This window comes from Microbacterium sp. 4-7 (genome assembly GCF_014332665.1).
Classification (GTDB): domain Bacteria; phylum Actinomycetota; class Actinomycetes; order Actinomycetales; family Microbacteriaceae; genus Microbacterium.
The window spans coordinates 276724-331305 of record NZ_MCRH01000007.1 but is presented as its reverse complement, the minus strand read 5'-3'; the positions used below and the strand labels follow the sequence as shown (position 1 = coordinate 331305).

Here is a 54582-nt window from a genome sequence, read left to right as displayed (position 1 = left end):
GCACGAACGTGGTCGTCGATGTGACGCGCAACGGCCGCCAGCGGTTCTGCTCGGTGCGCTGTGCGAACAGAGCGGCGGTCCGGCGTCACCGGGCGCGCGCGGGCGCCTGACACCGGACCGCCCGGTGCTCAGATCACGCGGTCTGCTCGGCGTGCTTGCCTTCAGCGACCTCTTCGATCAGCTTCGCGTTGAACGCGGGAAGGTCGTCGGGCGTGCGGCTCGAGACGAGCCCCGCATCGACCACGACCTCCTCGTCGACCCAGGTGGCTCCGGCGTTGCGGAGGTCGGTCGCGAGGCTCGGGTAGCTGGTCAGCGTCCGTCCGTCGATCACGCCGGCCTCGATCAGGATCCAGGCGCCGTGGCAGATGACGGCGACGGGCTTGTGCTGCTCGAAGAACGTGCGCGCGAGGTCGATGGATGCCTTGTCGAGCCGCAGGTGATCGGCGTTCACGACACCGCCCGGAAGCACGAGAGCGTCGAACTCGTCGGCCGTGGCCTTCTCGGAGGTGAGGTCGACGTGCTGCACGTGACCGTTCTTGCCGGTGATCTGCTGTCCGTCCGGTGCGATGAGCGTGGCGCTCGCGCCCTCGCCCTGCACCGCTTCCCACGGACTGGTCAGCTCGCTGTCCTCGAATCCGTCTGTCGCGAGGAATGCCACTCGGCTGTCGGTGAGAGTCGCCATGATGCGTCCTTTCGTGGGGTGGATGTCCCGGATGGGGACGCCACGACTCTCGCGCAGGACGCGGATGCGGTGAAGGGGGTGGCCGGATCCGGCCGACGGTGATAACGGTGGGCCCCGTGGGGCTCGAACCCACGACCCGCGGATTAAAAGTCCGATGCTCTGCCAACTGAGCTAGAGGCCCGCCCCTCCAGTCTAGGGCGCAAAGAAGGAGCCGCTGACGACGATGTCGTCAGCGGCTCCTTGCACCATCCCACCGACCTCCCCCGAGAGGTGAGATGGCCTACCGAGTGTCCGCCTCGGCGTTCCCGGGCCTTACTCGGCCGGGGGCATCAGAACCGTGTCCACGAGGTACACGGTGGCGTTCGCGGTCTGGACTCCACCGCAGATGACGGTCGCGTCGTTGACCATCAGGTCGTCGCCGCTGCCGGTGACCTCGACGTCTGCACCCTGCACGGTGGCGTGCGTTCCGACGATCTCATCGGGGGTCAGCTGTCCGGGGATCACGTGGTAGGTCAGAATCGAGCTCAGCGTGGCGCTGTCCGTCTTGAGAGCCTCGATGGTGGCCGGGTCGATCTTCGCGAAGGCGTCATCGACCGGAGCGAAGACGGTGAACTCGTCGCCGTTGAGCGTGTCGACGAGGTCGACGTCGGGGTTCAGCTGTCCGCTGACTGCCGCCACCAGCGTGGTGAGCAGCGGGTTGTTCGATGCGGCGGTGGCGACCGGGTCGAGAGCCATGCCCTCGACGGAACCTGCGCCGTCCGGCACAGCCTCTGCGTATGCGGCGCAGCCGGGGCCGACCAGGTTGGCGGCCGGGTCCATCGTCTCGGTCTCGGGAGCCATCGTCTCGGACGACTCGGGGGCCGTGGACTCTGCCGGCTCTTCGGTGGTGCCGCCCATGGAACATGCGGAGAGCAGGAATGCGCTCGCAAGGCCGAGGGTGATGGCTGCGGTGACCTTCTTCTTGGTGCTGAACATCTCAAGCTCCTTCAGAACACTGCCACGGCCTCTCCGTGGCGTTGACAGTCGTTCGGAGCCCCGTCGGGATCGGATGGGAGAAATCGCAAAGTTTTTTTCGAGTCGTCGAATCCAATCCGTTCCGGGGGTCGGCCGCGAACATCATTCGACGAACCGCACTTAAGAGGACTCATTTCCGTCACTTTCGGGTGGCGGCTGCACGGGAAAGCGGGGTGAATGCGGCATGCTGTTAGAGATGGTCATCGACGGAATGGACGTACCGGAAGACGGTACGGCTCGGGATGCTGTCGCTGACCTGCTTCTGCGCATCGGCGGCGGCGATCAGCGCGCGTTCGCGGAGCTCTACGACAGTCTGTCGTCCCGTGTCTTCGGCCTCATCCTCAGGGTTCTCGTCAATCGCTCGCAGAGCGAAGAGGTGCTTCAGGAAGTCTTCTTGGAGATCTGGCAATCCGCTACGAAGTTCGCTCCGAACAAGGGACAGGGAAGAACCTGGGTGATGACGATCGCGCACCGTCGTGCGGTCGACCGGGTTCGGGCGTCCCAGTCCAGTGCGGACCGAGACGTGCGAGCCGGGTTCAGGGATATCGGAGTCGCGCACGACAGTGTCGCGGAGACGGTGGAGCTGGGCATCGAGGGCGAGAAGGTCGTTCACGCACTCTCGGGCCTTCCTGAGGCTCAGCGCGAAGCTCTCGTCCTGGCCTACTACGGCGGTTACAGTCAAAACGAAGTGGCAGTGCTCGTCGGGGCACCGCTGGGGACGATCAAGACACGGATGCGAGATGGGCTCTCGCGTCTGAGGACGGCTATGGGGGTGACGGCATGAACGAGCAGGAATTCGCAGAACTCGCGGCAGGAGCGGCACTCGACGCGCTGTCGCCCGATGACCAGCAGCGCTATCACGCCGCTCTCGCAGCGCATCCCGAGTGGCAGAGCATCGTCGATGCGGATGCCGACAGCGCAGGATTCCTCGCCGACGGCGCAGCTCCGGTGGTTCCGTCGCCCGACATCCGCGCGACGCTGCTCGCACGGATCGCGGAGACACCGCAGAACGGCGACATCGTGTTCGCCGATTCGACCCCTGACGCCCTGGCGGACGAGACGTCGGATGCCGCGCCTGCGGAGGATTCCGCTTCGACCGCTCTCGGTGGGGAAGCCGCGCCGAAGGCTCCGGCACACCGCCTCCACTTCCTCTTCGCGCTCGCCGCGTGCCTCGCACTGCTCGTCGGTGTGGGAGCGGGCGCTGTCGCCATCAACACGTACATCAACCGGCCGGCCAGCGTCGTCGCACTCGAGGACATCCAGTCGGCCGATGACGCTCAGCAGGCCAGCGTCTCTCTCGAGAGCGGTGGCACGGCGACCGCGCACTGGTCGGCGTCTCTTGGCAAGTCCGTTCTCGTGACCGACGGCATCCCGTCGCTCGCCGAGGGGGAGACCTACGAGCTCTGGTACGTCCGAGGCGACACCCCGGTGCCGGCAGGCGTGTTCGCGGCCGAAGACGGCGAAGCGACGGCAGTGCTCGCCGGAGAGATGCAGGCGGGCGACGTGATCGCGGTCACGGTGGAGCAGGACGGCGGTTCGCCCTCCGGCCTGCCGACGACCGACCCCGTCGTCGTGATTCCGACAGCCTGACCTCCCGGATCGCGCGTACCCTGGACTGATGCCTGAGCAGTTCTCCCGTCCGGTGCGCCGGCCCACCAGCGCCTTCGACAACATCGTCGGCAGTCACGATCCTGCGGAGGAGACGCGCATCGCGCACGCGACGGCATCCGCTCTGCTGACCCGTGTCCGTGCCGACGAGAGCGGTGTGAGCGCTGACAGACTCGTCGCCTTCACCGATGAGCACGGCATCGACGAGATCGCCGAGCTCTGGTCGAAGGCACCGTCCCGCACCCTGCCGGGTGCCCTCTGGCGGCTCTACATCCTGCAGCTGGCCATCCACGGCGACCCGCAGACCGCTGCCCTGCTCTACGAGCGCGGCAGGGTGGAACTGGCGTCGGTGGATCCCGTGATCGCCGGGGCGCCGGTGCCGGCGAACCCCGATGAGCTCGTCGCGCTGATCGACACGATTCTCCGTGGCGCGTTCCGGGGGGACTTCGCGGTCGCCCTGGACCGGGCGGCGGCGTTCTGCCGGGTCCAGGCCTCGGGAGCGACGCACACGGCGGACGACTACGAGCCGACCGAGCCGTCGCGCGCCAGTGAGCTCACCACCCGCGCCCTGCGGCTGAGCAGCTATGCGCAGGACCTCTCGGCCTCTGCTGTGCTGTGGCGGTCCGGAGCCCTGGCCTGAGCGGACGCGTCCGGGGGAGCGCAAGCCCTCGCGGACTCGCGACGGGTACGACCCGCGCCCGGGCATGAAAAGACCGGGCCGCAAAAACGCCTCTCGGCGGAAGGCCGCTCGCAGCGGCAAAAATTGGAGCCCGGGGTTATGCGGCCCGGCCACTCCATTGTAACAAGATCATGCTGCAGCTATTCCCGGGGCCCTAGGCTCGGATCATGACACGGCGCTTTGCTCTGATGATCGATCCTGCGGCGGCTGACGTCGACCGTTCCGACTTCGCAGAGACTTTCACTCTCGTCGATGCGGCCGCTCCGGCGCTCAGCGTGGGGGAGCTGAGCACGCAGCGCGGCGACGGAGTGTTCGAGTCGATCGGCGTGATCGACGGTCATGCGCAGGAGGTCGTGCCGCATCTCGAGAGGTTGGCTCACTCGGCGCAGCTGTGCGATCTGCCGCTTCCCAACCAGGCGCAGTGGCACCAGGCGATCGAGCGGGCCGCCGCACACTGCGAGCGGGGCGAGTACGTCATCAAGCTCATCCTCAGCCGAGGCGTCGAGCACGGCCCCACGCCGACGGCCTGGGTCACGGCGGCGCCGGCATCCGACTTCTCGACTGTGCGGGAGCAGGGAATCCGCGTCGTCACCCTCGACCGCGGATACGACCTCGACGTGGCCGAGAAAGCACCGTGGCTGCTGCTGGGCGCCAAGACGCTCTCCTACGCCGTGAACATGGCGGCGCTTCGCGAGGCGCATCGACGAGGAGCCGACGACGCCATCTTCCTGTCGCGTGACGGTTTCGTGCTCGAGGCGCCGACCGCGTCGCTGATCCTGCGTGTCGGGGATCGCTTCGTGACACCGGCCCCGAACGGCGGCATCCTGCACGGTACGACGCAGCTGAGCGTCTACGACTACCTTGCCGGGAAGGGACTCGTCGCAGAATACAGCCGAGTGCCGGCATCCGACCTTCCCCGGGCTGATGCCGCATGGCTGGTCTCGAGCGTCCGCCTCGCCGCCGCGATCACCGCCGTCGACGGAGTCGACATCCCGGTCGATCACGCCCTGACGGCCGAGCTGAACGACTACCTCCTCTCGCCCCGCGACTGAGGTGCCGTGCGCCTGGCCCGACCGCCCGCTACGGGCACAACTTCGGAGCTCTCGACCGACCCGCCGCGCGCAGTCACCCGGATCGGCGCGTCGTCGACCGGCATCCGAAGTTGTGCCCGTAAATGGGGCGCTGATCCGAGAATGATCAGGGCCTGAGCGCCATCATTCCGACAATCGCTCGCTCGACGAGATCCCAGTCATGTATGACCATCGCATAGTCGAACCGAAGTGTGGCGTGCCCCCACGCGGCGGCCGTGGCGTCCCGGGTGAGATCGCGGTGTCGATGCGACTGTCCCTCATGATTCGCCTTGCCATCCGTCTCGATGAGAAGCCAATCATCGATCATGAGATCGACGATGCCGCTCGCGACGAACCGCACTTGGCAGCGGACGAACCATCCGTACTTGCGGAGTCGCAGCCGAACGAGTGACTCCAGGCCGCTGTCGGCATCCGCGCGGGAGAAGTCGATCAGGTCTCGTCCAAAGGTATCGACGTGCAGCCGCAGCCATCGCAGCCCATCGCCGTCGATCAGGCCGAGGCGGCGCGCGGACTCGAGCGCGACGAAGAACGCCTCGCCGCCGCGGCAGTGGAGCATCTGCAGCAGTATCCGAGGTGCCGAAGGGAGCCCGAACGTTCGCGAGGAAGCGCCTGAATCCCAATGACGGATGCAGGTGCACTCACGGCTGACGCCTGGGTGATGGTGTCTGTCTGCGCGAAGCCAGACGTGCAGAGCTGGATCCTCGAGAACCCAGATGCCGAGGTGCCGTGCTGCGCTGGCGCATCCCAGAGAGCCTCCATGCTCAGCAGCCTCGACGGCGCTCGCGCAGGCCGTGTCGGCAGCGTAGACCCCCCGTCGGATTCGACGGAGCTGCCCGCGCCGCACGCGAGCGTCGAGAGCCCGGCGTGAGCTTCTCGCCCGAAGGTCGCGCCAGGTCCAGATCTCGATCGATGATGAGCTGCACATCAGAGGAGCATCCGCGATCCCGATGCTCGTTCTCGACCATGATGACGGCATCTGTGGACGCAATTCGTCCTGGCTCGTCTCTGCAGGATGAGTGCCGCGGTCTGGCCCCGGGCACCGATTCGGACTAAAACGACGAAACGCCGTGGGACCAGAGGGTCACACGGCGTTTCGGACCAGCAGCTCCGAAACTGTGCCCGCGAAGAACGGGCGCCCGGGTCGAAGCTGAGGCGGATGCTTATCCGAAGCGACCCGAGACGTAGTCCTCGGTGGCCTGGACAGACGGAGTGGTGAACATCGTGCGGGTGTCGTCGTACTCGATGAGCTTGCCCGGCTTGCCGGTGCCCGCGATGTTGAAGAACGCCGTCTTGTCGGACACGCGGCTCGCCTGCTGCATGTTGTGCGTCACGATGACGACCGTGTACTGGGTCTTGATCTCGGCGATGAGCTCCTCGATCGCGAAGGTCGAGATCGGGTCGAGCGCCGAGCAGGGCTCGTCCATGAGGATCACGTCGGGGGAGACGGCGATGGCACGCGCGATGCAGAGACGCTGCTGCTGACCGCCGGACAGGCCGGAGCCCGGGCGGTCGAGGCGGTCCTTGACCTCGTTCCAGAGGTTCGCCCCGCGCAGCGACTTCTCGACCAGGGCATCCTGGTCGCTCTTGGCCATGCGCGTGTTGTTGAGCTTGACGCCCGCGAGCACATTCTCTTTGATCGACATGGTCGGGAACGGGTTCGGGCGCTGGAAGACCATGCCGACCTGGCGGCGCACGAGCACGGGGTCGACCCCGGTGCCGTAGAGGTTCTTGCCGTCGATCAGCACCTCGCCCTCGACGCGCGCGCCGGGGATGACCTCATGCATGCGGTTCAGGGTGCGCAGGAACGTGGACTTGCCGCAGCCCGAGGGGCCGATGAAGGCCGTGACGGTGTTGGGCTTGATGTCGATGCTGACGCCTTCGACCGCGAGGAAGTCGCTGTAGTAGACGTTGAGGTCGTTGACTTCGATGCTCTTGGACACGTGAAATCCTTCTTCTTCTTCAGTCGGGTATGACGGCTCAGCGGCCGTTGATCTTGGGGGCGAACACCTTGGCGATGACGCGAGCCAGGAGGTTCAGCACCATCACGATGACGATCAGGGTGAGGGCGGCTGCCCAGGCCCGCTCGAGGTAGGCATCGACGGGGATGCCGGGGTATTTGGCCTGCATGTACGAGAACACCGGCAGTGTGGCCATCTGGCCGCTGAACATGTTCAGGTTCATGCCCTGCACGATTCCGACGGTGAGCAGCAGCGGGGCGGTCTCGCCGATCACTCGGGAGATGGCCAGCATGATGCTCGTCAGGATTCCGGCGATCGCGGTGGGCAGCACGACCTTGAGGATGGTGAGCCACTTCGGCACGCCGAGTGCGTAGGCCGCCTCGCGGAGCTCGTTCGGCACGATGCGCAGCAGCTCTTCCGAGCCGCGCACGACGACCGGGATCATCAGCACCGAGAGCGCGAGCGAACCCATGATGCCCATTCGCGTGCCCGGTCCGACGATGATCGAGAAGACCGAGTAGATGAAGAGACCTGCGACGATCGACGGGATGCCGGTCATGACGTCGACGAGGAAGGTGATGCCGCGAGCGAGCTTGCGGCCTTCGCCGTACTCGACGAGGTAGATCGAGGTCATCAGGCCGATCGGCACCGAGATGATCGTCGCGCCGAGGGTGATGAGCAGCGTGCCCCAGATGGCGTGCACCGCGCCGCCGCCCTCGCCGACGATGTTGCGCATCGAGAAGCTGAAGAACTCTCCGTCGAACCGCATGAGGCCGTTGACGACCACGGTGTAGAGCAGCGAGATCAGGGGCAGGAGCGCGACCACGAAGGCGCCGGAGACCAGCGCCGTCATGAGACGGTCGATCGCGTGGCGACGGCTCTCGACCACGGTGGAGATCACCATGATGAGCACCATGTAGAACAGCAGGCCGACGACGAGCGTCAGCGCGATGTTGAAGTCGGCGGGGTCGTTGCCCACGTTCATGAAGGCGAAGATCGTCGCCGACACGACGAATGCGACCAGCAGCAGTGCCCAGGGGGCCCACTTGGGCAGGTGGCCGGCCGAGGTGATGTGCGTCGGGGCGACGACGGACGCGGGCGACGGTGAGGGCGTGAGAGTGGCGGTCATGTCAGTTGGCTCCCGAGAACTCGGCGCGGCGCGAGACGATCCAGCGGGCCACGAAGTTGACCGCGAAGGTGACGATGAAGAGGATCAGACCCGCGGCGATCAGCGTGTTGACGCCTTCGTCGTGGGCCTCGGGGAACCGCAGCGCGATGATCGCAGGGATCGTCGTGGGGTTCTCCGGGTTGATCAGGTTGAAGGTGACGATGCCGAGCGGCGAGAGCACGAGGGTCACTGCCATCGTCTCGCCGAGTGCGCGACCGAGACCGAGCATCGCGCCCGACACCATTCCGCTGCGTGCGAAGGGGAGCACGGCCATCCGGACCATCTCCCAGCGCGTGGCTCCCAGCGCGAGGGCCGCCTCTTCGTGAAGCTTGGGCGTCTGCAGGAAGACCTCGCGGCAGATCGCGGTCATGATCGGCAGGATCATCACCGCGAGCACCAGGGAGGCGGTGAGGATCGTCTTGCCGGTTCCGGAGGGCGTTCCGCTGAAGAGCGGGATGAAGCCGAGGTTCGTGTTCAGCCACTTGTAGAAGGGCACGAGCATCGGCGCGAAGGTGAGCGCTCCCCAGAGGCCGAAGACGACCGAGGGCACGGCGGCCAGCAGGTCGATGATGTAGCCGAGGACGCCGGCGAGGCGGCGAGGTGCGTAATGCGAGATGAAGAGCGCGATGCCGATGGCGATCGGGGCGGCGATGACGAGGGCGATGAAGCTCGACCACAGCGTTCCGAAGACGAACGGCCACACCCACGACAGGAACGACTGCCCTTCGAGGATGTGGTTGTTGGAGGTGTCGGACGACAGCGCGGGGATCGCCTGCACGATGAGGAAGACTGCCACCGCGGCGAGGGTGACGAGGATGATGATTCCCGCCGCCAGCGCGGTGCCCGAGAAGACGAGGTCGCCGCGGCGGCGGGGAGCGGTGCGCGTCCCGGTGGAACGGGTGGTATCGGGACCCGTTGAGGTTGTGGTCATCGGAGCGACTCCAGGCTCTGAGGGACGTTCGGGGTTTTCATGCGGGTGCCCCCGCGGTGTCGGTCGAGTCCTACGACCGACACCACGGGGGCGTCGGGACCGGGGCTCAGCGGTGTGCTGAGCCGTCGATCACTCCGTGACGATCGCGTCGATCGCCGTGTTGATCTGCTCGCGCAGGCTGTCCGAGATCGGGGCGCTGCCCGCGGCCTCTGCTGCTGCGTCCTGGCCCTCGGCCGACGCGACGTACTGGAAGTACGCCTTCACGAGACCGGCGGTCTCGGCGTCGTCGTACTCGACGCAGCCGATGAGGTACGAGACGAGTGCGATCGGGTACGAGCCGGCGGGCGCTGCGGCCGGGTCGACGGCGTACGCGAGGTCGTGGTCGGAGCGACCCTCCTCGAGCGGGGAAGCCTCGACGAGCGCTGCGGCTGCCTCGGCGGAGTACGCGACGTACTCGCCCTCGACCTCGACGGCGACCTGGCCCAGGTCGGCGGTGCGCGATGCGTCGGCGAAGCCGATGTAGCCGACACCGTTGGTGATCGCGTCGACGACGCCCGAGGTGCCGTCGCCGGCCTCACCGGTCGACAGCGGCCACTCGTCGCTGGCCTCGTAGGTCCACACGTCGGGGGCGACGGCGCTGAGGTACTTGGTGAAGGTCTCCTGCGTGCCCGACGCGTCTGCGCGGTGCACGGGGACGATCGCCTGGTCGGGAAGCTCCACGCCCTCGTTCTGCGAGGCGATGGCGGCGTCGTTCCAGTTGGTGATGGCGCCGGAGAAGATCTTCGCGATGGTCTGGCCGTCGAGGTTCAGCTCGTCGATGCCCTCGAGGTTGAACGCGACGGCGACGGGCGAGATGTAGACGGGGATCTCGACGATGTCGTCGGAGGTGCAGGAGCCGAAGCCGCCTGCAGCGAGCTCGTCGGCGTCGAACGCACGGTCGGAGCCGATGAAGTTCGAGGAGCCGGCGATGAAGTTCTCGCGGCCGGTGCCCGAACCGGTTGCGGTGTAGTTCACCGTCGTGTCGGGGTTGGCGGTCTGGAATGCGGCGACCCAGGACTGCTGCGCGGCCTCCTGCGAGGAGGCGCCGGTGGCCTCGATCGTGCCGGAGAGCGTGGACTCGCTCGGGGCGTCGGTGGAGCCGCCGGTTCCGCCTTCGTTCGCGGCACAGCCGGCGAGTGCGAGAGCGGCAACGGCGCCGACGGCGCCGATACGTGCGATTCGGGAGATCTTCACTGTGGATCCTTCGATCTTTGATGGGTGGGGCCCGGTGCAGGGCACACAGTGACGCTATGTGCGGCGGTTAACGAGACTCTCCCGCGCAGGTGAACGGGAGGTGAACGGCACGCGTCTCTCTGGGGCATGCGAAAGGCCGCACCCGGAACCGGGTGCGGCCTTCCCACGGCTCGCGGCGCGAGACGGTCGGTGTCACGCCTTGGGGATGTGCGTCTCGATCGCGATGATCCCCGACCCCGGATTCGACGCCGAGAGGTGGACGACCGAGAAGGCGGCCGGTTCGAGATCGGCTGCGCTGCTCACGTACGAGCCGCGGACGGTGCCGGTTGCCAGCGCGATCTCCGTCAGGATTCCGGGGAGGACCGGGCCATGGCTGCACAGCACGGCGGGCTTGCCGGAGCGCACGCGCCGGCCGACCACGGAACGCAGATCGTCGTCGCCGTCCTCCCACGCATCCTGACTGATCTTAGGGGTGGTGACGGTCTTACGGTCGAGGGCTTTCGCGAGGGGCGCCACGGTCTGCATGCAGCGCACGGCATCGCTCGTGATGATCTTGCGCAAACCGAAGGCCCGCAGCGGACCGACGATCGACTTCGCCTGCTGCTCGCCGCGGTCTGTCAGAGGCCGTGCGGCATCCGCCCCGTCCCAGTCCGAGCGCGAGAGCGCCTTCGCATGACGCAGAGCGATGATCGGGAAGGTGCGCAGCACGCCGTCGTCGACGAGCTGCGTGAAGAAGTCGAGGATCTCGATGTCGACGGGGTAGCTCAGCCGGGCGCGGGCCTTCTTGACGCTCACCCATTCGAGCGCGGCGATCTCGCGGTTCGGCACGAAGGTCGAGGCGCGGATCGCGTCGGCCGTCGCCTCGGCCGCCCAGTAGTGCACGACCTTCTGCTTGCTCGACGGCAGGTGGTACCGACTGACGCCGACGGGCACGCCGAGGGAGACGCGGATGCCGGTCTCCTCATGCACCTCGCGCACCGCGGTCTCGGCGAGCATCTCGCCGGGATCCACCTTGCCCTTGGGGAGCGTGACGTCGCGGTACTTCGTGCGATGGATCAGGAGGATGCGCAGCTTGCCGTCGATGAGCCTCCACACGACCGCGCCGGCCGCATACACGGCCTTGTCCGTCCATTTCGACCGTGCGGTCTGGGTGCTCGTGTGCGCGCTCATCGAACCGCCCGTGCTCGACGACGCCGCTGGATCAACCCCATGGTCTTGTCCTGCAGGTCGACGAGGGGCTTGCCTGCGGCATCCTCGGCGTGGCGGGTCCAGACGCCGTCGGCTCCGAGGTGCCACGACGTGGTTCCCGGGTCCATGGCGAGATCGAAGAAATCGAGCAGATCCTTCATGTGGACCGGGTCGGTGACGCGCACCAGCGCCTCGACGCGGCGGTCGAGGTTGCGATGCATCATGTCGGCGCTGCCGATGTAGACCTGGGCATCGCCGTCGTTGTGGAATGCGAAGATGCGCGAGTGCTCGAGGTAGCGGCCGAGGATGCTGCGGACGGTGATGTTGTCGCTGATGCCCTCGAGGTCGGTGCGCAGGCTGCAGATCCCTCGGACCCACACGTCGACCTTCACGCCGGCGGCGCTGGCGCGGTACAGCGCGTCGATGACCTCTTCGTCGACCATCGAGTTCACCTTGATGCGGATGCCGGCGGGCTTGCCGTCCTCGGCATTGCGGCGCTCGTGGTCGATCTGGCGCACCAGTCCCTTGCGCAGGTGGAGCGGCGCCACGAGCAGACGCTTGAACTTCTTCTCGATCGCGTAGCCGCTGAGCTCGTTGAACAGACGCGTGAGGTCCTTGCCCACCTGGGCGTCGGTGGTGAACAGCCCGAAGTCCTCGTAGATGCGGCTGGTCTTCGGGTTGTAGTTGCCCGTGCCGATGTGCGAGTAGTGGCGCAGCACGCCGTCCTCCTCGCGGATGACGAGGGCGAGCTTGCAGTGGGTCTTGAGTCCGACGAGGCCGTAGACGACGTGGACTCCCGCCTTCTCGAGCTTGCGCGCCCAGACGATGTTGTTGGCCTCGTCGAAGCGGGCCTTGACCTCGACCAGCGCCAGCACCTGCTTGCCGGACTCGGCGGCGTTGATCAGCGCCTCGACGATCGGGCTGTCACCCGAGGTGCGATAGAGCGTCTGCTTGATGGCCAGCACGTGCGGGTCGCGCGCCGCCTGCTCGAGGAACGCCACGACGCTGGTGGTGAACGACTCGTACGGGTGATGCACGAGCACGTCCGACTTGCGGATCGCCTTGAAGATGTCGGCCCGCGTGTTGCTGCCGGTGGGCTGGAAGGCGACCGCGGTGGTGGGCAGATGCGGCGGGTAGCGGAGATCGGGTCGGTCGATGCGCGACAGGTCGAACAGGCCGCGCAGATCGAGCGGCCCGGGCAGGCGGTAGATCTCCTGGTCGGTGATCTCGAGCTCGCGCACGAGGAGGTCCATCGTGACCTCGTCCATGTCGTCCGTGATCTCGAGGCGGATGGGCGGGCCGAAGCGGCGCCGCAGCAGCTCGGCCTCGAGCGCCTGGATGAGGTTCTCGCTCTCGTCCTCCTCGATCTCCACGTCCTCGTTGCGGGTCAGGCGGAAGGCGTGGTGATCGAGGACCTCCATACCGGGGAAGAGGTCGCCGAGGTGGTTGGCGATCAGTTCCTCGAGCGTCAGGAAGCGCTTGATCTCGCCGGTTCCGGGCACCTCGACGAAGCGGGGAAGCATGGGCGGCACCTTGAGGCGGGCGAACTCCTGGCGGCCGGTGCGGGCGTTGCGGATGCGGATGGCGAGGTTGAGCGACAGTCCCGAGATGTACGGGAAGGGGTGCGCGGGGTCGACCGCGAGCGGCATGAGGACGGGGAAGACCTGCGCGCCGAAGTACTCGGAGAGCTTGGACCGCTCGTCGTCGCTGAGCTCGGACCATTCGGTGATCTCGATGCCGGATTCGGCGAGAGCCGGTCGCACCAGCGACTTCCACGCGTCGGCGTGGCGCAGCTGCAGCGCGTGCGCCTCGCGAGCGATGTCGGCGAGGGCGTCGGCGGGGGAGCGGCCGATGTTGGTGGGCACGGCCAGGCCGGTCACGATGCGACGCTTGAGCCCGGCGACGCGGACCATGAAGAACTCATCGAGGTTGCTCGCGAAGATGGCGAGGAAGTTCGCGCGCTCGAGTTCGGGGAGCGAGGGATCCTCCGCCAGCTCGAGCACGCGCTGGTTGAACGCGAGCCAGCTCAGCTCACGATCGAGGTAGCGGTGGTCGGGGAGGAGCGCGTCCGGGGACTCGATGGCATCGAAGTCGTCATCTTCAGCGTCACCGAGACCTGCGTCGGCGAGTGCGGGATCGATCATGGGGTACATCTAAGCACCGTGAGGTGTCGCGCGCGTGAACTGACCTCTCGTGCGTCAGCGCGCAGCGGCGACCGGCTCCTCGTCGTAGACGTTGAATCGGTAGCCGACGTTGCGCACCGTGCCGATGATCTGCTCCTGGTCGCCCAGCTTCGCCCGCAGTCGGCGGACGTGCACGTCGACCGTTCTGGTGCCGCCGAAGTAGTCGTATCCCCACACCTCGCTGAGCAGCTGCTCGCGGGTGAACACGCGAGAGGGGTGCGTGGCGAGGAAGTGCAGCAGCTGGAACTCCTTGTAGGTGAGGTCCAACGGGCGTCCGCGGAGCTTCGCCGAATAGGACTGCTCGTCGATCGTGACGCCAGACGCCTGTACGCGGGTCGGTTCGGCGACCTCGTCACGGCGTGCGAGTGCGAGCCTGACCCGCGCGTCGGTCTCGGCCGGCCCCGCAGTCGACAGCAGCACGTCGTCGATGCCCCACTCGCCCGAGAGGGCGCTCATGCCGCCCTCGGTGACGACGAGCAGCAGCGGGGCGTCCTGCCCTGTGGCGCGCAGCAGGCGGCAGAGGGACTTCGCCCCGACGAGATCGAGACGGCCGTCGACGATCACGATGTCGTACTCGGGGGCGCTCACGAGTTGGGCGGGCTCGGCCGGGATCTGACGCACTCGATGGCTGAGGAGCTCGAGTGCGGGCAGGACCTGCTCCGAGACCGGAGCATTGGTCAACACCAGGACCTGGGCCACACGCACTCCTTCCGGACGGCGGGGTACGCCGTGCCGCAATGATACCGGGCGCTGATGGGTGACAATGGAGTCATGACGGATCCAGCGCTCGCACCGCGTAATGCTTTCGTCGGCGTGCTCATCGTCTGGGCCGTCGCCTTGGTGGCCGCTGTCGGCGTGGGCATCTTCGTCGCCGAGGAGTGGCGGGTGCCGTGGCTGCTCGTCGCGTTCGGCGCGATCGTGCTCCTCTCCTTCGCCGTGCAGCTGCAGTACGGGCGCACACAGGGCTTCATCTTCCGTGTGGGCGCCAGCACGATCGGCGCGCTGCTGCTGATGGGCGTGATCTCCGTCGGCTTCGGCCTGGCCGCACTCCTCACCTGATCCGCAGACGAGACACCGGGTCTACCGCAGGGTAAAGTGGTGGCCATGGATCTCATGGCGCTCGAACTCTTCTTCATCGGCCTCTTGGGCCTGGCGAGCCTCGCGATCGCCTTCGTCTCGGTCGTCGTGCTGAGAAACCTCTTCCGCGGCCAGCGCTGAGCATCGTGCTCGAGCTCCCCACCGATCTCCCCGCCGACCTCGCGCCGCTCTCGTGGCTCATCGGCGTCTGGGAGGGAACCGGCGTCATCGACTATCCGGTCGGCGACGAGCGTCTACAGGGTGAGTTCACGCATCGCGTGAGCTTCAGCCACGACGGCGGTCCGTTCCTCAACTACTCGGCCACTGCGACGTTCACCGGCGACGACCAGGCGGTCTCCCTCCCGCTCGTCGCCGAGACCGGTTTCTGGAGACTCAGCCGTCCGGCCACCGCCGCCGATCCCGGCCCCGGGCTGCTGCCGCCGCTGACCGAGCCGGTCACGCGCGGCGTCGACGACGTCGAGCAACTGCGCGCGGCATCGGGCGGATTCCCGATCGAGGTCTCTCTCGCACATGCCGACGGGACGCTCGAGCTCTACCTCGGCGAGATCGACGGTCCGCGCATCGACATCGCCTCCGACGCGATCGTCCGCGGTGCGGGTGCCAAGGAGTACGGCGCCGCGACGCGCATGTACGGACTCGTCGACAACCACCTGCTCTGGGCCTGGGACATCGCGGCTCTCGGCACTCCTATGCGGGCGCACGCGTCGGCACGATTGGCCAAGGTCTGACATGACCGGTTTCTCCGGCATCCCCGGCGCCGTGACCGGCGACGGCGGGATCGCCCACTTCGGCGACGCGTTCCGTGAGCAGCGTCGCCTCGCCTCAGGCGGGGCGATCGTGCCGCTCGACGACCGGACGGTCATCGAGGTCGCGGGCCCGGAACGACTCGGATGGTTGGATTCCATCACCTCGCAGTCCGTCGGTCGGCTCGCGCCCGGCGAGAGCACCGAGATGCTCGTGCTCGATCCCCAGGGGCGCGTCGAGCACGCCGCCGGCGTCCTCGACGACGGGGCATCGACCTGGCTCATCGCGGATGCCGGCGACGCCGAGGCGTTGGCGACCTGGCTGACGCGGATGAAGTTCCGCACACAGGCCACCGTGGCGGTGCGTCCCGATCTCGCGCTGCTCGGCTTCGTCGACGGAGGCGCGGCGGCTGAGCGTGGGACTGCTGCGGCATCCGCTCCTGCAGGCGCACCGCTGATCTGGACCGATCCGTGGCAGCGCGTGAGCGCGGGCGGTCACCAGTACGCCGAGGTCCTCGATCACCCGGGTGCAGACCTCGCCTGGAAAGTGGCCATCGCGACCGCCGAGGCAGCAGATGCGCTGGCAGCGACGCTCTCACCGGAAGAGGTCGCCGGACTCCTCGCCGCCGAGGCACTGCGCATCGCCGCCTGGCGACCGCGGTGGTCGGCCGAGGTCGACGAGCGCTCGCTGCCGCACGAGTCCGACTGGATCCGCACCGCCGTGCACCTCAACAAGGGCTGCTACCGCGGACAGGAGACCGTCGCGAAGGTCCACAACCTGGGTCACCCGCCGCGCAGGCTCGCGGCACTGCACCTCGACGGCAGCGAGGCCGTGCTGCCCGCGGTCGGCGATGCGGTGCTCGCGGGCGACGACGAGGTCGGTCACATCACCTCGGTCGCCCGGCACCATGAAGACGGACCCATCGCGCTCGCGATCCTGTCGCGTCGCACGCCGGTCGGCGATCTCGTCGTCCGCGCCGAGGGGGCCGACATCGCCGCGACGCAGCAGGTGATCGTGCCGGCGGATGCCGGTGCCACGGCCGACATCCCTCGTATCACCCGACTGTCCCGACGCCCGAGCGCACCGGATCCGCGCCAGGCGGGCTGACTCGCGGGGCGAGCAGTGCCCTTCACGGGAGCGGCGCGACCGCATCCCAGGGGAGCGTGAGCTCACCGAGTCGCCACCGGCTCTTGACGCCGAGCACGGGCCAGCCCTGATCGCGCAGAGCGGCGACCGCGCCCAGGAATCTCTGCGTCGCTCCGAAGGTCGACAACGGCGCCGCACGGCTCCACTCGCGATCGAGGTCGACGAGCAGGGCGTGCACGCGCTCGCCGGGCACGTTGCGGTGGATCAGCGCTTTCGGCAGCCGCTCCGCGACGATGCTCGGACGCTCGAGATCCGCGAGACGCAGGGAGATCGTGAACCGGAGCGGCGATCCGGTCGGGTCGACGTCGACCCAGCTCGACACCCGACCGATCTCGTCGCAGGTGCCCTCGACGAGCAGGCCCTCGGGAGCGAGGCGCCCGGCCATCGTGCTCCAGGCCGCGGCGACATCGGACTCGTCGTACTGGCGGAGCACGTTCATCGCGCGGATCACCGCGGGGCGCCGCCCGGCAGGCAGAGGCACCTCGAATCCACCGCGGGCGAAGGAGACGCGCAGATCGGGCGAGAAGGCGGTGTTCCCTGCCTGCACCTCGACCAGCTGCTGAGTCGCGGTCGCGACTCTGACCGGATCGATCTCGAGGCCGCGCACCTCGGCATCCGCTCGCACGCGCTGCAGTCGGGTGGCGAGCTCGAAGGCGGTCACCCCGCTGGCGCCGTAGCCGAGGTCGATGACGAGCGGATCCGCGGCGCGGCGGAACGCGGGGCTCACCGCGATCCAGCGGTCGTTGCGGCGCAGCCTGTTCGTCCCGGTGGTGCCGCGGGTCGGCCGACCGAGGGGAGATGACGCCATGCGTCAATCCTCGCAGGGCATGGGCGTGGACGCGTCCGGCTGCGCCGATAAACTGGGGCCATGACTTCGAAGCGCACCCTGATCCTGCTCCGTCACGGCCGGAGCGAGTGGAACGAACTGAACCTCTTCACCGGATGGGTGGACGTCCGCCTGAACGAGCAGGGCCGGAACGAGGCCCGCCGAGGCGGCGAGCTCCTGGCCGAGGCGGGCATCCTGCCCGACGTGCTGCACACCTCGCTGCTCAGCCGTGCGATCCAGACCGCGAACATCGCGCTCGACGCGGCCGACCGTCTGTGGATCCCGGTCACGCGCTCGTGGCGCCTCAACGAGCGTCACTACGGCGCTCTGCAGGGCAAGGACAAGGCGCAGACGCTCGAGGAGTTCGGTCCGGAGCAGTTCCAGCTGTGGCGCCGTTCGTTCGACGTGCCGCCGCCCGTGCTCGACGACGACAGCGAGTTCAGCCAGGTGAATGACGTGCGCTACGCCGACATCGACGGCGAGGTGCCGCGGACGGAGTCGCTGAAGCTCGTCATCGATCGCCTGCTGCCGTACTGGGACGACGCGATCGTCCCCGACCTCGAAGCAGGCAAGACGGTCCTCGTCACCGCGCACGGCAACTCGCTGCGCGGCCTCGTGAAGCACCTCGAGGGCATCAGCGACGATGACATCGCCGAGCTGAACATCCCCACCGGCATCCCGCTCGTGTACGAGCTCGATGAGAACAACGTCCCCACCGGTCCCGGCCGCTACCTCGACCCCGAGGCTGCCGCCGCCGGTGCTGCCGCCGTGGCAGCGCAGGGCAAGAAGTAACACCGCAGACGAAGGGGGCGGATGCTGACAGCATCCGCCCCCTTCGTCGTGTCATCGGCGCTCAGGCGTGGCCGAGCTCCTGCTGCTGCTCGACCGCGAGGGCGATGTCCTCCTCCTCGATGCGCCAGTCGCCGGTCGCCAGGTAGATGACCTTCTTGGCGACCGCGACCGCGTGGTCTGCGAAGCGCTCGTGGTAGCGGCTGGCGAGCGTCGCGTCGACCGTCGCCGTGGCCTCGCCCTTCCAGTTGTCGCTGAGCACCTTTTCGAAGACGCTGGCGTGCAGCTCGTCGATGTCGTCGTCGGTGTTGCGGATGGTGTCGGCCAGCTTCAGGTCCTGGGTTCGCAGCAGCTCGGAGAGCGTGCGCGAGATCTCGACGTCCAGCTCGCCCATCTTCGTGAAGGTGCCCTTGAGGCCCTTCGGGATCGCGCGCTCGGGGAAGCGCAGGCGCGCGAGCTGGGCGATGTGCTCGGACATGTCGCCCATGCGCTCGAGCGAGGCGCTCACGCGCAGCGCGGTGACGACGACGCGCAGGTCTCGCGCGACCGGCTGCTGGCGGGCGAGGATCTCGATGGCCTGCTCGTCGAGCGCCACGGCCAGCGCATCGATCTTGGCGTCATCGGCGATGACCTCTTCGGCCAGCTCGACATCGCTCGTGGCGAAGGAGCGGGTGGCCTTGTCGATGGAGACCGTGACGAGGTCGGCGATCTCCACGAGCTGGGACTGCAGGTCCTCGAGGGACTGATGGAAGACTTCGCGCATGTCGGCGCAACCTTTCGTTCGGGTCTCGGCTGTGGTGTCAACGCGAGACGGCCGGGCCGCTCGCACGAGAGGAGAGCACAGCGCTCCCGCACAGGCCCGAAAGCGATTGTCTGCTCCGAAGGTTAACGAACGGTGCCCAGCACGTGAATAGTACTTCTCGCCGTGGCTCAGGGTCGGGCGAACCCGCCGATCCGCGGGTGAACGCACTCTACGCTGGGGTTATGACCTTGCCGCAGATCGCGCTGCTCGCGTTGGCCGTCGGCCTCGTGATCGGCGTCGGCCTCTCCCTTCTCGTGGCCTGGGCATACCGTGCGCGGGCGCGCGTGGCCGATGAGACCTCGCTCGTGGTCCCGGAGGGTGTGACCGCCGTGCTCGGCAGCATGGACGATGCGGCATGCGTGGTCGATTCCTCCGGACTCGTGCTCGCCGTCTCGAAGGCGGCGACCAGGTTCGGCATCGAGGTGGGCACACCCCTGGAGAACCCCGAGCTGCGTCAGCTCGTGCGTGGCGGACGCATCGAGGGCAGTTCGGCGACCGAGTCGCTGCGCATCACGCGCGGCGGGCTCAGCCTCGATCCACGGCTCGTGTCGGCTCGGGCGAGCGCCATCAGTCCGCGCATGACGCTGCTGATCATCCGCGACGTCACGGAGCAGGAGCGCCTCGATCAGATGCGCCGAGACTTCGTGGCGAACACCAGTCACGAGCTCAAGACCCCTGTGGGAGCCGTCACTCTGCTCGCCGAGGCCATCGAATCGGCGGCCGACGACCCTGCTCAGGTGCGTCACTTCGCGACCCGGATCTCGGCCGAAGCCGCACGTCTCGGTCAGCTGACCGGTCGGATCATGAGTCTCTCGAGACTGCAGACCGACGATGCGCTGTCCGATGTGCGGCCCGTCTCGATCGACGAGGTTCTCGCCACCGCGCTCGAGGCGCATGTCGTGCAGGCCGACTCTGCCGGGGTCGAACTCGCCCGCGGCGGCGATCGCGGAGTCTGGGTGCGCGGCGACTCGCAGATCCTCATCGAGGCCTTCGGCAACCTCATCGCGAACGCGATCGTCTACTCCCCGAAGGGGTCGCGCGTCGGCATCGGTGTGAAGGCCGATGAAGGGGTGGTCGAAGTGGCGGTCTCGGACCAGGGCATCGGGATCGCGGAGGCGGATCGGGAGCGGATCTTCGAGCGCTTCTATCGGGCGGACGAGGCGCGGTCCCGGCGCACCGGCGGAACGGGGCTCGGACTCTCGATCGTCAAGCATGCGACACAGCGCCACGGCGGCGAAGTACGCCTCTGGTCGCGCCCCGGACGAGGCTCGACCTTCACCATCAGGCTTCCGAGGATCGACGCTCCCCCGAGCATCGACAAGGACCAGAAGAACAAGAAGAAGCGCGAGCGCAAAGCGGCCAAGGCCGCTGCTCGCGTCCGAAACGGAGAGAACGCATGACCCGCATCCTTCTCGTCGAAGACGAGCCCGACCTCGCCGACCCGCTCGCCTACCTGCTGCGCCGAGAGGGGTACGAGGTCGAGATCGCCGAGGACGGTCCAGGGGCGCTGGCCGCCTTCCGCGAGCGTGGCGCCGACGTCGTGCTCCTCGACTTGATGCTGCCCGGCATGCCGGGCACCGAGGTGTGCCGGCAGATCCGCTCGACCTCGGCTGTGCCGATCATCATGGTCACGGCCAAGGACTCGGAGGTGGACATCGTCGTCGGACTCGAGCTCGGCGCCGACGATTACGTCACAAAGCCGTACTCGTCTCGCGAGCTGCTCGCCCGGATGCGCGCGGTCCTTCGTCGCGTGGTCCAGGCCGACAGCGAGCTCGACGAGCGCGTGCTCGACGGGGGACGCGTCTCGCTCGACATCGATCGCCACACCGTCTCGGTCGCCGGACAGCAGATCAACATGCCTCTGAAGGAGTTCGAGCTCCTCGAGGTGCTGATGCGCAATTCAGGTCGAGTGCTCACGCGCGGTCAGCTGATCGACCGCGTGTGGGGGAGCGACTACTTCGGAGACACGAAGACGCTCGACGTGCACATCAAGCGGATACGCTCCCGCATCGAGGAGAACCCGGGGGAGCCCGTCATGCTCGTCACGGTCCGCGGTCTCGGGTACCGCTTCGAGGGCTGACGCAGTCGTCGGACGGCACGCCCGCCCCCTTGACGGAGAAGAGGCCGGCACCCCGCAGGGTGTCGGCCTCTTCGTCAGCGTATGCGCCGGCTCACTCCGCCGGAGCGGGGGCAGCCGTGTCCGTGGGGACCGGCTCGGGCGTCGGTGTCGACTCCTGCTCCATGGGCACGAGGTCGGCGTAGTACGGCAGAGTGCCGTCGAGAACGGGAACCTGAGTCTTCGTGCCGGCACCGTCGCCCGACTGGAAGTGGATCTCGATGGTCGCGCCGGGCATGGTGTCGAGTCCGTCGATGCGCAGCGGCTCCTCGTCGGCACCGAAGCTGACGGTCTTGCCCGCGGGCACGGAGACGGTGAACGGCTCATCGGAGCCCGACACGGTCATCGTGAGCGTCGCCTTGTCGGCGGTCGGGTTGACCACGGCGCCGATGAAGTTGCCGACCGATCCGTCTTCGTTCGCGACGATGAAGGCATTGCGCACGTCGATGGGACCGTCGGAGTCCGAAACGTTGACGCCGTCGGAGGCGGAGTATTCGATCGTCGTCGCCTGCGGCGAGATGAACGTGCAGCCCGTCGCGCCCAGAAGAACGAGGGCGCTGATGGCGGCAGACGCAACAAGGCGCGATTTCACGGGTCCTCCTGAGGTACGACGGGATATCCGCGTCCCATTCTATGCGCATGCGGGGCACCGCCCGAGGACGCGGCGGCGCGAACCTTAGCGCATGTCCCCTGTGGTATCCTTGAGGTTGCCGAAAGGACAAGTTTTTATGCTTTTTGAGGTTGGCGAAACTGTCGTCTATCCGCACCATGGCGCTGCGACCATCATCGAGGTCAAGGAGCGCATCATCAAGGGTGAGGCGAAGAAATACCTGAAGCTCAACGTGACCCAGGGGGACCTCATCATCGAGGTGCCTGCGGAGAACGTCGATCTGGTCGGGGTCCGCGATGTCATCGGCCGGGAGGGGCTCGACAACGTGTTCGAGGTGCTCCGCGCTCCGTTCACCGAAGAGCCCACGAACTGGTCTCGTCGTTACAAGGCGAACCTCGAGAAGCTCGCCTCCGGCGACGTGATCAAGGTGAGCGAGGTCGTCCGTGACCTGTGGCGTCGGGATCAGGACCGCGGTCTGTCGGCCGGTGAGAAGCGGATGCTGGCGAAGGCTCGTCAGATCCTCATCTCGGAGCTGGCTCTGGCGGAGAAGACCGACGAGGACAAGGCGAGCGCGCTGCTCGACGAGGTCCTCGCTTCCTGAGCGGATCGAGACAAGGCGGGTGCTTCGGCATCCGCCTTTTTTCGTGCGCGCCGGTAACGTGAACCTGGTGAGCATGCTTCCCGTCCCTGACACCGCGATCATCGTCGTCGCCGCCGGCTCCGGCACGCGACTGGATGCCGGAGCGCCCAAGGCGTTCGTCGGCATCGACAGCCATTCGATCCTCCGCCACGCGCTCGACGGCGTCTTCGCGGCGGCGCCCGCCCAGGTCATCGTGGTCGCCCCCGCAGGGTTCGAGGGCGACGCGGAGACCGAGGTGCGTGCTGCGGCCGGCGATCGCGTCGACCTCGGAAGGGTCGTGATGGGTGGAGAGACCAGGCAGCAGTCGGTCGCCGCCGGTCTGAAGGCCCTGTGGGGAGACATCACGCGAGTTCTCGTGCATGACGCGGCGCGCGCGCTGACCCCGCCGGAAGTGATCGACGCCGTGGCCCGGGCGATCGACGGCGAGACAGGGGTCATCCCGACGCTCCCCGTCGTCGACACGCTCAAGCGGGTCGACGGAGACGCGGTCATCGCGCCGGTGGATCGCTCCGAGCTCGCGGCAGCGCAGACGCCGCAGGGCTTTCCGCGCGCCCTTCTCGAGGCCGCCTACGATGCTGCGAGCGGCTCGGACGTCGAGTACACCGATGATGCGGCGCTGTTCGCCGCCGCCGGACATCTCGTGCGTCAGATCCCGGGTTCGCCCAGCGGATTCAAGATCACCACGCCCGCCGACCTCGAGCGCGCCCGCCAGCTGCTGGCGGCTGTCGCCGTTCCGGCACCCGAGCTCGCCCCGACGTGGACGGGACCCCGGGTCGGCCTCGGCACCGACGTGCATGCATTCGGCGGAGACGGGAACCTGTGGCTCGCCGGCCTGCAGTGGCCGGGGGAGCCGGCGCTCTCCGGGCACTCCGACGGCGACGCCGTCGCTCACGCGATCGTGGACGCGCTGCTCGGCGCTGCAGGGCTCGGAGACATCGGCGAGCACTTCGGCACCGCACACCCCGAGTACGCCGGCGCACACGCGGACGTCTTCCTCGCCCGCACCCGGGAGATCCTCACCGAGGCCGGTTTCGCGATCGGCAACGTCTCGGCGCAGTTCCAGGGCAATCGACCGCGCTTCAGCACGCGACGCGCGGAGGCGGAGCAGGTCCTGTCGACCGCGCTCGGCGGCGCGCCGGTCTCCGTCACGGCGACCACGACCGACGGACTCGGGTTTCCCGGGCGAGGCGAGGGGATCGCGGTGACGGCAGTCGCGATGGTGCATGCGGTCTGACAGGCGTCGCGGATTGCGCGGGAATGTCTCAGCATCCGCGCTCGTTGTCGGAGAACGTCGTGCGATCGTCGCGCGATCCGGAGGAGGCAGCATGAGGATCCTGGTCATCGGAGCCAGTGGACAGGTCGGCCGCACGGCCGTCGACGCGTTGGCCGGACACGAGGTCATCTCGGCGTCGCGCAGCAGCGAGCCGTCCGTCGATGTCACCGACTCGGCGTCGGTGGAGCACCTCTTCGCCTCGGTCGGACAGATCGATGCCGTGATCGTCGCCGTGGGAGAGGTGCCCTTCCGCTCGCTCGACGAGCTGAGCCGGAGCGACTACGAAGCGGCTTTCCGCGGCAAGGTGCTGTCGCAGCTCGACGTCGTGCGCATCGGCACGTCGTATGTGCGCGACGGCGGCTCGATCACGCTGACCTCCGGCATCCTCTCGCGCGAGCCGATCGCCACCGGCGCCGCGGCGTCGCTCGCGAACGGAGCCATCGAGTCCTTCGTCGTCGCCGCGGCGACCGAGCTGCCCCGCGGCATCCGCATCAACGCCGTGAGCCCGTCGGTGCTCGCGGATGCGCCGTCGTATCACTCGTCGTTCCCCGGCTTCGTGCCCGTGTCGTCGCACCGCGTGGGGCAGGCCTTCGCGAAGAGCGTGCTCGGCGTGCAGACCGGGCAGGTCTACCCGGTCGACTGAGCGGCGGCAGGGCCGGGGTCACACCCAGTCTTCGGATTGCGCCGCCCGGTAAGCTTGTGCGGTGACTCTCCGCCTCTACGACACCCGCGCACAGCAGCTGCGCGACTTCGTGCCTCTCGATCCCGAGAACATCACGATGTACGTCTGTGGAGCCACCGTGCAGTCCGGCCCTCACATCGGTCACGTCCGAGCGGCGCTGAGCTTCGACCTCCTGCGGCGCTGGCTCACTCACCGCTACGGCCGCGTCACGTTCGTGCGCAACGTCACCGACATCGACGACAAGGTGCTCGTCAACGCGACAGACGTCGAGCCGTGGTGGGCGCTCGCATACCGCATGGAGCAGGAGTTCACCGCAGCGTATGCCGGCATCGGCATCCTGTCCCCGACTTATGAGCCGCGCGCGACGGCGTCCGTCCCGCAGATGCAGGAGCTGATCGCGATCCTCATCGAGCGCGGCCACGCGTACCCTGCACCGGACGGTTCCGGAGACGTCTACTTCGACGTCCGCTCGTGGACGGAGTACGGGTCGCTGACGAACCAGTCCGTCGACGCGATGGAGGCGGCGGAGGATGCCGACCCTCGCGGCAAGCGCAACCCGCAGGACTTCGCGCTGTGGAAGGGTGCCAAGCCCGACGAGCAGGCGGATGCCGTGTGGCAGTCGCCCTGGGGCGCAGGTCGCCCCGGCTGGCACATCGAATGCTCGGCGATGTCCAAGCGCTACCTCGGATCCGAGTTCGACATCCACGGCGGAGGCCTCGACCTGCGCTTCCCCCATCATGAGAACGAGCTCGCCCAGTCGACCGCGGCCGGAGACGGCTTCGCACGCTACTGGGTGCACAACGGCCTCGTGACGGTCGGCGGACAGAAGATGTCGAAGTCTCTGGGCAACTTCACCCTGGCGAGCGACGTGCTCTCGGAGCGGGATCCGCAGGTGGTGCGCTACGCACTCGCCGCCGCGCACTATCGCTCGAGCCTCGACCTCTCGGAGTCGTCCTGGACCGAGGCAGAGGCGGCACTCGGCCGCATCCGCACGTTCGTCGAGCGCGCAGAGCGCATGCTTCCGAAGACCTTCGGCTGGGGGGAGCGCACGTCGCTGCCCGAGGCGTTCGCCACCGCGATGGATGACGACCTCGGCATCCCGCAGGCGCTCGGAGTCCTGCACGACACCGTGCGCGCGGGCAATGCGGCGCTCGACGCCGGTGATGCCGACGGCGCCGGGACGGCGAGGAGCGAGGTGCTCGCGATGCTCGACGTCCTCGGATTCGAGCGCGTGGGTGTCGCGTCGACGGGCGATGCGCAGGCCTCTGCTCTCGACGCGCTCGTGCAGACGATGATCACCCAGCGCGCGCAGGCGCGCGCTGACAAGGACTGGGCGGCGGCCGATCGCATCCGTGATGCGATCGCCGCGGCAGGAATCACGCTGGAGGACTCTCCGGCCGGAACTCATTGGAGTATCGATGGCTAAGCCACAGCGCCCCGGCGCAAGCAACGGCAAGAAGAAGGGCCCCACCAAGGGCACCGGCGGACTCGGACGCAAGTCCCTCGAGGGCCGCGGACCGACCCCGAAGGCGGAGGATCGCGCCTGGCACCCGGCGGGCAAGCGCAAGGCCGCGGCCGAGCGCTATGCGGCATCGGGTGGAAAGGGCAAGCCGGGGCAGCGTCAGACGTCCGGCGGAAACCCGAACCGCTCGGCCCGCGCGAAGGACAACACCACTGAGGTCGAGGTCGTCACCGGCCGCAACTCGGTGCTCGAGGCTCTCCGGGCGAAGATCCCCGCGTCGGCGTTCTACATCGCGCAGCGCGTCGAGATGGACGACCGCGTCAAGGAGATGCTGTCGATCGCCACCCACCGCGGAATCCCGGTCCTCGAGGTCACGCGTCAGGAGCTCGACCGCATGGCCGGCTTCGACGGAGTCCACCAGGGCGTCGCCGTCAAGGTGCCGCCATACGAGTACGCGCACCCGCAGGACCTCCTCGAGGCCGTCATCGACAAGGGCGAGGTCCCGCTGTTCGTCGCCCTCGACGGCATCACCGACCCCCGCAACCTCGGCGCGATCATCCGCTCGACCGGTGCGTTCGGCGGACACGGCATCATCCTGCCTCAGCGCCGTTCGGCCGGTGTGAACTCGGCAGCCTGGAAGACGAGTGCCGGTGCTGCGGCACGCGTGCCGGTCGCACTGGCGACCAACCTCACCACGCAGCTCAAGGAGTTCAAGAAGCAGGGCGTGTTCGTGCTCGGCCTCGACGGCGACGGCGACGTGCTGCTGCCCGAGCTCCAGCTGGCGGACCGCCCCGTCGTGATCGTGACCGGTTCAGAGGGCAAGGGCCTCTCGCGTCTGGTCGCCGAGACCTGCGATCAGATCGTGTCGATCCCGATCTCGGCCGTGACCGAATCGCTCAACGCCGGCATCGCGACCTCGGTCGCGCTCTACCAGGTGTCGTCCATCCGCAACGCGAAGAAGTAGGGGAGAAGGTCATGGCTCGGATCGTCGTGCTCGGAGGAACCGGCTACGCCGGACGCCACATCGTGTCCGAGGCGGTGAGCCGCGGCCATGACGTGATCGCGATCTCACGCAGCACGCCGACCGATGCTGTCGACGGCGCCTCGTACGTGCAGGGCTCGGCGCTGGACGCCTCGTCGCTCGCGAACGCCTTCGACGGAGCGGATGCCGTCGTCTCGGCCCTCTCGCCGCGTGGCGACATGGCGGACCGCGTGCTCGAGGCGCTGACGAACGTCATCGCGGAGCTCGCCGATACGAGCACCCGTCTCGGCGTGGTCGGCGGCGCCGGTGGAAGCCTGGTCGCCCCGGAGGGCCCGCGCCTCTTCGACCTCGACTTCCCTGAGGAGTACAAGCACGAGGCACAGGTCGGCATCGACTCGCTCGCACTGCTCCAGAGCACGGACCGGTCGCTGGACTGGTTCTTCATCCACCCGGCCGAGGTCTTCGGACCCTGGGCCGAGGGTGAGCGCACCGGTCACTATCGCGATGGTGGAGATGTGCTCGTGCGTGACGCCGAGGGCAAGTCCTTCATCTCGGGGGCGGACTTCGCGGTCGCGGTGGTCGACGAGATCGAGCGCCCGGTGCACCGTCGCGGACGCTTCACGGTCGGGTACTGACCTCAGACGAGGTCGCGCCAGTCGACCTCGTCGTCGTCATCGGCGACGGAGTGCGTGCCTGTGATGACGGGCAGGCTCATCGTCTCGGTGGGCGGGCCCATGATGGTCGCCTCGTCGCGGCGGTGGCGCAGCACCTCGTTGATGTAGCTCGTGAGGACCTCGGCGAGCGGGACTGAGCGTCCCTGCGCCTGAGAGAGATACCACCGGTGCTCGAGCACCTGGTGGAACACCTCCGCGGGTTCGAGCTTGGCGCGCAGCTCCCAGGGGATCGCACGCACAACGGGCTCGAACACGCGGGTCAGCCATTCGTGCGCGTACATCTCCTCGTCGACCCACTGCTTGGTCGAACGGGCACGGAACTCGTCGAGATCGTTGAGCAGGCGGCGGGCCTGGTTCTCCTCGACGTCCAGGCCCGTGAGGCGGATCAGGCGGCGCTGGTGGTGTCCGGCATCCACCACCTTCGGCTGGATCTCGACGACCGTGCCGTCGGAGGTCGTCGACATCGACATCTCGTCGATGTCGAATCCGAGGGCGTTGAGGCGTTCGACGCGCTCCGTGATGCGCCAGGTCTCCGCCGCGGCGAAGGACTCCTGCACCGTCAGCTCCGCCCACAGCGAGTGGTACGACGAGACGATGCCGTCGGCGATCGCGACCGCGTCGACGCCGTGCTCGAGCCGTCCGCCGGCCGCGAGGTCCATGATCTCCCCGGCGATGTTGGTGCGGGCGAGGTCGAGGTCGTAGAGGCGCTGCCCGTCGGTGAGCCCCTCCTCGTGCAGTTCACCGGTCTCGGCGTCGACGAGGTAGGCCGCGAAAGCGCCGGCGTCCCGGCGGAAGAGCGTGTTCGAGAGCGAGACGTCGCCCCAGTAGAAGCCGACGTTGTGCAAACGCACCAGGAGCACCGCGAGGGCGTCGACCAGGCGATTCGCCGTGTCGGGGCGCAGCACCCGGGTGAAGAGGGCGCGATACGGCATGGAGAAGCGCAGGTGCGAGGTGACGAGCGCGGCGGGGAGCGGCTCGCCGGCGGCATCCGATCGCCCCGCGATCACGGCGACGCGGTCGACGCAGGGCACATCGAGCCTGGCCAGGTTGCCGAGCATCTCGTACTCGCGCCTCGCCATCTCATCGGTCGTCTCTTTGACCGCGACGACCTTGCCCGAGAGGTCGGCGAAGCGCACCAGATGCCGTGACAGCCCCTTGGGGAGCGACACGATCTGCTCGGACGGCCACTTGCCGAGCGGGGTCGACCAGGGGAGGGCGAGCAGGGCCGGGTCGATCGAGCTCGCCGTGATCCGCAGCGCATCCTGCATGTCTCTCCAGTGTGTGGGGGCGGAAAAGAAAGAAGCGGCGCGGGCGACCGAAGTCAGCCCGCGCCGCGTCAGTGGGTCCGATCAGGCGGAGACGATCGGCTTGTCGTTCAGGCGAACGCCCGACTCGATGTCGAACGCGTGCACGTGGCCCGCGTTCGCCGCGAGGGTGACGGTCTCACCGGCGTTGGGGTGGCTGCGACCGTCGACACGTGCGACCAGGTCGGCGCGCTTGCCGTTGATCTCGGTGTGACCGTAGAGGTAGCCGTCAGCGCCGAGCTCCTCGACGAGGTCGACGACGACCGAGAGGCCCTTGCCGTCGGCGGGGCCGACGGTGATGTCCTCGGGGCGGACGCCGACGGTGACCTGCGAGCCGTTGGCGCGGCCCACGGTGTCGCGGTCGAGCGGGACGACCTCGGTGCCGAAGCGCACGCCGCCGTCTGCCAGGTCTGCGCTGAACAGGTTCATCGCGGGCGAGCCGATGAAGCCGGCGACGAAGACGTTCTCGGGCTTCTCGTACAGGTCACGCGGCGAACCGACCTGCTGGAGGAGTCCGTCCTTCAGCACGGCGATGCGGTCGCCCATGGTCAGAGCCTCGGTCTGGTCGTGCGTGACGTAGACCGTGGTGACGCCGAGGCGGCGCTGCAGCGACGCGATCTGCGTGCGCGTCTGGACGCGGAGCTTGGCGTCGAGGTTCGACAGCGGCTCGTCCATGAGGAAGACCTGGGGCTGACGGACGATCGCGCGACCCATCGCGACACGCTGACGCTGACCACCCGAGAGGGCCTTCGGCTTGCGGGTCAGGTACTCCTCGAGGTCGAGCAGCTTCGCGGCCTCGAGCACGCGGCTGGCGCGCTCTTCCTTACCGACGCCGGCGATCTTGAGCGCGAAGCCCATGTTCTCGGCGACCGTCATGTGCGGGTACAGCGCGTAGTTCTGGAACACCATCGCGATGTCGCGGTCCTTCGGCGGCACGTCGGTGACGTCGCGGTCACCGATGAGGATGCGGCCGGCGTTGACCTCTTCGAGGCCGGCGAGCATGCGCAGCGAGGTGGACTTTCCGCAGCCGGACGGGCCGACGAGAACGAGGAACTCGCCGTCAGCGACCTCGAGGTTGAGCTTGTCGACAGCCGGGCGGGTTCCGCCGGGGTAGAGGCGGGTGGCCTCGTCGAAAGTCACAGATGCCATTGTGTTTCTCCTTCACCGGCAGGTACGTGCCGGACGATCCGTAGTGATAGAGCGGCGGAGCGATCCGCCGTGACCCCTCATCGGGTCGGGATCAGTATGGCAGATGCCCGTGCATCTGGGTATTTCTCAGCCTGGCTGGTTAACATCGATCTCGGCCGCTTAACGCGGCGTTCGCCGCCCGAGTGGCGTCCGGGGCCACCCTGCCCCCCCTGAGACTGTCTAGAGGAACGATGTCGAGCGACGAGACGCCGAACGTCCCCAGCCCTCGCAATTCGCGTGAGGTCGTGCGGGAGAAGGCACAGAAGGTGCATGCCCAGCAGTCGAGGGCGCGCGTGATGCGACGAATCATCCTCGGCGCGATCGCCGTCGTCGCCGTCGGCGCCATCGGCACCGCGATCACGCTCGCCGTCTCTGCACAGGTCTCGAAGCCGCAGCTCACCCCGGGCGGGATGAACGACGACGGCATCCTCGTCTCCGACATCAGCGCGTCCGCGATGTCCGACGAGACGGTCGCGCCTCCGAGCCCGGAGGAGACCGAGGCGGGTGGCGAGACGACGCCGACCCCGCAGCCCACCACGTCGAGCACGGTCGACATCCACATCTACGTCGACTACCTGTCGCCGGATGCCGGTGAATTCGAGCGCGCCAACGCGCGCCAGCTCGTCAACTGGATCTCGGAGGGTGCGGCGACGGTCACCTACCACCCGGTCGCGCTGCTCACCGCGAGCTCGAACGGCACCAAGTACTCCCTGCGTTCGGCGGCGGCCGCGGCCTGTGTCGCGACGCACTCGCCGGCACAGTTCTACGCGTTCAACCACGACCTGCTCGATGACCAGCCCGAGGTGAACACCGACGGCTTCTCCGATTCTCAGCTGGCCGACATCGCCGGCGCGGTCGGCTCGGACAACGTCAAGAGCGTCCGGTCGTGCATCGAGGATCAGGACTACGTCACCTGGGCGAAGGAAGCCACGTCCCGTGCGCTGGAAGGCCCGCTCGTCGGTTCGGACGACCTCGTGCTCACTGCCGCGCCCATGATCGTCGTGAACGGCGAGGCCTACGTCGGCGCCCTCGACGACCCGAGCGAGTTCTCGCAGTTCGTGCTCACGGTCGCAAGTGACGCGTACTACGCCACCGAGACTCCGACTCCCGCGCCGACCGAGACCACGGAGCCCGCACCCTCGGAGACCCCGGCGCCGTAGTTCGTCGGTGCCCGCCGCCCATCGCTAAGCTGGGGGGGTGTCCGCCGACTTGGCGCAATTGGTAGCGCACCGTACTTGTAATACGGGGGTTGCAGGTTCGAGTCCTGTAGTCGGCACCGTCCAGCGGATCGCATCCGCACCTCCCTCGACGACACAGATCGTCACACGGGAAATAGTGCGAGCAGAGCACACGTTCTCCCCGGTATGACTCGTATCGGAAACAGTGACCTAGACGTCTTCCCGCTCTCGCTCGGAGGCAACGTGTTCGGCTGGACGGCCGACCGTGATGCCTCCTTCGCCGTGCTCGACGCCTTCGTGGCGGGTGGTGGCGATTTCATCGACACCGCAGACGGGTACAGCTCGTGGGTGCCGGGCAACTCGGGCGGCGAGAGCGAGACGATCATCGGTGAGTGGCTCGCGTCACGCAAGCCCGAAGGCGTCATCGTGGCGACCAAGGTGAGCCAGCACCCGGAGTTCTCCGGGCTGTCGGCGTCGAACGTGCGCAGGGCCGCCGAGGCATCGCTCGCCCGACTGGGCGTCGACGCCATCGATCTCTACTACGCGCACTTCGACGATGAGACCGTGCCGCTGGAGGAGACGGTCACCGCATTCGGCGAGCTCGTCTCAGACGGCCTCGTACGCAACGTCGCGGTGTCGAATTACACGGCGCAGCGCATCCGTGAGTGGGTGGAGATCGCCCGTCGCACGGGATCGGCGTCGCCCGTCGCCGTGCAGCCCCACTACAACCTCGTTCACCGCAACGACGTCGAGGAGACGATCATCCCGGTGGCGCAGGAGTTCGGTCTGAGCCTGGTGCCCTACTACTCGCTCGCGAGCGGATTCCTCACCGGCAAGTACCGTTCGACGGCCGTCGAGGGTCAGACCTCGCCGCGCGCCTCCGGTGCGGCCAAATACGCGACGGAGGCGGGGCTGCGCATCATCGACGCTCTCGAGGAGATCGGCGACGCCCACGGCGCCTCGATCGCGGCGACCTCGTTGGCGTGGCTGCGTGCTCAGCCGACGGTCGCCGCCCCGATCGCGAGTGCTCGGACGGTCGAGCAGGTTCCTGACCTTCTCGCCGGAGCGCGATTGGAACTGCGCGAGGACGAGATCGAGACGCTGAACCGCGTCTCCGAGTGGACACCGGCGAAGGCCTGAGGCTGTCGGCCTGTCCTCCGGCCCTGCTAGGAGCCCGAGGACAGGCCGCCGTCGACCAGACCCATCCTGTGAGCCAGGATCACCAGGTGGATGCGGTCGCGGGATCCCAGCTTCGACAGGATCCTGCCGACATGCGTCTTCACGGTGGATTCGCTGACGAACAGCGCCTGAGCGATCTCCGCGTTCGTGAGGCCGCGCGCGATCTCGACGAAGACGTCGCGCTCGCGGTCGGTGAGGTCTGCCGTCAGGTCCTCGGTCACAGTGGCGGACGCTGCAGGTGTCGCGCCGAGCGTCGGGGTCACATGCTCCAGCAGCATCCGCGTGACCCGCGGTGAGAGGGCCGCGTCACCGCGGTGGATAGCTCGGATCGCCGAGATCATCTCGTGCCTCTGCGCGTCCTTCAGCAGGAATCCGCTCGCGCCGGCGCGGATCGCCCCGAAGGCGTACTCGTCGAGATCGAACGTCGTGAGCACCAGAACACGGGTGTCGGGATTCTCGCGGACGATGGCCTCGGTCGCCGCGATCCCGTCGAGCCCCGGCATCCGGATGTCCATCAGCACGAGGTCGGGACGGAGTCCGGACGCCTGGACGATCGCGTCATGCCCGTCCGCGGCCTCGCCGACCACGACCATGTCGGCCTCGGCGTCGAGCACCATCCGGAAGCCGACGCGGATGAGAGCCTGATCGTCGACGAGGAGAAGCCTGATCGGCTCGGTCATGGTGCATCCTTCGGTTCGAGGTCAGCAGGATCGGCGGGCGACACAGGCAGCTCGGCGCGCAGCATCCACCGACCGCGTTCGACGGGTTCAGAGGTGATCGTGCCGCCCGAGTGCGCGGCACGTTCCACGAGCCCGCGCAGGCCGAACCCGGTCGTGCCGACAGGGCCGGAGACGCCGTCGTTGAGGATCTCGACGATCACCGAATCCGAGGCGTAGATCAGCCTGACCTCGATCGACGTCGCCATCGGCGCGTGCCTCATGGCGTTCGTGACGCCTTCCTGCACGATGCGGCCGAGCGCATGCGACAGAGCGGTGGAGATCGAGGCGGTGCCTGTGACGGAGAGCGTCACCGGAAAACCGGCGCGTTGCGCCACTGCGACCGTCTCCTGCGGTGGCGTCGGCTCGAGAGGTGCCAGGGGGAGTGGCGAATCATCGGCGCGGAGGACTCCGAGCATCGCGCGCATCTCGGTGAGCGCGCTGCGAGCCGTCTCGGCGGCGGAGGACGCCGCCGTTCGCGCCTGCACGGGATCCGGTGTCGCGGCTGCGCCCTCGGACAGGGCGACGATCACCGTGAGCGAGTGCGAGACGATGTCGTGCATCTCGCGGGCGATGCGGGCGCGTTCGCCTGCTGCGGCCAGCTGGGCCTGCTGATCGCGTTCCACGAGCAGCTGGCGGGAGCGGTCGATCACCGCAGCCAGGTAGCGTTTGCGTCCTCCGACATTCACACCGATCAAAGTGCCGATGAGCCCGAGGACCAGCGACATCACGACGGCGTTCGCGGCGATCTGCAGAGTGATGACGCCGGTGAGGGTGAGCGCACCGGCGAGCGCCGCGAGCGATGCGATCGCGATGCCGAAGCCGGTCCACGCCGCCCGCGACGAGCGGTACACGGCGAGCGAGTAGCAGCTGACCAGCAGGACAGGAGCGCCGATCGGCTGAAGCGCGAAGAGGAACAGGGCTTCGAGTGCGAAAGATGCCACGAACGGCACCAGCGGGTGTCTGCGCCGCCAGAGCAGAGTCGCGCAGGTGCCGACCACCGCGGCGGGGACCAGGATCGCCACGCCGATGGCGAGGGGCATCGGAAGATCGCGGGTGATCGCACCAGCGGGAACGAGGGAGAGGAGCAGGCACAGGATCGTGATGACGACGTCGGCGACCACCGGATGCCGCGCCCAGAAACGGCGTAGGACGCCGGGGGGACGCGGCAGCCGCAGCCCCTCGTCCTCGCGGACTGAGGTGCTGCGGCTGATCGGGGTGGTCACCGGCCGACTCTACGCGGATCGGTCATCGGTCGGCTCTCGGTCACGCGTCGCGGGTGCGGAGCACGCCCCAGGCGGCGAGCATGCCCGCAGCCACCCAGCCGGCCAGCGTGAGATACGCGACCGGGCCCTCGAGGGCGGCTCCCTCGGGAAGGATCGCACTCTGAGCGGCGGCGACCGGCAGGTAGTTCGCGGTCTCGAGGAGCCACGTCCACGCGTCGCCGGCGATCGTGAAGAAGCTCGCGACGATCGGCAGGACGAACAGCAGGCCGACGGTCGCGGCGATGGCTCCGGCGCCCGAGCGCAGGATGAAGCCGAATGCGACGCCGATGAGAGCGAAGACGGACATGGCAAGCGACGACACGACGATCGGAAGGAGCGATGCCGCCGGATCGGACCAGTCGATGCTCTGATCGCGCGACGCGACGACCGCGGAGACGGCGACAGCTGCGGCTGAGAAGATCACCAGAGACGACACGAACAGGAAGACCGCGATCACGACGGCCTTGGCGGCGAGCACGGAGCCGCGCTTCGGGTTGGCTGCCAGCGTCGAGCGGATCATTCCGGTCGAGTATTCACCCGTCACGGAGATCGCACCGAGGATGCCCGCGAGCAGCATCGTGAACTGGATCGGCATGACCACGGCCTGAATGGGGTCGAAGCCCGGCAGGTCGATCGCCTGAGCGATGAGCACCGCGATGCCGACGGTGAGCACTGCGGCGATGCCGATGGACCACCAGGTGGAGCGAAGCGTGGAGAGCTTGATCCACTCGCCGCGGATCGCGCGGACGAACGTGAGGCGGTGTCCGGTGTCGACGTGCTGGCGCGTGCGGGCAGGAGCCTGGACGGTCATGAGATCTCCTTCGTGCGGTACTCGACCGAGTCGCCGGTGAGCGCCAGATAGGCGTCTTCGAGCGACCCGGTGGTCGGGGTGAGCTCGTGCAGGGGGATGCCGTGTCGAGCGGCGAGGTCGCCGATGCGGGAGGCCGGCAGGCCGACGATGTCGAGAAGATCGGGAGCCGAGCTCACGATCTCGACCGACGGGCCGCCGACCGCTGTGGCCAGATCCGCAGCGCGGGGCGTGCGGACGCGCACGGTGTTCGTCGTCCAGGCGCGGACGAGTTCTTCGAGCGGAGCGTCGGCGAGCACTCTGCCCCGGCCCACCACGATCACGTGATCGGCGGTCTGCGCCATCTCGCTCATCAGGTGGCTGGACAGCAGGACCGTGCGCCCATCGGACGCCGCATGGCGCACGAACTGTCGCACCCATCGCACCCCCTCGGGGTCGAGGCCGTTGACAGGCTCATCGAGGATCAGCGTGTGCGGATCCCCGAGCAGGGCCGAGGCGATTCCGAGCCGCTGCCCCATGCCGAGTGAGAACTTCCCGGCGCGCTTGCGGGCGACGGGCGCGATGCCCGCCAGGTCGATGACCTCGTCGACGCGCGACGCGGGGATGCCGTGGGTCGCCGCCATCGCACGCAGATGATTGCGAGCGGTGCGGCCGGTGTGCACCGCCTTCGCGTCGAGAAGCACCCCCACCTCCGTGAGCGGGGCGCGAAGCTTCCGGTACTCCCGGCCGGCGACGGTCGCGGTGCCGGACGTCGGCCGGTCGAGGCCGACGATCATGCGCATCGTGGTGGATTTTCCCGCGCCGTTCGGACCGAGGAACCCGGTGACCGTGCCCGGCTTGACCGTGAACGACACGTCCTGGACGGCTGTCTTCTCTCCGAATCTCTTCGTGAGGCCTTCTGCTGTGATCATGTCTACGACGCTATCGACGGCGCCGCAGCCCGCGCGTCCTCCCTGGGTACCGTTCCCCGGAGGCAGCGGGTCATCCTCACGGTGGATGGCCGGTGCGGAATCGTCAGGACGAGGGGCGCCCGAACAGGTCGGGATCCACGGGCCGCTGGGCGCGTGGGAGCTTCTCGACCACCAGACGGTACGACTCCGTGACCAGCTCGGACACGAGTTCCTCGTCGAGTGACGGCCCCGGCATGAGGGTGATCCAGTGCTTCTTGTTCATGTGGTACCCCGGGACGATGTCGGCGAAGGTCTCGCGCAATGCGACCGAGTCGTCGGGGTGCGACTTGAGCGTGACCCTCCCGGTCTGGTCGAGAGGGATCAGCAGGAACACGCGTCCGCGCACCTTGTACACGTCCCACTCGGGACCGAACGGGTTCTCCCGCGCCGCGCCCGGCAGCTCCTCTGCACGCTCCGCCGCGGTGGCGACGAGATTCGTCGAATCCATGAGCTCAGAACAGCCGATCCGCGCCCTTGTCGCTCGCGCGCGGCGCGGCGTGCACGCGCTCGTCGAGCGTCGCAGCGGCGAGCAGCGCCTCGTCGATGATGTCCTTCGTGGGCTCGGCGGTGAGCCACTCCTCACTCAGGGACGCGGGGATCAGCAGCGGCATCCGGTCGTGCACGTCCGCGAGGTGCGGAGGAGCCGGGCGCATCACGATCGAGTAGCAGGTGAAGGACTCGCCGTCGGCGGTGCGACCTCTCTGGGTGACCGCCGCCATCCCGAAGAGGGCACCCTCGTCGACGAGGAACTCGTGCCACACGCGCTCGGGCTTCTTCATCTCGTACCAGCTGGTCGCAGGGACGAGCGCGCGACCCTTCAATCCGCCGGGGCGCTCCTGCAGCCGCTCGGAGCGGGTGTTGATCGACGGGAACTTCGACGGCTCCCCGTTGATGAGGAATCCCCACCACGCCGGCTCGAGCGTCGGAGCGGTGTCGGGCTGGACCACGATCGGATTGAGATTGCGGAGGTTCTTGCCGGTGGGGCGAACGGTCTCGCGGGCATTCTGCTCAGCCCACTCCCGGAGCCCGTCGAGCACGGCCTCGTCGGCCGCTGCGAGGAGTTCGGTGTCGGTGAACCGGGGGTCAAGTCCGTAGCTCGCGCACATGCCGTCAGGGTACGCCCGGCCACGGACATCGTGCACGCTGCGGGAGGAGGATCCTCGCTCGGCTAGGGTCGACAGGTGACCCAGGTTCGTCGTCTCTCCCCGCCCCTCGCGCTCGGCGGAGCGGTCGCGATCGGCGTCATGACGGCTGTCCAGGCGCGGATCAACGGGGTGCTGGGCGTCGAGATCGACAATGGCATCGCGGCCGGTCTCATCTCGTTCTCCGTGGGACTCGCAGCCCTGGCGATCGTGATCGTCTGCCTTCCCTCGGCTCGTCGAGGCGTCGGACGACTGCGCGGCGGCATCCGCGATCGGACCATCCCGTTCTGGATGCTGCTCGGCGGCGCCTGCGGCGCACTCACCGTATCGACCCAGGGGATCACCGCCGGCGTGCTCGGCGTCTCGCTGTTCACGGTCGGCGTGGTGGCGGGACAGACGCTGCACGGCCTCGTCCTCGACAGGATCGGGTTCGGCCCGGCGGGAGTGGTCGCGATCACGCCGGGACGCGTGCTGGGCGGCGCGTTCGCGCTCGCCGCAGTGGGCATCTCCCTGAGCGGGGACGTGCTGGCCACCGCCCCGCTCTGGATGCTGCTGCTGCCGTTCGCCGCAGGTGTCGGCATCGCCTGGCAGGCGGCGACCAACGGCAGGCTGGCTCAGCGCGTGAGGTCGCCCCTCGCGGCCACCTTCATGAGCTTCATCGCCGGCACCGTCGCGCTGCTGGCCGCCGCGGGCATCAGCATCGCCGTGCGAGGAGTGCCCGATGCGCTGCCGACCGAGCCGTGGCTGTACCTCGGAGGATTCCTCGGCGCGGCGTACATCCTGCTCGGCGCCTTCATCGTCGCGCATACCGGCGTGCTGCTGATGGGCCTCGGCTCGGTGCTCGGTCAGCTCGCCACGTCGGTGATCATCGACCTCATCTGGCCCGCGGCCGCGGGGCCGGCGCTCTGGCAGATCGTCGGCATGGTGATCGTCGCCGTGGCATCCGTGGTCGTCGCACTCCCGCGGCGTCGACGCAGCTGAGCGCGCTACTTGTTCTTCGGCTGCGGCATCCGCGTCACGAGTGCCCGGGCGTCGACCGGCTTGCGGCGGCCCGGCTTCTTGCCCTGCGGCTTGCCGCCGACATACAGCCAGCCGAGCAGCTCTTCGTTCTTGCCGATGCCGTGAGCCTTCGCGATGGCCTTCGAGCGCGTGTACCGTCCGGTGCGCCACAGCACGCCCCAGCCGGCCTCGTCGAGCAGCAGGCTGAGCATGTGGGCGACGCCTGACGCGACCGCCTCCTGCTCCCACCGGGGAACCTTGTCGCTCTTGCGATAGCTGGCGACCACGGCGATCAGCAGCGGAGCGCGAAGAGGCTTGGTCGACGGGGACTTGTCACCCTCCGCCTTCGCGATCGCCGCGCCGAGCACCTCGCGGTCGGACCCGCGGAGCTCGATGAGACGCCACGGGCGCAGCGACGAATGATCGGCCACACGACCCGCTGCGGCGACGAGCGTCAGCAGCTCATCGCGCGACGGCGCGTCGTCGGTCACCTTCGACCAGGACTGCCGTGCGCGGACCGCCTCGAGGGCGTTCACGACTCTTCGGGTGTGAAGTTCAGGGCGATCGAGTTCATGCAGTAGCGGTCGCCGGTGGGCGTGCCGAATCCGTCGGGGAAGACGTGGCCCAGGTGAGAGCCGCAGTTCGCGCAGCGCACCTCGGTGCGCACCATGCCGAGCGTCGTGTCCTCGATGAGCTGCACCGCGTCGGGGCGGATCGACTCGTAAAAGCTCGGCCAGCCGCATCCGGAGTCGAACTTCGTGCCGCTCTTGAACAGCTCGGCACCGCAGGCGCCGCAGGTGTAGAGGCCCGCTCGGCCCTCGTCGAGAAGCTCGCCCGTCCAGGCGCGCTCGGTGGCGGCTTCGCGCAGCACGGCGTACTGCTCCTCGCCGAGCTCCTCGCGCCACTCTTCTTCGGTCTTGTCCACGCTGTACGACATCGGTCCTCCTGGGGGTCTGATCCATTCTCTCGCGTTCAGAGGCGCTCGGCGCCACGAGACAATGGATCCATGACGGATGCCGTGCAGCAGCGCTACGCGCGTTTCGCCGAGCAGGAGGCGCCGGGGCGCAGCGACCTGTATGTCGAGTGGGCCGACGGTGTCGCCGCCGACTCCGAGGTACAGGGCGTGCTCGCGCGAATTCCGGAGAACAGACGGCAGCCCCCGCTCGTGTTCGCGGTGACACGGATGCTGGGCGCCGGCCTCGTCGGCTACGGCGCCTGGCGGTCGTTCGTGATCGCGCGCGCCGATGAGATCGTGGCCGAGTGCAGCGGCCGGCGCCTGCAGACGAACGAACCTCTGCGTCTCGCGCCGCTTCTGCCCGCGCTGTCGGAGATCGACGGCCCGATCGCGCTGCTCGAGGTCGGAGCCTCCGCAGGACTGTGCCTCTATCCGGACAGGTACTCGTATCGCTTCGTGGGCGCGGACGGGCGGCTGCGCGCGTCGCTCGACCCCGCGGACGGCCCCTCCACCGTGATCCTTGAAAGCCGTGTCGACGGAGCCCTCCCGCCGATGCGGATGCCCGATGTGGTGTGGCGAGCCGGCATCGACCTCGCGCCGCTCGACGCGCGAGACGAGCGTGACCGGCGCTGGCTGCTGGGTCTGGTGTGGCCGGGGGAGGAGGGGCGCGAGCAACGGGTGTCGGCGGCGCTCGACATCGCGGCATCCGCCCCTCCCCACCTCGTCGCAGGCGACGCGCTCGAGCAGATCGACGAGCTCGCCGCCGAGGCGCCCCGCGACGCCGCCCTCGTCGTCACGACTCCCGGCGTGCTGGTGCACATTCCCCGGGAGGCCCGTGAAGCCCTCGTCGACCGCATCCGCGGACTCGGCGCGCGCTGGCTGACCATCGACCCTCCCGCGCTCCTCGACGCCTGGGATCCGCCCGTCGTCGCCGCGGAGTGGCCCGGTTTCGTCGTGGCGCTCGACGGGCAGGTGCGCGCAGCCGCCGACCCACTCGGGCGATGGTGGGAGTGGCGTGCCGGAATCGGCGGGGCGGCGACCTAATCTGATCTCATGCTGGGAGAGCTGAGCGAGCGCGATCGTGCGATCCTCGCGCTGGAGACCGCGTGGCCGCGCCACGGCGGCGCGAAAGAGGAGACCATCCGGGCCCAGCTGGGTATGAGCGCCGCGCGCTACTACCAGCTCCTCGGACGTCTGATCGAGTCGGAGGCCGCCCTCGAGTACGACCCGATGCTGGTGCGTCGGCTGCGGCGCATCCGCGACTCGAGATCATTCCAGAGAGCCGCTCGCACGCCCGGTTTCGTCGGCTGACTCGCGCGTCCGCCACGCGCCGACGGCGCTCGATGCGGATACAGAGGTCGGTGCCGTTAGCATCGAGGGGTGTCAAAGCCCAGCCGAGATCGATTCGACGACGTCCCCCGATCATCCGGACGCGTCGGAGCGCATCGCGCCGAAGCCCCGGGGATGAACGGCTGGGTCGTGCTCCTCTGGTCTTTCGTGGCCGCTCTGGTGCTCATCATCGGCGGCATCTTCGGCTCGCTGGTGGTGATGGGGCGTATCAGCCTCTTCCCGGAGGCCGTCCCCACGGCCAGTCCTGCACCCGTCGAGACCGGAGTCGTCGACGTCACCTACTCGGTGATGATCCTCAACGCATCCCCGGACGAGGGGCTCGACGAGCAGATGCGCGACGTCCTGATCAACAACGGCTGGGCAGCGGACGTCGTGTTCGCGACCGACAGTGCGAGCCAGGACTTCTCGACGACGACGGTCTACTACGTCGCCGACGAGGACGAGCTCGCGGCCATCGGCCTCGCGAACCTCATCGGCGGAGCGCAGGTGGAGCAGAGCGATTTCTACACCGATCTGAACGACACCGGCGCGAAGCAGCTCACGGTGGTCATCGGACTCGATCGCGCGACCACCGCTCCCGAGACTCCCGCAGACACCCCTGCCCCGTAGAGCGCCGCGCGGTCCCTCCCCGCAGCTTGCACTCGATGGGGTCGAGTGCCAGAATGGCGTTAGCACTCTCTCACTCTGAGTGCTAAACCCAACGTCTACGTCCAGGAGGGACGACAAAACTCATGGCAAAGATCATCGCTTTCGATGAGGAGGCCCGCCGCGGCCTCGAGCGCGGCCTCAACATTCTCGCCGACGCCGTCAAGGTGACGCTCGGCCCGCGCGGTCGCAACGTCGTGCTGGAGAAGAAGTGGGGCGCCCCCACGATCACGAACGACGGCGTCTCCATCGCCAAGGAGATCGAGCTCGACGACCCGTACGAGAAGATCGGTGCGGAGCTCGTCAAGGAGGTCGCCAAGAAGACCGACGACGTCGCCGGTGACGGAACCACCACCGCCACGGTGCTCGCCCAGGCTCTGGTCCGCGAGGGTCTGCGCAACGTCGCAGCCGGCGCAGACCCGATCTCGCTGAAGCGCGGCATCGAGAAGGCCGTCGCGGCCATCACCGAGGAGCTCCTCGCCAGCGCGAAGGAGATCGACTCCAAGGAGCAGATCGCTGCGACCGCTTCGATCTCGGCTGCTGACCCCGCCATCGGCGAGCTCATCGCCGAGGCGATCGACAAGGTCGGCAAGGAGGGCGTCGTCACCGTCGAGGAGTCGCAGACCTTCGGCACCGAGCTCGAGCTCACCGAGGGCATGCGCTTCGACAAGGGCTACCTGAACCCGTACTTCGTGACGGACCCGGAGCGCCAGGAGGCTGTCTTCGAAGACGCCTACATCCTCATCGCGAACCAGAAGATCTCGAACATCAAGGACCTTCTGCCCATCGTCGACAAGGTGATCCAGGACGGCAAGGAGCTCGTCATCATCGCCGAGGACGTCGAGGGCGAGGCTCTCGCGACTCTCGTGCTCAACAAGCTCAAGGGCATCTTCAAGTCGGTCGCCGTCAAGGCACCCGGCTTCGGCGACCGCCGCAAGGCGCAGCTGCAGGACATCGCGATCCTCACCGGTGGTCAGGTCATCACCGAAGAGGTCGGCCTGAAGCTCGAGAACGCCACGCTCGACCTGCTGGGTCGCGCTCGCAAGGTCATCGTCACCAAGGACGAGACCACGATCGTCGAGGGTGCCGGAGAGGCAGACCAGATCGAGGGTCGCGTCACGCAGATCCGTCGCGAGATCGAGAACACCGACAGCGACTACGACCGCGAGAAGCTGCAGGAGCGCCTCGCCAAGCTTGCAGGTGGCGTCGCCGTCATCAAGGCGGGCGCGGCAACCGAGGTCGAGCTCAAGGAGCGCAAGCACCGCATCGAGGACGCCGTCCGCAACGCGAAGGCAGCCGTCGAGGAGGGCATCGTCCCCGGTGGTGGCGTCGCGCTGATCCAGTCCGGCACCAAGGCTCTCGACGCTCTCTCGCTCTCGGGCGACGAGGCGACCGGTGCGAACATCGTTCGCGTCGCGATCGAGGCTCCGCTGAAGCAGATCGCCCTGAACGCCGGCCTCGAGCCGGGTGTGGTCGCGAACAAGGTCTCCGAGCTTCCCTCGGGTCAGGGCCTCAACGCGGCTACCGGTGAGTACGTCGACATGTTCGCAGCGGGCATCATCGACCCGGCGAAGGTGACCCGCTCGGCGCTGCAGAACGCAGCATCGATCGCGGCTCTCTTCCTCACCACCGAGGTCGTCGTGGCTGACAAGCCCGAGAAGGCTCCGGCCCCGATGGGTGACCCGTCTGGTGGCATGGACTTCTGATCCATCACTGCTGAACAGAAACGCCCCGACCTCGGTCGGGGCGTTTCTGCGTTCGCGGGCGGTCGAACCCGTGAGTCAGCGGAACAGGCTCGCCGAGTACTGATCGGCATCCGCGTACTGCGTCGCCGCACTGCCCAGCGAGTGCCCGATGGACTCGAGCACCTGCTCGACGTGCAGCTGGGCTCCTCGCCACTCTTCAGCGCATGACTGGAACGCGGCTGAGGCGGTGCCGACCCACGATGCCTGCAGCTGCGTCAGCTGGGACATGAGCGTCGCAGACTCGGTCTGCAGACGCTCCATCGTGGCCAGTGCGGCTCCTTGGGCGGCACCTACTGCTTCGGTGTCGACGGTGATGACGGACATGGGAACTCCTCTCGTTCGGTTCTCCGACGGTAGGGGAGGGGCGACTGCCGGATGCCGATGCGGCGCGATCGCCCGCAGCCGCTGTGGAGAACCTGCGCGGAGGATTCTCCGTGCAGCAGGAGCCGTCAGATGTCGAGCGGCTCGATCGGCTGGGTGTCCTCGAGAAGATGCGCAGGTGTCGCGCGTGAAGGTGCGAGGGGGAGGGTGACGGTGAACGTCGCTCCGCCGCCGGGCGTCTCCGACACCGCGACGCTTCCGTGCAGCGCCTTCACGATGGACGAGACGATCGCGAGACCCAGGCCCGACCCTCCCGTCTCGCGAGCGCGCGAGGTGTCGGCGCGCCAGAAGCGCTCGAAGATCTGCTCGCGGATCTGCGGCGGGATCCCCTCACCATGATCGACGATGGCTATGCTCCCCGTGCCTCGCACACGATCTGCGTCGACCACGATCTCGATCGGACTCTCCTCCGCCGAGAAGCGTCGCGCATTGCCCAGCAGGTTCGTGACGACCTGGCGGACCTTGTTCTCCTCGCCGAGCACGATCGGCGGCGTGCGCACGGGGATGTCCGCCGCTTCGGTGAAGTCGATCGCCGGCACGGCCGCACCGGAGTTCCGGGGGCGACGGCGCAGGCGCGCGAGCGTTCCGCGTGAGAGCCCACGGGGTGCTGGCGTCTCCGGAGCGGAGGGAACGACGGGTGTGGAGCGCGTGGTGACATCGATCAGCGGAGCCTCGACGGTGCGATCGACCACGGTCACGGTGCGCGCCGGAGCCGCAGCGCGCAGGTCGAGAGCGGCGTCTCGCGCGATCGGTCGAAGATCGAGGGCTTCGATCTCGGGCTCCCGCTCCTCGTCGAGGCGCGCAAGAGCGAGGAGGTCCTCGACCAGGACGCCCATGCGGATCGCCTCCTTCTCGATCCGCTCCATCGCGCGTGCGGTGTCTTCCTCGCCCTTGATCGCGCCCATGCGGTAGAGCTCGGCGTATCCGCGCACGCTCACCAGGGGAGTGCGCAGCTCGTGGCTGGCATCTCCGATGAAGCGCCGCATGTGCTGCACGGTGCGATCTCGCTGCGCGAGCGACGCGTCGACGCGGTCGAGCATCGTGTTGATCGCGCTGTTCAGGCGGCCGACCTCGGTCGTGGGCTCGAGATCGGTGAGACGCTGGGTGAAATCGCCGGCGGCGATCGACATGGCGGTCGACTCGACCTGCCCGAGTCGACGGAATGTCAGGGTCACCAGACCGCGGGTCAGCAGAGCGGCCAGGAAGATCGTGACGAACGCGACCGTGATGTAGATGCCGAAGTACTGGCTGATGATGCGATCCGCGTACTCGAGAGGCATCGCGACGATCTGGATACGCAGCGATCCGTCGCCCTCTCCGGGCACCCGCGCGACAGCGGCGCGGAAGCTCGACCCTTCGGTCCCCTCCATCGTGAACGGCGTGTCCTCGTTCGCCTGCACGTCGAGAGGCGAATAGGTCGCGGGGAAGAGCGGCTGTCCGTTGGCGGAGTTCCCCGTGGTCGTCTGCAGCACGCCCTCGGCGTCGTAGATCGCGACGAAGAAGTCTCGTGGCGAGTCGGTGGGGGTGTAGACGGTCTCGCCGTCCTCGACCGTCACCTCGAAGTAGCGGCTCGCGAGATCCGCCGACACCAGGGCCGGAAGCTGCGCATCGATGTTGCTGATGAGCGAGTTGCGCAGGATCGGCACGGTGCCGATGCCCGCGGCGAGAAGACCCAGTGCGAGCACTGCGACCGTGACACCCGTCACCTTGGCGCGCAGGCTGATCGACCGCCACCACCGGGTGATCGCGTCAGGCTTGTGCGCCATGCGGACCTCCCTGGAGACGGATGCTGTGCGGCGTCAGCGTGCGGCGGTGTGCCGGACTACTTGCCGACCTTGAGCATGTATCCGAAGCCGCGCTTCGTCTGGATCACCGACTCCTCGGTGTGCGGGTCGATCTTGCGGCGGAGGTACGAGATGTAGCTCTCGACGATGCCGGCATCGCCGTTGAAGTCGTACTCCCACACGTGGTCGAGGATCTGGGCCTTCGACAGCACGCGATTCGGGTTCAGCATCAGATAGCGCAGCAGCTTGAACTCGGTCGGGCTCAGCTCGATCGACTCCTTGCCCACCTGCACGTCGTGGGTGTCCTGATCCATCGACAGCTCGCCGGCCCGGATGATCGACTCCTCGTCGGCCTGCATCGTGCGGCGAAGGATGGCCTGAGCGCGGGCGACGATCTCGTCGAGGCTGAACGGCTTGGTGACGTAGTCGTCGCCGCCGGCGTTGAGCCCCTCGATCTTGTCGTCCGTGCCGTCCTTCGCCGTGAGGAACAGGATCGGCGCAGTGAACCCGGCGCCGCGAAGACGCTTGGTCACGCTGAAGCCGTTCATGTCCGGAAGCATCACGTCGAGGATGATGAGGTCCGGCTCCTCCTCGAGCACCGCCGAGATCGTGGCGGCGCCGTTGGCGACGGTCTTCACCTGGAACCCGGCGAAGCTGAGACCCGTCGAGAGCAGGTCGCGGATGTTGGGTTCGTCGTCGACGACCAGGATGCGCGCATCAGTCATGTCCCCATTATGGTGACTTCGGCCATGCGGATGCTGACTATCCTTCGGAGCGGCGCTTTCGCCCTCCGCGTAGCGGCGCTGTTCCGAGGGAGTGAAGACGCTCAGGCCGCGATCGCGTCGGCATCCATGATCGTGTAGCTGTATCCCTGTTCGGCGAGGAACCGCTGGCGATTCTGGGCGTAGTCCTGGTCGATCGTGTCGCGTGCGACGAGCGTGTAGAAGCTCGCCGTGCGGCCCGACTGCTTGGGGCGCAGGAGCCTGCCGAGGCGCTGAGCCTCCTCCTGGCGGGAACCGAACGAACCCGACACCTGAATGGCGACGGACGCCTCGGGGAGGTCGATCGAGAAGTTCGCGACCTTCGACACCACGAGCAGCGAGATCTCGCCCTCGCGGAACGCGCGGTAGAGCTCCTCGCGCTCGTCGATGGGCGTCGCGCCGGTGATCTGCGGCGCGTTCAACGACTGCGACAAGGAGTCCAGCTGGTCGAGGTACTGACCGATCACGAGGATCCGCTCGTCCTTGTGCTTCGCGATGAGCTCGCGCACGGCGTCGATCTTCGCCGGGGCGGAGGCGGCGAGGCGGTAGCGCTCGTCGTCGGTCGCGGCGGCGTATTCGAGCCGGTCGTCCGGCGGGAGGTCGACCCGAACTTCGTAGCAGACGGCGGGGGAGATGAAACCCTGCGCCTCGATCTGCTTCCACGGGGCGTCGAACCGCTTGGGCCCGATCAGGCTGAACACGTCTCCCTCGCGTCCGTCCTCGCGGACCAGCGTGGCGGTGAGGCCGATCCGGCGACGCGCCTGGAGGTCGGCGGTCAGCTTGAACACCGGTGCGGGGAGCAGGTGAACCTCGTCGTAGACGATGAGGCCCCAGTCGAGAGCATCCAGCAGGGCGAGGTGGGCGTACTCGCCCTTCCTCTTGGCCGTGAGGATCTGGTAGGTCGCGATCGTCACCGGCTTGACCTCTTTGGCCTGCCCCGAGTACTCGCCGATCTCCTCGGGCGTGAGGCTCGTGCGCTTGAGCAGTTCGTCGCGCCACTGCCGAGCCGAGACCGTGTTGGTGACGAGGATGAGGGTCGTGGTCTTCGTCGCGGCCATCGCGCCGGCGCCGACGATCGTCTTGCCGGCGCCGCAGGGGAGGACGACGACGCCCGAGCCGTCCTTCGAGAAGGCGTCGACGGCATCCTGCTGGTAGGGGCGGATCGCCCATCCGTCCTCTGCCAGTTCGATCTCGTGCGGGGTGCCGGGGGTGTAACCGGCGAGGTCTTCTGCAGGCCAGCCGATCTTCAGGAGCTCCTGCTTGATCTGACCGCGCGCCCAGGCATCGACGATGAACGTGTCGGGAGCCGGGTGGCCGATCAGCAGCGGCTGGATGCGCTTGTTGTTCGCCACCTGTGCGAGCACGGCGGGGTCGGTCGAACGCAGGATCAGGGTGCCCTCGTCGTCGCGTTCGATGACGAGGCGCCCATAGCGGTTCACGGTCTCGCGCAGGTCGACGGCCACCGACGGGGGCACGGGGAACCGGGACCAGCGGTCCAGCGTGTCGAGCATGTCCTCGGCGGTGTGCCCGGCGGCGCGGGCGTTCCACAGGCCGAGCCGCGTGATCCGGTAGGTGTGGATGTGCTCCGGCGCGCGTTCGAGCTCCGCGAAGATCGCCAGCTCGTGGCGGGCGCTCTCGGCATCGGCGTGGGCGACTTCGAGCAGCACGGTGCGATCGCTCTGGACGATCAGGGGGCCATCAGACATAGCTGTCCAGTTTACTGTGCGATCACGGTGGCGGCGCGGATGCTCGACACCGGAAGCGTGCGCTCGACGTCTGCCGCCCGGTCGCGCCCGCGCAGCCGGCCTCCGCCCAGCCCGGTCGCCTCGAGGATCAGCTCCCTGGTCGATCCGTCCGGCATGCCCACGCTGACCCGCAGCACCGCCTTCGCGCGCACGGCGGCCTCGAGCTCGCGGTCGAGCCAGGCCGCGTCGGCGTCGGGACCCTGGCGCGAGCGCAGCGCGGCGATGAGGCCCGAGTAGTCCGGCGCCGGGTCGGGCGTCGCCTCGGAGACCGGGTTCCGTTCGCCGGCCACCGCGTGTCCGTCTTCGTCGACGAGCGTCGCGGGGTAGCGGGCATCCGTGAGCGCCCAGTACACGGTGTCGCGCCCGACGCGGGTCGTGAGCGAGGCGACGTGCTTCGTGAGGGCGAGCGGCCGGAGCCCCTGGTCGACGGACATGGCCTCGATCAGATGCTGGTCGCTGCTCTCGATGCGCGTTCGCCCGGTCTCGGCGTCTGTCGACACCCGCACCAGGCCGTGGCGTTGGGCGGTCTGGGTGACGAGATACCGGAGCGGCTGGGGAATGCCGGTGAGCGAGAGCGACTCGAGGAACTCGAGGATCGACTGCTCCGTCTCGCCGGCGACGAGTGCGTGCGCGATCGATTCGGGAGTGAAACGATAGGTGGAGGCCTGAGCGGCGGACTCGCGCGCGGCGATCGTGCGCAGCCGCACGTCCAGACCGGGGGCCAGCGGGCCGGGGGAGATCGCGCTCAGATCGTTCTGGAGGAAGATGCGATCGACCTCGCTCGGGAGGAGTGCCGTGAGGGGAGTGGCGTCGACGCTCGCGCCGCGCCGGATCGCCGCCGCCCATGCGGGCTCACGGCCCTCATCGGCGATGAGCCCGAGCAGGCGGGCGCGCTCCAGCAGAGCCGTGCTCTGCTCTGCCCAGGCAGGGTCCCAGGGGTGAGCGTCGGCCCAGTCGCTCGGGGGTATCCACCCGCCCTCCGTGGTGCGCAGACCGCGGGGGAGAGCGTCGCGGAAGCCTTCGACCAGGGTGCTCCACCGATCGGCCACGGACGATCGCAGCCATTCCTCGGTCTGTGGCGTCGTGCGCAGTCTGCGGGCGTCCGGTGCGACGAGGCGCGAGTCGACGGCGATGGCGATCAGCGCGTCGATCGATTCGGCCACGACGCCCGACTCGCCGAGCTGTCGCTTCTCGCCGGCGCTGACGTTGCCGCCGGCCAGCAGGGTGAAGGGCTTCTCGCGGGCGAGCAGGAGCAGATCGGCCAGGGCCGAGACGGTGGTGAAGGCGCGCTCGGCAGCGTGGGCCGTCTCGGTGTCGGTCGTGGGTTCCGGCACGGTGTCGTTGGGTGCACTCGGCTCCGCACGATCTGCGACGGCGGTGACCACCGGCGGGAAGGGCGCCCCGTCCGGGCGCAGCAGCGCGAGGCTTTCGAGGGTCTCGCGCTGCGCGGAGTGTTCCGACGCGGGACTCGCTGCGAACGCGAGAAGGGCTGCGGCCTCGTCGCGCGTCAGGGTGGGGAGGACCCGAGCGAGCGACGCGGGATCGAGAAGCGCTTCGGCGGCGTCGAAGAAGTCCTGCCAGTTGACGTCCGGGCGCACTCGCCGTGCCGTGAAGAGGGTGCTGAGCTGCTCGTCGCTCGCCGCGGACAGCCATTCGGCCAGCGGTCGGGCGTGCGTGCTCATGCCGGATACCTCAGGGCCGCGATGCCGCGCGCCCCTTGCGGATGAAGCTCATGGCGAGGAGCACGATGATCATGACGAAGGCGGCGGGGAGCCCCCAGTAGGGGATCGCGGCGATGAACGGCCATGCGCCTGAACCGAAGTCCTCCTGCTGCATGCCGACCGCTGTGCCGATGATGATCGCGAAGAAGCAGATGATGGACGCCGCAGCGAGTCCGAGTGCCGTGAACGCCAGAATGCGATCGATGCGGCGAACGGGAACCTCAGGTTCGGGACTCTTGGTGCTCATCCGTCTCAGCCTAGTCGTTGCGGGGTGGCACGGTTCCGCATCGTGACCTACGGATTCCGTGCCCGGCGACCGGTAGGCTGGGGGTGGCCGCACACGTGCGTCCCATCCAGCTCCACACCGACTCAGCGAGGTTTCTTCCATGCCCACCGGCAAGGTCAGGTTCTACGACGAAGACAAGGGTTTCGGCTTCATCGCCGCCGATGACGGCCAGGACGTCTTCCTGCACGCCTCCGCTCTGCCGGCCGGCGCCGCTGTGAAGGCGGGTGCACGCGTGGAGTTCGGTGTCGCCGACGGCAAGCGCGGCCTGCAGGCGCTGTCCGTCCGGGTGCTCGAAGCGCCGCCGAGCCTCGCGAAGGCGAAGCGCAAGCCCGCGGACGACATGGCGATCATCGTCGAGGATCTCGTGAAGCTCCTCGACGGAATGGGCGGCGACCTGCGTCGCGGCCGCTACCCCTCGTCTGCACAAGGCCGCAAGATCGCGGCAGTTCTGCGCAAGGTAGCCGATGACCTCGAAGCCTGAGGCGGACCAGCGTCTGATCGACGCTCACGATCTCGCGCTCGCCGCCCTGCACGAGATCACTCCGGCGTCGACCGTCGGACCCGCAGCCGACTATCTCCCCGAGGAGGACGGCTCGGTCTCGCTGCGCTTCGAGAACCGGCTCCCCGGATACCCCGGCTGGTTCTGGACCGTCACGGTCGCTCGCGTCGATGACGAGGAGCCGACGGTGCTCGAACTCGAGCTGCTGCCGGGCGACGGCGCCCTGCTCGCACCCGAATGGGTGCCGTGGGCCGAACGCCTCGCCGAGTACCGCGCCCACCAGGTGGAGCTCGCGGAGCAGGCGGCCGCGGCCGCCGCGGACGACGAGGATGCCGCATCGGTCGAGGACGACGACTCCGACGACGATCTCGACGGCGACGACCTCGACGACGATGACGACGATGAACTCGACGACGACGACGACGACGATGACGACATCGATGAGGACGAACTGGCCGCGGAGCCGCGAGAGCTGCACGCCGGTGACCTCGACGGAGTCGACATCGACGAGCTCGACGACTCCGCCGCCGAGGACGACGACGACTCGGACGACGCGGACGACGACGAGGACGAGTCGGATGACGACGAGGACGACGTCTCCGACGAGGATGACGACTCCGACGACGAGGATGACGACTCCGACGACGACGAGGACTCCGACGACGAGGAATGATCGTCCACGGGACGAGTGAGAAAAGGGGCCGCGTTCGCACGCGGCCCCTTTTCGTCTTCGTCGGTGGGTGTCAGGCGCCCTGCTGCCCGAGGACGTAGTCGAGAGAGCGGGTGAGCTGTCGGATGTCGTCCGGTTCGATCGAGACGAAGGTCGCGACGCGCAGCTGGTTGCGACCGAGCTTGCGGTACGGCTCGGTGTCGACGATGCCGTTGGCGCGCAGGGTCTTGGCGACCGCCGCCGCATCGATGCTGTCGTCGAAGTCGATGGTCACGACGACCGGTGACCGGTGCGCCGCGTCCGTGACGAACGGGGTCGCCACCGTGGACGCCGCCGCCCAGTCGTAGAGGATGCCGGACGACTCCGCCGTGCGGGCGCCGGCCCAGGCGAGGCCGCCGTTCGACAGGATCCAGCTGAGCTGGCTGTCGAGCAGGTGCAGCGTCGTCAGTGCGGGAGTGTTCAGCGTCTGGTTGAGTCGGGAGTTGTCGACGGCGTTCTTCAAGCTGAGGAACTCCGGGATGTACCGACCCGAAGCGGCGATGCGCTCGATGCGGTCGACGGCGGCGGGCGACACCGCGGCGAACCACAGGCCCCCGTCGGAGCCGAGGTTCTTCTGCGGCGCGAAGTAGTAGACGTCCGCCTGAGAGGCGTCGAAGTCGATGCCACCGGCCGCGCTGGTCGCGTCGATGACGGTCAGAGCGCCGTCGGCGACCACGCGCTCGATCGGTGCCGAGACGCCGGTCGACGTCTCGTTGTGCGGCCAGGCGTAGACGTCGATGCCGTCGACGACCTCTGCAGCGGTGCGCGAGCCCGGCTCGGACTTGCGCACATCCGGCGCCTCGAGCCACGGTGCGGCAGCGGCGGCGGCGAACTTGCCGCCGAACTCCCCGAACACCAGATTCTGGCTGCGGCGCTCGATCAGGCCGAAGGCGGCGGCGTCCCAGAACGCCGTCGAGCCGCCGTTGCCGACGATGATCTCGTATCCCTCGGGAAGGCGGAAGAGTGCTGCGAGCTGCTCGCGGACGCTGCCCACCAGGTTCTTGACGGGTGCCTGTCGGTGCGAGGTGCCGAGCAACGTCGGACCTGCGGCGAGCAGCGCATCGAGCTGCTCGGTGCGCACCTTCGAGGGACCGCAGCCGAAGCGGCCGTCAGCGGGCAGGAGGTCACGGGGAATCTCGATCGCCATGCGTTGATTCTACGGCGTGGGCCCCCGGTGCCTTCACCGCATGACGCCCTGATGTCCGCGCGGGAATGTAGGCTTGCCTAAGAAGACCCGGAGGGCCACATGACGGACTTGATCGACACCACGGAGATGTACCTCCGCACCATCCTCGAACTCGAGGAGGAGAACATCGTGCCGCTGCGTGCGCGTATCTCCGAGCGGCTCGGCCACTCGGGTCCGACGGTCTCGCAGACGGTCGGGCGCATGGAGCGCGACGGCCTCGTCGTCGTCTCCGAAGACCGCACCCTCGAACTCACCGACGCCGGTCGTCGCAAGGCGGTCAACGTCATGCGCAAGCACCGCCTCGCCGAGCGCCTCCTCTCCGACGTGATCGGCCTCGACTGGGCGTTCGTCCACGAAGAGGCGTGCCGCTGGGAGCACGTGATGAGCGAGCAGGTCGAGCGTCGTCTCGTCGAGCTGCTCGGCCACCCCACGGAGTCCCCGTACGGCAACCCGATCCCGGGCCTCGACCAGCTCGGCGACGCGCCTGCGCGCACGTTCGACGAGGGCGTCATCGGGCTCGTGCAGAAGCTGAACGCCGCCGGCGCTCCGATCGATGGCACCGTCCGCCGTCTCGCCGAGCCCGCTCAGGTCGACCCGGAGCTGCTCGAGCAGCTGCGAGACGCAGGCGTGGTTCCCGGTGCGAAGGGCGACTATCGCTTCAACGAGGGCTACGTGCTCATCCAGATGGAGGGCAAGGAAGACGGTCTGGAGCTCCCCGTCGAACTCGCCTCGCACATCTTCCTGGTCGGCGAGCCCGCCTGAACTTCGAGGCCGAAGGGCCCGACATCCGCGTGATTCCGCCTCTCCGAGGATTGCCAGGTTCGCAGGGTGACAGGATCGTTATCTTCCGGTAACCTCGGACGAGTCGTCGAAGAAGCCCGCTGACGACACCCGAGAGGATTCGCCTTCCAGGCTCGTCGACCTCCCGGTCAGACCGCACAACGTACCCGAGCTACATACGTGCCACGAGAGCAGAGTGCCGACGAGCCAGCGCTTCCCGAGCGTGCAGGCGCAGGAGGACTAAGTTTTGGCCAAAGACATCGAATCGCCCGAGAAGACAACTGAAGATCGAGCAGTCGCCCGCAGCTCTCGCAGCCGCGTCGACGCTCGCAAGGTCGTTAAGCCCTTGCGTTCGATCGCCATCTTCGGGGCCGTCGGTGCTCTCGTCGCTGCTGTCGCTCTTCCCGCCTACGCCGCATCGAAGCCGGCAGAGACCGCGGCGACCGTCCAGCAGCTCGCTGCTGTCGACGCCCAGTCTCTGGTCGTCGCGTCCGACGCGACCGCCGCTCCGCTGAGTCGCGGTACCTTCAGCGCCACGACTCCGGACGAGATCGAGAAGAAGAAGGCCGAAGAGGCCGCAAAGGCCCGCGCGGCCGCTGCTGCAGCCTCCGTCGCCTCTGCGTCGAACACCAGCTTCGACATCGGTCGCTACGCGCTGGTGTCGCCCGGTTCCGGCGAGGTCCGGTACCCGCTTCCTCAGGGTTCCTACAACGTCAGCCGCACCGTCGGCGGCGCTCACCAGGGCGCCGACATGCTCGCCCCGGCCGGCACCCCGATCTACGCTGCGGCTGCGGGCGTCGTCCGTGCCTCTGCCGAGAGCATCGGCGGATACGGCGTCGCCGTCATGCTCGACAGCGTCGTGGGCGGTCAGCGCGTGCAGACGACCTATGGTCACATGATCTACGGTTCGCGTCAGGTCCAGGCGGGGCAGACCGTCGCCGCCGGACAGCTCATCGGCTTCGTCGGCAGCACCGGACGCTCGACAGCCAACCACCTGCACTTCGAGGTCTGGGTCAACGGCGGCCTCATGGAGCCGATCGCCTGGCTCGGCGCCAACGCGGGCTGATCCCTCGCACCTTCATCTTTCCCTCGCGGACACGCCTTCGTGCGTTCACCCGCAGTTTGACCCTCCTGTGCTGCTGATGGGTTAGCCTGAACCCGTTGTCGCATAGTCGGGAGAAGCTGATGGAGCGAATACCGAACATCCGAACCATGGATGCCCTCGGTCGTCACGTCCTTCTGCATCGTCCGCAGGGACGCCACGGTCTTGCCGTGCGCATGAGGCGCTGTCTGTAGACAGCGCCTTTTTTCATCCCCGCGAACGCTTCCGTCCTGTGCGGCTTCGTGTGAGTCGAGAGTGCCGGGAAGCCGTCCCGGCGGATCGAGAGGATGACGATGCGCACACTTGTACTGAACGCAGGATACGAACCGCTCGCGATCGTGTCGTTCAAGAGAGCCCTGGTCCTGGTCATGAACGACAAGGCGACGGTCATCGAACGTGTCGAGGACGACCCCGTCTGGGGCAGTCACGGCGTCTACGACCGTCCTGCCGTCATCGTCCTCTCGCGGTATGTGCGCATTCCGATCAGCAGACGCGTCCCGGTCACACGGCGGGGCGTCCTCCGCCGTGACAACCACCGCTGCGGCTACTGCGGCAAGGCCGCCTCGACCATCGACCACGTGATGCCGCGTTCGCGCGGAGGGGCTGATTCGTGGGAGAACCTCGT

General features: G+C 68.1%; 59 protein-coding genes and 2 tRNA genes (2 of these 61 cut by a window edge). 30 read left to right on the top strand and 31 right to left on the bottom strand.

The genetic code is table 11. The features are described from left to right. On the top strand, window positions 1-110 hold the final stretch of the coding sequence (locus BEP68_RS16245; RefSeq protein ID WP_056279871.1) for a CGNR zinc finger domain-containing protein. 412 nt of this gene lie to the left of the window's left edge; only the last 110 of its 522 coding nucleotides appear in the window; its start codon lies off the left edge, out of view; its stop codon occupies window positions 108-110. Window positions 111-133: 23 nt separating this feature from the next. On the opposite strand, the gene BEP68_RS16240 is transcribed toward BEP68_RS16245, so the two are convergent. From BEP68_RS16240 to BEP68_RS16230, 3 genes are all read right to left on the bottom strand, one after another. After that, window positions 134-682 carry a type 1 glutamine amidotransferase domain-containing protein gene (locus BEP68_RS16240; RefSeq protein ID WP_187250575.1) on the bottom strand — a complete coding sequence of 183 codons (549 nt, stop codon included), beginning with the start codon at window positions 680-682 and terminating at the stop codon, window positions 134-136. Between the two features lie 108 nt (window positions 683-790). Continuing rightward, a tRNA-Lys gene (locus BEP68_RS16235) sits at window positions 791-863 on the bottom strand. A gap of 131 nt (window positions 864-994) precedes the next feature. Next, window positions 995-1657 (bottom strand): fasciclin domain-containing protein, encoded by a 663-nt coding sequence (locus tag BEP68_RS16230; RefSeq protein ID WP_187250574.1) that lies wholly within the window; start codon window positions 1655-1657, stop codon window positions 995-997. A 223-nt stretch (window positions 1658-1880) separates the two neighbouring features. Here BEP68_RS16230 and sigK point away from each other — a divergent pair, with 223 nt between their 5' ends. From sigK to BEP68_RS16210, 4 genes are all read left to right on the top strand, one after another. Continuing rightward, window positions 1881-2480: an ECF RNA polymerase sigma factor SigK gene (gene sigK, locus BEP68_RS16225; protein ID WP_187250573.1), complete on the top strand. Its 600-nt coding sequence runs from the start codon at window positions 1881-1883 to the stop codon at window positions 2478-2480. Further along, window positions 2477-3286 (top strand): anti-sigma factor, encoded by an 810-nt coding sequence (locus BEP68_RS16220; protein WP_187250572.1) that lies wholly within the window; start codon window positions 2477-2479, stop codon window positions 3284-3286. Before sigK ends, BEP68_RS16220 begins: the two co-directional genes overlap by 4 nt. Window positions 3287-3314: 28 nt before the next feature. Beyond that, window positions 3315-3944: a DNA-directed RNA polymerase subunit beta gene (locus tag BEP68_RS16215; protein ID WP_187250571.1), complete on the top strand. Its 630-nt coding sequence runs from the start codon at window positions 3315-3317 to the stop codon at window positions 3942-3944. A 206-nt stretch (window positions 3945-4150) separates the two neighbouring features. Beyond that, window positions 4151-5035, top strand: coding sequence for an aminotransferase class IV (locus BEP68_RS16210; RefSeq protein WP_187250570.1), 885 nt, complete (start codon window positions 4151-4153; stop codon window positions 5033-5035). 145 nt (window positions 5036-5180) lie between these two features. On the opposite strand, the gene BEP68_RS18285 is transcribed toward BEP68_RS16210, so the two are convergent. From BEP68_RS18285 to BEP68_RS16170, 8 genes are all read right to left on the bottom strand, one after another. Next, window positions 5181-5630 carry a DUF559 domain-containing protein gene (locus BEP68_RS18285; protein ID WP_230100380.1) on the bottom strand — a complete coding sequence of 150 codons (450 nt, stop codon included), beginning with the start codon at window positions 5628-5630 and terminating at the stop codon, window positions 5181-5183. A gap of 604 nt (window positions 5631-6234) precedes the next feature. Continuing rightward, window positions 6235-7014, bottom strand: a complete 780-nt coding sequence (pstB, locus tag BEP68_RS16200) for a phosphate ABC transporter ATP-binding protein PstB (protein ID WP_045254296.1) — start codon at window positions 7012-7014, stop codon at window positions 6235-6237. Between the two features lie 37 nt (window positions 7015-7051). Beyond that, the gene (pstA, locus tag BEP68_RS16195) at window positions 7052-8161 is read right to left on the bottom strand and encodes a phosphate ABC transporter permease PstA (RefSeq protein ID WP_053097332.1); all 1110 of its coding nucleotides are present in this window, start codon (window positions 8159-8161) and stop codon (window positions 7052-7054) included. A gap of 1 nt (window position 8162) precedes the next feature. After that, window positions 8163-9131: a phosphate ABC transporter permease subunit PstC gene (gene pstC, locus BEP68_RS16190; RefSeq protein ID WP_053097329.1), complete on the bottom strand. Its 969-nt coding sequence runs from the start codon at window positions 9129-9131 to the stop codon at window positions 8163-8165. Between the two features lie 129 nt (window positions 9132-9260). Then, complete coding sequence (pstS, locus tag BEP68_RS16185; protein WP_053097327.1) at window positions 9261-10364, bottom strand: phosphate ABC transporter substrate-binding protein PstS; 1104 nt, start codon at window positions 10362-10364, stop codon at window positions 9261-9263. Window positions 10365-10556: 192 nt separating this feature from the next. Continuing rightward, window positions 10557-11534 (bottom strand): NUDIX hydrolase, encoded by a 978-nt coding sequence (locus BEP68_RS16180; RefSeq protein WP_187250569.1) that lies wholly within the window; start codon window positions 11532-11534, stop codon window positions 10557-10559. Next, complete coding sequence (locus BEP68_RS16175; protein WP_053097323.1) at window positions 11531-13696, bottom strand: RNA degradosome polyphosphate kinase; 2166 nt, start codon at window positions 13694-13696, stop codon at window positions 11531-11533. Before BEP68_RS16175 ends, BEP68_RS16180 begins: the two co-directional genes overlap by 4 nt. Window positions 13697-13750: 54 nt before the next feature. Beyond that, window positions 13751-14434 carry a winged-helix domain-containing protein gene (locus BEP68_RS16170; protein WP_053097321.1) on the bottom strand — a complete coding sequence of 228 codons (684 nt, stop codon included), beginning with the start codon at window positions 14432-14434 and terminating at the stop codon, window positions 13751-13753. Between the two features lie 72 nt (window positions 14435-14506). Here BEP68_RS16170 and BEP68_RS16165 point away from each other — a divergent pair, with 72 nt between their 5' ends. From BEP68_RS16165 to BEP68_RS16155, 3 genes are all read left to right on the top strand, one after another. Beyond that, complete coding sequence (locus tag BEP68_RS16165; RefSeq protein ID WP_053099202.1) at window positions 14507-14794, top strand: hypothetical protein; 288 nt, start codon at window positions 14507-14509, stop codon at window positions 14792-14794. Between the two features lie 164 nt (window positions 14795-14958). Continuing rightward, window positions 14959-15561 carry an FABP family protein gene (locus BEP68_RS16160; protein WP_187250568.1) on the top strand — a complete coding sequence of 201 codons (603 nt, stop codon included), beginning with the start codon at window positions 14959-14961 and terminating at the stop codon, window positions 15559-15561. A 1-nt stretch (window position 15562) separates the two neighbouring features. After that, window positions 15563-16684 (top strand): YgfZ/GcvT domain-containing protein, encoded by a 1122-nt coding sequence (locus BEP68_RS16155; RefSeq protein ID WP_187250567.1) that lies wholly within the window; start codon window positions 15563-15565, stop codon window positions 16682-16684. A gap of 22 nt (window positions 16685-16706) precedes the next feature. Here the strand turns inward: BEP68_RS16155 and BEP68_RS16150 are convergent, their stop codons facing one another. After that, window positions 16707-17531, bottom strand: coding sequence for a class I SAM-dependent methyltransferase (locus tag BEP68_RS16150; protein ID WP_053097315.1), 825 nt, complete (start codon window positions 17529-17531; stop codon window positions 16707-16709). Between the two features lie 60 nt (window positions 17532-17591). Here BEP68_RS16150 and BEP68_RS16145 point away from each other — a divergent pair, with 60 nt between their 5' ends. After that, window positions 17592-18341, top strand: a complete 750-nt coding sequence (locus tag BEP68_RS16145; protein WP_187250566.1) for a phosphoglyceromutase — start codon at window positions 17592-17594, stop codon at window positions 18339-18341. A gap of 61 nt (window positions 18342-18402) precedes the next feature. Here BEP68_RS16145 and phoU read toward each other — a convergent pair whose 3' ends face one another. Then, on the bottom strand, window positions 18403-19101 hold the full coding sequence (phoU, locus tag BEP68_RS16140; RefSeq protein WP_053097311.1) for a phosphate signaling complex protein PhoU: 699 nt from the start codon (window positions 19099-19101) through the stop codon (window positions 18403-18405). Between the two features lie 221 nt (window positions 19102-19322). Here phoU and BEP68_RS16135 point away from each other — a divergent pair, with 221 nt between their 5' ends. Together BEP68_RS16135 and BEP68_RS16130 are read left to right on the top strand one after the other, a co-directional pair. Continuing rightward, a complete protein-coding gene (locus tag BEP68_RS16135; protein WP_187250565.1) occupies window positions 19323-20540 on the top strand; it encodes a sensor histidine kinase in 1218 nt (405 codons plus the stop codon). Further along, a complete protein-coding gene (locus BEP68_RS16130) occupies window positions 20537-21220 on the top strand; it encodes a response regulator transcription factor (protein ID WP_053097307.1) in 684 nt (227 codons plus the stop codon). Before BEP68_RS16135 ends, BEP68_RS16130 begins: the two co-directional genes overlap by 4 nt. 91 nt (window positions 21221-21311) lie before the next feature. On the opposite strand, the gene BEP68_RS16125 is transcribed toward BEP68_RS16130, so the two are convergent. Next, window positions 21312-21848 carry a DNA modification methylase gene (locus BEP68_RS16125; protein WP_187250564.1) on the bottom strand — a complete coding sequence of 179 codons (537 nt, stop codon included), beginning with the start codon at window positions 21846-21848 and terminating at the stop codon, window positions 21312-21314. A gap of 136 nt (window positions 21849-21984) precedes the next feature. Here BEP68_RS16125 and BEP68_RS16120 point away from each other — a divergent pair, with 136 nt between their 5' ends. From BEP68_RS16120 to BEP68_RS16095, 6 genes are all read left to right on the top strand, one after another. Continuing rightward, window positions 21985-22467: a CarD family transcriptional regulator gene (locus BEP68_RS16120; RefSeq protein ID WP_053097304.1), complete on the top strand. Its 483-nt coding sequence runs from the start codon at window positions 21985-21987 to the stop codon at window positions 22465-22467. 73 nt (window positions 22468-22540) lie between these two features. After that, window positions 22541-23740 carry a 2-C-methyl-D-erythritol 4-phosphate cytidylyltransferase gene (ispD, locus tag BEP68_RS16115; RefSeq protein WP_222839486.1) on the top strand — a complete coding sequence of 400 codons (1200 nt, stop codon included), beginning with the start codon at window positions 22541-22543 and terminating at the stop codon, window positions 23738-23740. Between the two features lie 91 nt (window positions 23741-23831). Then, window positions 23832-24422 (top strand): short chain dehydrogenase, encoded by a 591-nt coding sequence (locus BEP68_RS16110; protein ID WP_056279884.1) that lies wholly within the window; start codon window positions 23832-23834, stop codon window positions 24420-24422. Between the two features lie 61 nt (window positions 24423-24483). Continuing rightward, window positions 24484-25887 (top strand): cysteine--tRNA ligase, encoded by a 1404-nt coding sequence (gene cysS, locus BEP68_RS16105; protein ID WP_056279887.1) that lies wholly within the window; start codon window positions 24484-24486, stop codon window positions 25885-25887. After that, the gene (gene rlmB / locus BEP68_RS16100; RefSeq protein WP_053097298.1) at window positions 25880-26887 is read left to right on the top strand and encodes a 23S rRNA (guanosine(2251)-2'-O)-methyltransferase RlmB; all 1008 of its coding nucleotides are present in this window, start codon (window positions 25880-25882) and stop codon (window positions 26885-26887) included. Before cysS ends, rlmB begins: the two co-directional genes overlap by 8 nt. A gap of 11 nt (window positions 26888-26898) precedes the next feature. Then, window positions 26899-27540 (top strand): NAD(P)-dependent oxidoreductase, encoded by a 642-nt coding sequence (locus BEP68_RS16095; RefSeq protein WP_072591608.1) that lies wholly within the window; start codon window positions 26899-26901, stop codon window positions 27538-27540. Window positions 27541-27542: 2 nt separating this feature from the next. On the opposite strand, the gene BEP68_RS16090 is transcribed toward BEP68_RS16095, so the two are convergent. Both BEP68_RS16090 and BEP68_RS16085 read right to left on the bottom strand, forming a co-directional pair. Next, the gene (locus tag BEP68_RS16090; RefSeq protein ID WP_053097294.1) at window positions 27543-28847 is read right to left on the bottom strand and encodes a DUF4032 domain-containing protein; all 1305 of its coding nucleotides are present in this window, start codon (window positions 28845-28847) and stop codon (window positions 27543-27545) included. A gap of 81 nt (window positions 28848-28928) precedes the next feature. Next, window positions 28929-30032 carry an ABC transporter ATP-binding protein gene (locus BEP68_RS16085; RefSeq protein ID WP_053097292.1) on the bottom strand — a complete coding sequence of 368 codons (1104 nt, stop codon included), beginning with the start codon at window positions 30030-30032 and terminating at the stop codon, window positions 28929-28931. A 230-nt stretch (window positions 30033-30262) separates the two neighbouring features. On the opposite strand from BEP68_RS16085, the gene BEP68_RS16080 reads away from it, so the two are divergent. The 3 genes from BEP68_RS16080 to BEP68_RS16070 all read left to right on the top strand — a co-directional run bounded on the left by BEP68_RS16080 (window position 30263) and on the right by BEP68_RS16070 (window position 32389). Then, a complete protein-coding gene (locus tag BEP68_RS16080) occupies window positions 30263-31231 on the top strand; it encodes a DsbA family protein (protein WP_187250562.1) in 969 nt (322 codons plus the stop codon). 43 nt (window positions 31232-31274) lie between these two features. Beyond that, a tRNA-Thr gene (locus BEP68_RS16075) sits at window positions 31275-31347 on the top strand. A gap of 88 nt (window positions 31348-31435) precedes the next feature. After that, window positions 31436-32389: an aldo/keto reductase gene (locus tag BEP68_RS16070; RefSeq protein WP_056279890.1), complete on the top strand. Its 954-nt coding sequence runs from the start codon at window positions 31436-31438 to the stop codon at window positions 32387-32389. 26 nt (window positions 32390-32415) lie between these two features. On the opposite strand, the gene BEP68_RS16065 is transcribed toward BEP68_RS16070, so the two are convergent. The 6 genes from BEP68_RS16065 to BEP68_RS16040 all read right to left on the bottom strand — a co-directional run bounded on the left by BEP68_RS16065 (window position 32416) and on the right by BEP68_RS16040 (window position 37273). Next, window positions 32416-33108 carry a response regulator gene (locus BEP68_RS16065; RefSeq protein WP_187250561.1) on the bottom strand — a complete coding sequence of 231 codons (693 nt, stop codon included), beginning with the start codon at window positions 33106-33108 and terminating at the stop codon, window positions 32416-32418. Further along, complete coding sequence (locus BEP68_RS16060) at window positions 33105-34370, bottom strand: sensor histidine kinase (RefSeq protein ID WP_187250560.1); 1266 nt, start codon at window positions 34368-34370, stop codon at window positions 33105-33107. The genes BEP68_RS16065 and BEP68_RS16060 overlap by 4 nt, the downstream gene beginning before the upstream one ends. Window positions 34371-34410: 40 nt before the next feature. After that, window positions 34411-35220 carry an ABC transporter permease gene (locus tag BEP68_RS16055; RefSeq protein WP_053097273.1) on the bottom strand — a complete coding sequence of 270 codons (810 nt, stop codon included), beginning with the start codon at window positions 35218-35220 and terminating at the stop codon, window positions 34411-34413. Further along, on the bottom strand, window positions 35217-36128 hold the full coding sequence (locus tag BEP68_RS16050) for an ABC transporter ATP-binding protein (protein ID WP_187250559.1): 912 nt from the start codon (window positions 36126-36128) through the stop codon (window positions 35217-35219). Before BEP68_RS16050 ends, BEP68_RS16055 begins: the two co-directional genes overlap by 4 nt. Before the next feature lie 103 nt (window positions 36129-36231). Beyond that, window positions 36232-36615, bottom strand: a complete 384-nt coding sequence (locus BEP68_RS16045; protein WP_056279896.1) for an MmcQ/YjbR family DNA-binding protein — start codon at window positions 36613-36615, stop codon at window positions 36232-36234. Window positions 36616-36619: 4 nt separating this feature from the next. Further along, window positions 36620-37273, bottom strand: coding sequence for an SOS response-associated peptidase family protein (locus tag BEP68_RS16040; RefSeq protein ID WP_187250558.1), 654 nt, complete (start codon window positions 37271-37273; stop codon window positions 36620-36622). Between the two features lie 75 nt (window positions 37274-37348). Here BEP68_RS16040 and BEP68_RS16035 point away from each other — a divergent pair, with 75 nt between their 5' ends. After that, window positions 37349-38290 (top strand): DMT family transporter, encoded by a 942-nt coding sequence (locus BEP68_RS16035; RefSeq protein ID WP_056279900.1) that lies wholly within the window; start codon window positions 37349-37351, stop codon window positions 38288-38290. 5 nt (window positions 38291-38295) lie between these two features. Here BEP68_RS16035 and BEP68_RS16030 read toward each other — a convergent pair whose 3' ends face one another. Both BEP68_RS16030 and msrB read right to left on the bottom strand, forming a co-directional pair. Further along, the gene (locus BEP68_RS16030) at window positions 38296-38844 is read right to left on the bottom strand and encodes a nitroreductase family protein (protein ID WP_187250557.1); all 549 of its coding nucleotides are present in this window, start codon (window positions 38842-38844) and stop codon (window positions 38296-38298) included. Then, window positions 38841-39245 carry a peptide-methionine (R)-S-oxide reductase MsrB gene (gene msrB / locus BEP68_RS16025; RefSeq protein WP_056279902.1) on the bottom strand — a complete coding sequence of 135 codons (405 nt, stop codon included), beginning with the start codon at window positions 39243-39245 and terminating at the stop codon, window positions 38841-38843. The genes BEP68_RS16030 and msrB overlap by 4 nt, the downstream gene beginning before the upstream one ends. Before the next feature lie 69 nt (window positions 39246-39314). Here msrB and BEP68_RS16020 point away from each other — a divergent pair, with 69 nt between their 5' ends. The 4 genes from BEP68_RS16020 (at window position 39315) to groL (ending at window position 42964) form a co-directional block, all read left to right on the top strand. Further along, the gene (locus BEP68_RS16020; RefSeq protein WP_053097259.1) at window positions 39315-40307 is read left to right on the top strand and encodes a DUF2332 domain-containing protein; all 993 of its coding nucleotides are present in this window, start codon (window positions 39315-39317) and stop codon (window positions 40305-40307) included. A 9-nt stretch (window positions 40308-40316) separates the two neighbouring features. Beyond that, entirely contained in the window at window positions 40317-40574 is a 258-nt protein-coding gene (locus tag BEP68_RS16015) for a DUF3263 domain-containing protein (protein ID WP_053097256.1), read from the top strand. A gap of 69 nt (window positions 40575-40643) precedes the next feature. Continuing rightward, window positions 40644-41222, top strand: a complete 579-nt coding sequence (locus BEP68_RS16010) for a LytR C-terminal domain-containing protein (protein ID WP_230100374.1) — start codon at window positions 40644-40646, stop codon at window positions 41220-41222. Between the two features lie 122 nt (window positions 41223-41344). Next, window positions 41345-42964: a chaperonin GroEL gene (groL, locus tag BEP68_RS16005; RefSeq protein WP_053097253.1), complete on the top strand. Its 1620-nt coding sequence runs from the start codon at window positions 41345-41347 to the stop codon at window positions 42962-42964. A 75-nt stretch (window positions 42965-43039) separates the two neighbouring features. Here the strand turns inward: groL and BEP68_RS16000 are convergent, their stop codons facing one another. The 6 genes from BEP68_RS16000 to BEP68_RS15975 form a co-directional block, all read right to left on the bottom strand. After that, window positions 43040-43327 (bottom strand): WXG100 family type VII secretion target, encoded by a 288-nt coding sequence (locus BEP68_RS16000; RefSeq protein WP_056279906.1) that lies wholly within the window; start codon window positions 43325-43327, stop codon window positions 43040-43042. 125 nt (window positions 43328-43452) lie between these two features. Next, entirely contained in the window at window positions 43453-45150 is a 1698-nt protein-coding gene (locus BEP68_RS15995; RefSeq protein WP_072591604.1) for a sensor histidine kinase, read from the bottom strand. 56 nt (window positions 45151-45206) lie between these two features. Next, window positions 45207-45893: a response regulator transcription factor gene (locus BEP68_RS15990; protein WP_053097249.1), complete on the bottom strand. Its 687-nt coding sequence runs from the start codon at window positions 45891-45893 to the stop codon at window positions 45207-45209. A gap of 101 nt (window positions 45894-45994) precedes the next feature. Further along, entirely contained in the window at window positions 45995-47635 is a 1641-nt protein-coding gene (locus tag BEP68_RS15985; RefSeq protein ID WP_187250556.1) for a DNA repair helicase XPB, read from the bottom strand. An 11-nt stretch (window positions 47636-47646) separates the two neighbouring features. Next, window positions 47647-49356, bottom strand: coding sequence for a helicase-associated domain-containing protein (locus tag BEP68_RS15980; RefSeq protein ID WP_187250555.1), 1710 nt, complete (start codon window positions 49354-49356; stop codon window positions 47647-47649). Between the two features lie 10 nt (window positions 49357-49366). Continuing rightward, the gene (locus tag BEP68_RS15975; protein WP_053097244.1) at window positions 49367-49642 is read right to left on the bottom strand and encodes a hypothetical protein; all 276 of its coding nucleotides are present in this window, start codon (window positions 49640-49642) and stop codon (window positions 49367-49369) included. A gap of 139 nt (window positions 49643-49781) precedes the next feature. On the opposite strand from BEP68_RS15975, the gene BEP68_RS15970 reads away from it, so the two are divergent. After that, the gene (locus BEP68_RS15970) at window positions 49782-50162 is read left to right on the top strand and encodes a cold-shock protein (protein ID WP_053097241.1); all 381 of its coding nucleotides are present in this window, start codon (window positions 49782-49784) and stop codon (window positions 50160-50162) included. Continuing rightward, window positions 50146-50853: a DUF3027 domain-containing protein gene (locus BEP68_RS15965; protein WP_187250554.1), complete on the top strand. Its 708-nt coding sequence runs from the start codon at window positions 50146-50148 to the stop codon at window positions 50851-50853. The genes BEP68_RS15970 and BEP68_RS15965 overlap by 17 nt, the downstream gene beginning before the upstream one ends. A 70-nt stretch (window positions 50854-50923) precedes the next feature. Here the strand turns inward: BEP68_RS15965 and serC are convergent, their stop codons facing one another. Further along, complete coding sequence (gene serC, locus BEP68_RS15960; protein ID WP_187250553.1) at window positions 50924-52036, bottom strand: phosphoserine transaminase; 1113 nt, start codon at window positions 52034-52036, stop codon at window positions 50924-50926. Between the two features lie 99 nt (window positions 52037-52135). Here serC and BEP68_RS15955 point away from each other — a divergent pair, with 99 nt between their 5' ends. The 3 genes from BEP68_RS15955 to BEP68_RS15945 all read left to right on the top strand — a co-directional run. Next, entirely contained in the window at window positions 52136-52837 is a 702-nt protein-coding gene (locus BEP68_RS15955) for a metal-dependent transcriptional regulator (protein WP_053097237.1), read from the top strand. A gap of 364 nt (window positions 52838-53201) precedes the next feature. Beyond that, window positions 53202-53921, top strand: coding sequence for a M23 family metallopeptidase (locus tag BEP68_RS15950; RefSeq protein WP_053099199.1), 720 nt, complete (start codon window positions 53202-53204; stop codon window positions 53919-53921). Window positions 53922-54250: 329 nt separating this feature from the next. Beyond that, window positions 54251-54582 carry the 5' portion of an HNH endonuclease gene (locus tag BEP68_RS15945; protein ID WP_053099198.1) on the top strand. Its footprint extends 166 nt past the window's final position, so 332 of the gene's 498 nt are visible here — the first part of the coding sequence; the start codon lies at window positions 54251-54253; its stop codon lies beyond the right edge, outside the window.

Bases quoted from the DNA above. Each gene is read 5' to 3' on its own strand.
- BEP68_RS16165 (WP_053099202.1), top strand. From the start codon at position 14,507: ATGACGGATCCAGCGCTCGCACCGCGTAATGCTTTCGTCGGCGTGCTC.
- BEP68_RS16135 (WP_187250565.1), top strand. From the start codon at position 19,323: ATGACCTTGCCGCAGATCGCGCTGCTCGCGTTGGCCGTCGGCCTCGTG.
- serC (WP_187250553.1), bottom strand. From the start codon at position 52,036: ATGGCGATCGAGATTCCCCGTGACCTCCTGCCCGCTGACGGCCGCTTC.
- BEP68_RS16130 (WP_053097307.1), top strand. From the start codon at position 20,537: ATGACCCGCATCCTTCTCGTCGAAGACGAGCCCGACCTCGCCGACCCG.
- BEP68_RS16210 (WP_187250570.1), top strand. From the start codon at position 4,151: ATGACACGGCGCTTTGCTCTGATGATCGATCCTGCGGCGGCTGACGTC.
- BEP68_RS16230 (WP_187250574.1), bottom strand. From the start codon at position 1,657: ATGTTCAGCACCAAGAAGAAGGTCACCGCAGCCATCACCCTCGGCCTT.
- phoU (WP_053097311.1), bottom strand. From the start codon at position 19,101: ATGCGCGAAGTCTTCCATCAGTCCCTCGAGGACCTGCAGTCCCAGCTC.
- pstC (WP_053097329.1), bottom strand. From the start codon at position 9,131: ATGACCACAACCTCAACGGGTCCCGATACCACCCGTTCCACCGGGACG.
- BEP68_RS16015 (WP_053097256.1), top strand. From the start codon at position 40,317: ATGCTGGGAGAGCTGAGCGAGCGCGATCGTGCGATCCTCGCGCTGGAG.
- BEP68_RS16020 (WP_053097259.1), top strand. From the start codon at position 39,315: ATGACGGATGCCGTGCAGCAGCGCTACGCGCGTTTCGCCGAGCAGGAG.
- BEP68_RS16040 (WP_187250558.1), bottom strand. From the start codon at position 37,273: ATGTGCGCGAGCTACGGACTTGACCCCCGGTTCACCGACACCGAACTC.
- msrB (WP_056279902.1), bottom strand. From the start codon at position 39,245: ATGTCGTACAGCGTGGACAAGACCGAAGAAGAGTGGCGCGAGGAGCTC.
- BEP68_RS16045 (WP_056279896.1), bottom strand. From the start codon at position 36,615: ATGGATTCGACGAATCTCGTCGCCACCGCGGCGGAGCGTGCAGAGGAG.
- BEP68_RS16240 (WP_187250575.1), bottom strand. From the start codon at position 682: ATGGCGACTCTCACCGACAGCCGAGTGGCATTCCTCGCGACAGACGGA.
- BEP68_RS16050 (WP_187250559.1), bottom strand. From the start codon at position 36,128: ATGATCACAGCAGAAGGCCTCACGAAGAGATTCGGAGAGAAGACAGCC.
- BEP68_RS16080 (WP_187250562.1), top strand. From the start codon at position 30,263: ATGTCGAGCGACGAGACGCCGAACGTCCCCAGCCCTCGCAATTCGCGT.
- BEP68_RS16155 (WP_187250567.1), top strand. From the start codon at position 15,563: ATGACCGGTTTCTCCGGCATCCCCGGCGCCGTGACCGGCGACGGCGGG.
- BEP68_RS16175 (WP_053097323.1), bottom strand. From the start codon at position 13,696: ATGATCGATCCCGCACTCGCCGACGCAGGTCTCGGTGACGCTGAAGAT.
- BEP68_RS16085 (WP_053097292.1), bottom strand. From the start codon at position 30,032: ATGGCATCTGTGACTTTCGACGAGGCCACCCGCCTCTACCCCGGCGGA.
- BEP68_RS15995 (WP_072591604.1), bottom strand. From the start codon at position 45,150: ATGGCGCACAAGCCTGACGCGATCACCCGGTGGTGGCGGTCGATCAGC.
- BEP68_RS16090 (WP_053097294.1), bottom strand. From the start codon at position 28,847: ATGCAGGATGCGCTGCGGATCACGGCGAGCTCGATCGACCCGGCCCTG.
- BEP68_RS16220 (WP_187250572.1), top strand. From the start codon at position 2,477: ATGAACGAGCAGGAATTCGCAGAACTCGCGGCAGGAGCGGCACTCGAC.
- BEP68_RS16215 (WP_187250571.1), top strand. From the start codon at position 3,315: ATGCCTGAGCAGTTCTCCCGTCCGGTGCGCCGGCCCACCAGCGCCTTC.
- BEP68_RS16150 (WP_053097315.1), bottom strand. From the start codon at position 17,531: ATGGCGTCATCTCCCCTCGGTCGGCCGACCCGCGGCACCACCGGGACG.
- BEP68_RS18285 (WP_230100380.1), bottom strand. From the start codon at position 5,630: ATGCTCCACTGCCGCGGCGGCGAGGCGTTCTTCGTCGCGCTCGAGTCC.
- BEP68_RS15970 (WP_053097241.1), top strand. From the start codon at position 49,782: ATGCCCACCGGCAAGGTCAGGTTCTACGACGAAGACAAGGGTTTCGGC.
- groL (WP_053097253.1), top strand. From the start codon at position 41,345: ATGGCAAAGATCATCGCTTTCGATGAGGAGGCCCGCCGCGGCCTCGAG.
- BEP68_RS16055 (WP_053097273.1), bottom strand. From the start codon at position 35,220: ATGACCGTCCAGGCTCCTGCCCGCACGCGCCAGCACGTCGACACCGGA.
- pstA (WP_053097332.1), bottom strand. From the start codon at position 8,161: ATGACCGCCACTCTCACGCCCTCACCGTCGCCCGCGTCCGTCGTCGCC.
- BEP68_RS16095 (WP_072591608.1), top strand. From the start codon at position 26,899: ATGGCTCGGATCGTCGTGCTCGGAGGAACCGGCTACGCCGGACGCCAC.
- BEP68_RS15985 (WP_187250556.1), bottom strand. From the start codon at position 47,635: ATGTCTGATGGCCCCCTGATCGTCCAGAGCGATCGCACCGTGCTGCTC.
- ispD (WP_222839486.1), top strand. From the start codon at position 22,541: ATGCTTCCCGTCCCTGACACCGCGATCATCGTCGTCGCCGCCGGCTCC.
- BEP68_RS15955 (WP_053097237.1), top strand. From the start codon at position 52,136: ATGACGGACTTGATCGACACCACGGAGATGTACCTCCGCACCATCCTC.
- BEP68_RS16000 (WP_056279906.1), bottom strand. From the start codon at position 43,327: ATGTCCGTCATCACCGTCGACACCGAAGCAGTAGGTGCCGCCCAAGGA.
- BEP68_RS16110 (WP_056279884.1), top strand. From the start codon at position 23,832: ATGAGGATCCTGGTCATCGGAGCCAGTGGACAGGTCGGCCGCACGGCC.
- BEP68_RS16180 (WP_187250569.1), bottom strand. From the start codon at position 11,534: ATGAGCGCGCACACGAGCACCCAGACCGCACGGTCGAAATGGACGGAC.
- BEP68_RS15980 (WP_187250555.1), bottom strand. From the start codon at position 49,356: ATGAGCACGCACGCCCGACCGCTGGCCGAATGGCTGTCCGCGGCGAGC.
- sigK (WP_187250573.1), top strand. From the start codon at position 1,881: ATGCTGTTAGAGATGGTCATCGACGGAATGGACGTACCGGAAGACGGT.
- BEP68_RS15975 (WP_053097244.1), bottom strand. From the start codon at position 49,642: ATGAGCACCAAGAGTCCCGAACCTGAGGTTCCCGTTCGCCGCATCGAT.
- BEP68_RS16120 (WP_053097304.1), top strand. From the start codon at position 21,985: ATGCTTTTTGAGGTTGGCGAAACTGTCGTCTATCCGCACCATGGCGCT.
- BEP68_RS16145 (WP_187250566.1), top strand. From the start codon at position 17,592: ATGACTTCGAAGCGCACCCTGATCCTGCTCCGTCACGGCCGGAGCGAG.
- BEP68_RS15990 (WP_053097249.1), bottom strand. From the start codon at position 45,893: ATGACTGATGCGCGCATCCTGGTCGTCGACGACGAACCCAACATCCGC.
- BEP68_RS16065 (WP_187250561.1), bottom strand. From the start codon at position 33,108: ATGACCGAGCCGATCAGGCTTCTCCTCGTCGACGATCAGGCTCTCATC.
- BEP68_RS16070 (WP_056279890.1), top strand. From the start codon at position 31,436: ATGACTCGTATCGGAAACAGTGACCTAGACGTCTTCCCGCTCTCGCTC.
- BEP68_RS15965 (WP_187250554.1), top strand. From the start codon at position 50,146: ATGACCTCGAAGCCTGAGGCGGACCAGCGTCTGATCGACGCTCACGAT.
- rlmB (WP_053097298.1), top strand. From the start codon at position 25,880: ATGGCTAAGCCACAGCGCCCCGGCGCAAGCAACGGCAAGAAGAAGGGC.